The organism is Actinopolyspora mzabensis, assembly GCF_900101095.1.
GTDB classification, from domain to species: Bacteria; Actinomycetota; Actinomycetes; order Mycobacteriales; family Pseudonocardiaceae; genus Actinopolyspora; species Actinopolyspora mzabensis.
In genome coordinates this window covers 229328-285800 of the sequence record NZ_FNFM01000008.1, presented here as the reverse complement: position 1 = coordinate 285800, position 56473 = coordinate 229328, and the positions used below count along the sequence as shown (strand labels likewise).

The 56473-nt window shown below is 67.9% G+C and carries 55 protein-coding genes and 1 tRNA gene (2 of these 56 cut by a window edge); 24 read left to right on the top strand and 32 right to left on the bottom strand.

All coding sequences use genetic code 11. The features are described 5' to 3' along the window. The 7 genes from rlmB to BLR41_RS23710 all read left to right on the top strand — a co-directional run. A protein-coding gene (gene rlmB, locus BLR41_RS15330; RefSeq protein WP_092629143.1) for a 23S rRNA (guanosine(2251)-2'-O)-methyltransferase RlmB crosses the window boundary here: on the top strand, positions 1 to 282 show its final stretch. The gene continues 678 nt to the left of window position 1, outside the view; only the last 282 of its 960 coding nucleotides appear in the window; the start codon falls outside the window, past its left edge; its stop codon occupies positions 280 to 282. Between the two features lie 231 nt (positions 283 to 513). After that, positions 514 to 1947 (top strand): MBOAT family O-acyltransferase, encoded by a 1434-nt coding sequence (locus BLR41_RS15325; protein WP_092629142.1) that lies wholly within the window; start codon positions 514 to 516, stop codon positions 1945 to 1947. A 1275-nt stretch (positions 1948 to 3222) separates the two neighbouring features. Then, the gene (locus tag BLR41_RS22560) at positions 3223 to 3846 is read left to right on the top strand and encodes a sporulation delaying protein family toxin (protein WP_143013091.1); all 624 of its coding nucleotides are present in this window, start codon (positions 3223 to 3225) and stop codon (positions 3844 to 3846) included. Then, entirely contained in the window at positions 3843 to 4463 is a 621-nt protein-coding gene (locus tag BLR41_RS15315) for an SdpA family antimicrobial peptide system protein (RefSeq protein ID WP_092629138.1), read from the top strand. The genes BLR41_RS22560 and BLR41_RS15315 overlap by 4 nt, the downstream gene beginning before the upstream one ends. Further along, a complete protein-coding gene (locus BLR41_RS15310; RefSeq protein WP_176798003.1) occupies positions 4460 to 5455 on the top strand; it encodes a sporulation-delaying protein SdpB family protein in 996 nt (331 codons plus the stop codon). The genes BLR41_RS15315 and BLR41_RS15310 overlap by 4 nt, the downstream gene beginning before the upstream one ends. Then, positions 5452 to 5841: an SdpI family protein gene (locus BLR41_RS24015; protein WP_092629133.1), complete on the top strand. Its 390-nt coding sequence runs from the start codon at positions 5452 to 5454 to the stop codon at positions 5839 to 5841. The genes BLR41_RS15310 and BLR41_RS24015 overlap by 4 nt, the downstream gene beginning before the upstream one ends. Positions 5842 to 6112: 271 nt before the next feature. After that, positions 6113 to 6244, top strand: coding sequence for a hypothetical protein (locus BLR41_RS23710; protein WP_281240965.1), 132 nt, complete (start codon positions 6113 to 6115; stop codon positions 6242 to 6244). A gap of 8 nt (positions 6245 to 6252) precedes the next feature. Here BLR41_RS23710 and BLR41_RS15295 read toward each other — a convergent pair whose 3' ends face one another. The 4 genes from BLR41_RS15295 to BLR41_RS15280 all read right to left on the bottom strand — a co-directional run bounded on the left by BLR41_RS15295 (position 6253) and on the right by BLR41_RS15280 (position 8210). Beyond that, positions 6253 to 6576, bottom strand: coding sequence for a hypothetical protein (locus BLR41_RS15295; protein ID WP_245694271.1), 324 nt, complete (start codon positions 6574 to 6576; stop codon positions 6253 to 6255). A gap of 317 nt (positions 6577 to 6893) precedes the next feature. Then, complete coding sequence (locus BLR41_RS22555; protein ID WP_143013090.1) at positions 6894 to 7238, bottom strand: hypothetical protein; 345 nt, start codon at positions 7236 to 7238, stop codon at positions 6894 to 6896. A gap of 182 nt (positions 7239 to 7420) precedes the next feature. Continuing rightward, a complete protein-coding gene (locus tag BLR41_RS22915) occupies positions 7421 to 7945 on the bottom strand; it encodes a hypothetical protein (protein ID WP_176798002.1) in 525 nt (174 codons plus the stop codon). Continuing rightward, positions 7929 to 8210, bottom strand: a complete 282-nt coding sequence (locus tag BLR41_RS15280) for a hypothetical protein (RefSeq protein ID WP_092629123.1) — start codon at positions 8208 to 8210, stop codon at positions 7929 to 7931. The genes BLR41_RS22915 and BLR41_RS15280 overlap by 17 nt, the downstream gene beginning before the upstream one ends. A gap of 432 nt (positions 8211 to 8642) precedes the next feature. Between BLR41_RS15280 and BLR41_RS15275 the strand changes: the two genes are divergently transcribed. After that, a complete protein-coding gene (locus BLR41_RS15275) occupies positions 8643 to 9482 on the top strand; it encodes a helix-turn-helix domain-containing protein (protein WP_092629122.1) in 840 nt (279 codons plus the stop codon). Then, positions 9479 to 9676 carry a DUF397 domain-containing protein gene (locus BLR41_RS15270; protein WP_092629121.1) on the top strand — a complete coding sequence of 66 codons (198 nt, stop codon included), beginning with the start codon at positions 9479 to 9481 and terminating at the stop codon, positions 9674 to 9676. Before BLR41_RS15275 ends, BLR41_RS15270 begins: the two co-directional genes overlap by 4 nt. 302 nt (positions 9677 to 9978) lie before the next feature. Here the strand turns inward: BLR41_RS15270 and BLR41_RS15265 are convergent, their stop codons facing one another. From BLR41_RS15265 to BLR41_RS15220, 11 genes are all read right to left on the bottom strand, one after another. Beyond that, entirely contained in the window at positions 9979 to 10620 is a 642-nt protein-coding gene (locus BLR41_RS15265) for a GOLPH3/VPS74 family protein (protein WP_176798001.1), read from the bottom strand. 35 nt (positions 10621 to 10655) lie between these two features. Continuing rightward, complete coding sequence (locus tag BLR41_RS22910; RefSeq protein ID WP_175496980.1) at positions 10656 to 10823, bottom strand: hypothetical protein; 168 nt, start codon at positions 10821 to 10823, stop codon at positions 10656 to 10658. Positions 10824 to 10950: 127 nt separating this feature from the next. Next, entirely contained in the window at positions 10951 to 11220 is a 270-nt protein-coding gene (locus tag BLR41_RS15260) for a hypothetical protein (protein ID WP_092629118.1), read from the bottom strand. Between the two features lie 191 nt (positions 11221 to 11411). Further along, positions 11412 to 12689 (bottom strand): NAD(P)/FAD-dependent oxidoreductase, encoded by a 1278-nt coding sequence (locus tag BLR41_RS15255; protein ID WP_176798000.1) that lies wholly within the window; start codon positions 12687 to 12689, stop codon positions 11412 to 11414. A gap of 80 nt (positions 12690 to 12769) precedes the next feature. Next, positions 12770 to 13162, bottom strand: a complete 393-nt coding sequence (locus BLR41_RS15250; RefSeq protein WP_092629114.1) for a thiol-disulfide oxidoreductase DCC family protein — start codon at positions 13160 to 13162, stop codon at positions 12770 to 12772. A 2-nt stretch (positions 13163 to 13164) separates the two neighbouring features. Continuing rightward, positions 13165 to 13845: a response regulator transcription factor gene (locus BLR41_RS22550; RefSeq protein WP_143013089.1), complete on the bottom strand. Its 681-nt coding sequence runs from the start codon at positions 13843 to 13845 to the stop codon at positions 13165 to 13167. Beyond that, complete coding sequence (locus BLR41_RS15240; protein WP_176797999.1) at positions 13842 to 14432, bottom strand: hypothetical protein; 591 nt, start codon at positions 14430 to 14432, stop codon at positions 13842 to 13844. Before BLR41_RS15240 ends, BLR41_RS22550 begins: the two co-directional genes overlap by 4 nt. Then, complete coding sequence (locus tag BLR41_RS15235) at positions 14432 to 15457, bottom strand: alpha/beta fold hydrolase (protein ID WP_092629113.1); 1026 nt, start codon at positions 15455 to 15457, stop codon at positions 14432 to 14434. Before BLR41_RS15235 ends, BLR41_RS15240 begins: the two co-directional genes overlap by 1 nt. After that, on the bottom strand, positions 15458 to 17371 hold the full coding sequence (locus BLR41_RS15230) for an ABC transporter ATP-binding protein (RefSeq protein ID WP_143013088.1): 1914 nt from the start codon (positions 17369 to 17371) through the stop codon (positions 15458 to 15460). A gap of 5 nt (positions 17372 to 17376) precedes the next feature. Beyond that, the gene (locus BLR41_RS15225) at positions 17377 to 18273 is read right to left on the bottom strand and encodes a hypothetical protein (protein WP_092629111.1); all 897 of its coding nucleotides are present in this window, start codon (positions 18271 to 18273) and stop codon (positions 17377 to 17379) included. Positions 18274 to 18408: 135 nt separating this feature from the next. Then, positions 18409 to 18672 carry a hypothetical protein gene (locus BLR41_RS15220; protein ID WP_092629109.1) on the bottom strand — a complete coding sequence of 88 codons (264 nt, stop codon included), beginning with the start codon at positions 18670 to 18672 and terminating at the stop codon, positions 18409 to 18411. Between the two features lie 495 nt (positions 18673 to 19167). Here BLR41_RS15220 and BLR41_RS15215 point away from each other — a divergent pair, with 495 nt between their 5' ends. From BLR41_RS15215 to BLR41_RS15190, 6 genes are all read left to right on the top strand, one after another. Then, entirely contained in the window at positions 19168 to 20499 is a 1332-nt protein-coding gene (locus BLR41_RS15215) for a M16 family metallopeptidase (RefSeq protein WP_092629107.1), read from the top strand. 179 nt (positions 20500 to 20678) lie between these two features. Further along, positions 20679 to 21107: a hypothetical protein gene (locus BLR41_RS15210; RefSeq protein ID WP_143013087.1), complete on the top strand. Its 429-nt coding sequence runs from the start codon at positions 20679 to 20681 to the stop codon at positions 21105 to 21107. Next, positions 21104 to 21430 (top strand): winged helix-turn-helix domain-containing protein, encoded by a 327-nt coding sequence (locus BLR41_RS15205; RefSeq protein ID WP_092629104.1) that lies wholly within the window; start codon positions 21104 to 21106, stop codon positions 21428 to 21430. The genes BLR41_RS15210 and BLR41_RS15205 overlap by 4 nt, the downstream gene beginning before the upstream one ends. Next, positions 21427 to 22386, top strand: a complete 960-nt coding sequence (locus BLR41_RS15200; protein WP_218120157.1) for an ABC transporter ATP-binding protein — start codon at positions 21427 to 21429, stop codon at positions 22384 to 22386. The genes BLR41_RS15205 and BLR41_RS15200 overlap by 4 nt, the downstream gene beginning before the upstream one ends. A gap of 6 nt (positions 22387 to 22392) precedes the next feature. Then, positions 22393 to 23148, top strand: coding sequence for an ABC transporter permease (locus BLR41_RS15195; protein WP_092629103.1), 756 nt, complete (start codon positions 22393 to 22395; stop codon positions 23146 to 23148). Between the two features lie 67 nt (positions 23149 to 23215). Then, positions 23216 to 24544, top strand: coding sequence for an alginate O-acetyltransferase AlgX-related protein (locus tag BLR41_RS15190; protein WP_245694269.1), 1329 nt, complete (start codon positions 23216 to 23218; stop codon positions 24542 to 24544). 527 nt (positions 24545 to 25071) lie between these two features. Here the strand turns inward: BLR41_RS15190 and BLR41_RS15185 are convergent. The 5 genes from BLR41_RS15185 to BLR41_RS15165 form a co-directional block, all read right to left on the bottom strand. Next, positions 25072 to 25941: a universal stress protein gene (locus BLR41_RS15185; RefSeq protein ID WP_176797998.1), complete on the bottom strand. Its 870-nt coding sequence runs from the start codon at positions 25939 to 25941 to the stop codon at positions 25072 to 25074. Positions 25942 to 26278: 337 nt separating this feature from the next. Then, a complete protein-coding gene (locus BLR41_RS15180; protein ID WP_092629100.1) occupies positions 26279 to 27163 on the bottom strand; it encodes a metal ABC transporter permease in 885 nt (294 codons plus the stop codon). Continuing rightward, positions 27160 to 28047, bottom strand: coding sequence for a metal ABC transporter ATP-binding protein (locus tag BLR41_RS15175; protein WP_092629099.1), 888 nt, complete (start codon positions 28045 to 28047; stop codon positions 27160 to 27162). Before BLR41_RS15175 ends, BLR41_RS15180 begins: the two co-directional genes overlap by 4 nt. Then, positions 28048 to 29142 carry a metal ABC transporter solute-binding protein, Zn/Mn family gene (locus BLR41_RS15170; RefSeq protein ID WP_092629098.1) on the bottom strand — a complete coding sequence of 365 codons (1095 nt, stop codon included), beginning with the start codon at positions 29140 to 29142 and terminating at the stop codon, positions 28048 to 28050. A 184-nt stretch (positions 29143 to 29326) separates the two neighbouring features. Continuing rightward, on the bottom strand, positions 29327 to 30427 hold the full coding sequence (locus BLR41_RS15165; RefSeq protein ID WP_092629096.1) for an ABC transporter ATP-binding protein: 1101 nt from the start codon (positions 30425 to 30427) through the stop codon (positions 29327 to 29329). Between the two features lie 341 nt (positions 30428 to 30768). Between BLR41_RS15165 and BLR41_RS15160 the strand changes: the two genes are divergently transcribed. Then, positions 30769 to 31872 carry a LacI family DNA-binding transcriptional regulator gene (locus BLR41_RS15160; protein WP_092629093.1) on the top strand — a complete coding sequence of 368 codons (1104 nt, stop codon included), beginning with the start codon at positions 30769 to 30771 and terminating at the stop codon, positions 31870 to 31872. A gap of 98 nt (positions 31873 to 31970) precedes the next feature. Here BLR41_RS15160 and BLR41_RS15155 read toward each other — a convergent pair whose 3' ends face one another. Continuing rightward, entirely contained in the window at positions 31971 to 33611 is a 1641-nt protein-coding gene (locus tag BLR41_RS15155) for an FUSC family protein (RefSeq protein ID WP_245694267.1), read from the bottom strand. A gap of 46 nt (positions 33612 to 33657) precedes the next feature. On the opposite strand from BLR41_RS15155, the gene BLR41_RS15150 reads away from it, so the two are divergent. Further along, positions 33658 to 34188 (top strand): MarR family winged helix-turn-helix transcriptional regulator, encoded by a 531-nt coding sequence (locus BLR41_RS15150; RefSeq protein WP_092629091.1) that lies wholly within the window; start codon positions 33658 to 33660, stop codon positions 34186 to 34188. Between the two features lie 47 nt (positions 34189 to 34235). Here BLR41_RS15150 and BLR41_RS15145 read toward each other — a convergent pair whose 3' ends face one another. The 8 genes from BLR41_RS15145 to BLR41_RS15110 form a co-directional block, all read right to left on the bottom strand. Beyond that, the gene (locus BLR41_RS15145) at positions 34236 to 35765 is read right to left on the bottom strand and encodes a polyamine aminopropyltransferase (protein ID WP_092629255.1); all 1530 of its coding nucleotides are present in this window, start codon (positions 35763 to 35765) and stop codon (positions 34236 to 34238) included. 145 nt (positions 35766 to 35910) lie between these two features. Then, the gene (locus tag BLR41_RS15140) at positions 35911 to 36336 is read right to left on the bottom strand and encodes a DUF350 domain-containing protein (RefSeq protein WP_092629090.1); all 426 of its coding nucleotides are present in this window, start codon (positions 36334 to 36336) and stop codon (positions 35911 to 35913) included. 95 nt (positions 36337 to 36431) lie between these two features. Beyond that, a complete protein-coding gene (locus tag BLR41_RS15135; protein ID WP_092629088.1) occupies positions 36432 to 37379 on the bottom strand; it encodes a hypothetical protein in 948 nt (315 codons plus the stop codon). Then, positions 37376 to 37813 carry a DUF4247 domain-containing protein gene (locus BLR41_RS15130; protein WP_092629086.1) on the bottom strand — a complete coding sequence of 146 codons (438 nt, stop codon included), beginning with the start codon at positions 37811 to 37813 and terminating at the stop codon, positions 37376 to 37378. Before BLR41_RS15130 ends, BLR41_RS15135 begins: the two co-directional genes overlap by 4 nt. A 21-nt stretch (positions 37814 to 37834) precedes the next feature. Beyond that, positions 37835 to 38458 carry a DUF4178 domain-containing protein gene (locus BLR41_RS15125; protein WP_092629085.1) on the bottom strand — a complete coding sequence of 208 codons (624 nt, stop codon included), beginning with the start codon at positions 38456 to 38458 and terminating at the stop codon, positions 37835 to 37837. A 308-nt stretch (positions 38459 to 38766) separates the two neighbouring features. Then, the gene (otsB, locus tag BLR41_RS15120) at positions 38767 to 41334 is read right to left on the bottom strand and encodes a trehalose-phosphatase (RefSeq protein ID WP_092629253.1); all 2568 of its coding nucleotides are present in this window, start codon (positions 41332 to 41334) and stop codon (positions 38767 to 38769) included. 489 nt (positions 41335 to 41823) lie between these two features. Further along, positions 41824 to 43263 carry an alpha,alpha-trehalose-phosphate synthase (UDP-forming) gene (locus BLR41_RS15115; RefSeq protein WP_092629083.1) on the bottom strand — a complete coding sequence of 480 codons (1440 nt, stop codon included), beginning with the start codon at positions 43261 to 43263 and terminating at the stop codon, positions 41824 to 41826. Positions 43264 to 43715: 452 nt separating this feature from the next. Next, positions 43716 to 45161, bottom strand: a complete 1446-nt coding sequence (locus BLR41_RS15110) for a threonine/serine exporter family protein (RefSeq protein ID WP_092629251.1) — start codon at positions 45159 to 45161, stop codon at positions 43716 to 43718. A 756-nt stretch (positions 45162 to 45917) separates the two neighbouring features. Here BLR41_RS15110 and BLR41_RS15105 point away from each other — a divergent pair. Together BLR41_RS15105 and BLR41_RS15095 are read left to right on the top strand one after the other, a co-directional pair. Further along, positions 45918 to 45990, top strand: a tRNA-Thr gene (locus BLR41_RS15105). Positions 45991 to 46542: 552 nt separating this feature from the next. Further along, positions 46543 to 47073, top strand: a complete 531-nt coding sequence (locus BLR41_RS15095; RefSeq protein WP_092629081.1) for a flavoprotein — start codon at positions 46543 to 46545, stop codon at positions 47071 to 47073. A gap of 446 nt (positions 47074 to 47519) precedes the next feature. On the opposite strand, the gene BLR41_RS23705 is transcribed toward BLR41_RS15095, so the two are convergent. Continuing rightward, positions 47520 to 47645, bottom strand: coding sequence for a hypothetical protein (locus tag BLR41_RS23705; protein ID WP_281240964.1), 126 nt, complete (start codon positions 47643 to 47645; stop codon positions 47520 to 47522). A 562-nt stretch (positions 47646 to 48207) separates the two neighbouring features. On the opposite strand from BLR41_RS23705, the gene BLR41_RS15085 reads away from it, so the two are divergent. Both BLR41_RS15085 and BLR41_RS15080 read left to right on the top strand, forming a co-directional pair. Next, a complete protein-coding gene (locus BLR41_RS15085) occupies positions 48208 to 51030 on the top strand; it encodes a hypothetical protein (protein ID WP_092629080.1) in 2823 nt (940 codons plus the stop codon). Between the two features lie 24 nt (positions 51031 to 51054). Beyond that, on the top strand, positions 51055 to 52560 hold the full coding sequence (locus tag BLR41_RS15080) for an AAA family ATPase (protein ID WP_092629078.1): 1506 nt from the start codon (positions 51055 to 51057) through the stop codon (positions 52558 to 52560). Between the two features lie 191 nt (positions 52561 to 52751). Here the strand turns inward: BLR41_RS15080 and BLR41_RS15075 are convergent, their stop codons facing one another. Continuing rightward, positions 52752 to 53411: a class I SAM-dependent methyltransferase gene (locus BLR41_RS15075; protein WP_092629077.1), complete on the bottom strand. Its 660-nt coding sequence runs from the start codon at positions 53409 to 53411 to the stop codon at positions 52752 to 52754. 172 nt (positions 53412 to 53583) lie between these two features. On the opposite strand from BLR41_RS15075, the gene BLR41_RS15070 reads away from it, so the two are divergent. Further along, positions 53584 to 54018 (top strand): VOC family protein, encoded by a 435-nt coding sequence (locus tag BLR41_RS15070; RefSeq protein WP_092629076.1) that lies wholly within the window; start codon positions 53584 to 53586, stop codon positions 54016 to 54018. Between the two features lie 78 nt (positions 54019 to 54096). Here the strand turns inward: BLR41_RS15070 and BLR41_RS15065 are convergent, their stop codons facing one another. Then, entirely contained in the window at positions 54097 to 55116 is a 1020-nt protein-coding gene (locus tag BLR41_RS15065; RefSeq protein ID WP_092629249.1) for a pirin family protein, read from the bottom strand. A 66-nt stretch (positions 55117 to 55182) separates the two neighbouring features. Between BLR41_RS15065 and BLR41_RS15060 the strand changes: the two genes are divergently transcribed. Next, complete coding sequence (locus tag BLR41_RS15060; RefSeq protein WP_092629075.1) at positions 55183 to 55545, top strand: GNAT family N-acetyltransferase; 363 nt, start codon at positions 55183 to 55185, stop codon at positions 55543 to 55545. A gap of 264 nt (positions 55546 to 55809) precedes the next feature. Next, positions 55810 to 56473, top strand: partial view of a PhzF family phenazine biosynthesis protein gene (locus BLR41_RS15055; protein ID WP_092629073.1) — the 5' portion only. It continues 203 nt past the right edge of the window; 664 of the gene's 867 nt are visible here — the first part of the coding sequence; it begins with the start codon at positions 55810 to 55812; its stop codon lies beyond the right edge, outside the window.

Sequence of the window (56473 nt, the reverse complement as noted above, 5' to 3'; positions counted from 1 at the left end):
GCCACCAACCTCAACCGCACGCTCAAGCACCTCAAGTCCGAGGGGCTGATGGTGGTCGGCCTGGACGCCGACTCCGACGTCACCTCCGACGAGCTGGAGCTGGCTACCGATCCGCTAGTGGTCGTGGTGGGCTCCGAGGGGCGGGGTCTGGCCCGGTTGACCAGGGAGAACTGCGATCAGACCGTGTCGATTCCGATGAGCTCCGGGGTCGAGTCGCTGAACGCCTCGGTCGCGGCCGGAGTGGTGCTCGCCGAGGTCGCGCGTAGGCGCAGGCTGAGTTGACGCCCCGCCTCGGCCATCGCGTGTCGATGCCGAGGATGGAGGCCGAGCTCGCCGTTCGATCCGATGTGGACGACGAGCCGCCGGTTCGGTGCGGTGCGGCGCGGCCTGTTGTGTCGGTCGTCTCACCGCCGAAATCACCGGTTCCGTGCCGGTGCTGCAGGCGGCTCGGTTAGAGTCTGACGGACCGCAGGCCGGCAGCCGCGCTGCACGCCGAACCGAGCTCGGACCCACATGTCGTTCGCAACTCCGCTTTTCCTCTGGTACTTCCTGCCCACGGTGCTGCTCGCCGTGCTGCTGGCGCCGCGTTCCTGGCGCAACGCGGTCGTGGCGGTGGCCAGCCTGGTGTTCTACGCCAGCGGTGCGGGCGGCACCACGATGCTGCTGCTCGGCTGCATCGTCGGGAACTTCTTCGTGGGCCGGAACCTGGAGCCCGACGAGTGGCGGCTGGACGGCAGCCGCCGCAGACTGCTGCTCACCGCCGCCGTGTTGCTCAACCTGGCAGTGCTGGGGGTGTGGAAGTACGCGGGTTTCGCGAGTGAGCAGGCGGCGGTACTGGCGGGGTGGTTCGGCGGTCACCTGCCCACGTTCGAGGTCGTCCTGCCGATCGGGATCTCGTTCTACACGTTCCACCACATCTCCTACCTGGTGGACATCTACCGTGGTGAACGCCCGGCGCTGCGGGAGCCGGTGGCCTTCGTGGCCTACATCGCGATGTTCCCGCAGCTGGTGGCCGGGCCGATCGTGCGCTACCACGAGATCGCCGACCAGCTGCCGCAGCGGCGTACCCACCGGCTCGACGACATGGCGGCGGGCTTCCCCCGGTTCGCCTGGGGGCTGACGAAGAAGGTGGTCATCGCCGACAGCCTCGCCCCGGTGGCCGACGCCTGCTTCGCGACTTCGGAGTCGGAGATGACGTTCGCGATCGCCTGGCTCGGCGCGATCGTCTACACGATGCAGCTCTACTTCGACTTCTCCGGGTACTCCGACATGGCGATCGGGCTGGGGCGGATGCTGGGGTTCCGGCTGCCCGAGAACTTCGCCCGCCCGTACTCCTCGGTGACGGTCACGGAGTTCTGGCAGCGCTGGCACATGTCGCTGTCGCGCTGGTTCCGCGACTACGTCTACATCCCGCTCGGCGGCAACCGCGACGGCACGTTCCGCACCTACCGGAACCTGACGATCATCTTCGTGCTGACCGGGTTCTGGCACGGCGCGGCCTGGACGTATCTGGTCTGGGGACTGTTCCACGGCATGCTGCTGGTGCTCGAGCGGGCCACCGGGGCCTACCGGATGCCGGTACGGCCGGGAGCGCGCGCGGCCCGGCGAGCGGCGACGATGCTGCTGGTCACGTTCGGCTGGGTGGTGTTTCGGGCGCCGGATCTGGGCACCGCCGGGATGATGCTCGGCCACATGCTGCTTCCCGACCTCGGCGGGGTGACGGCGGTGGTCGACGCGGCACTGACCAACCAGCGCACGCTGCTCCTGCTGGTGGCCCTGCTGGTGGTGCTGCTGCCCGCCGACGACGCCACCGGCACCTACATCGAGTCGGCCCGCGGCCGCACGGCCACCGGCGTCCGGGTCGGCGTGATGACGGCGGGCACCGTCTACTCCGGCCTGCTGGTGGCGGCGGGCTCCTTCAGCCCGTTCCTGTACTACCAGTTCTGAACCGTGACCCCCGAGAGCCTCTGGTGACCCCGGTGCCAGGCCGCCGTCCGTTTTTTCTTCCGAGCCGGAGGCGATCCCCGGGGCTCGGGTACCGCGTGGACCCGTAAGGCTGCGAGTCCCCCCTCGATCTCGGGTGTGTCGTGTGTACGACACACCTCTCCCGGGATCGAGGGGGAGGTGAAGCTTCTCGGTATACCGGAATTGTGACTTCGGAGCTTCACCCCGCGCGGGGTGTTACACCCGCGCCGAGCCGGGGGTTACGGGCAGAGCGGCGATGATGGGCCGATAGTGCCCGAGCATGAGCGCCAGGGCTTACCAAGGACACGGCCGGGTTCGCCTAGATCGTGCGTTGCCTGACGCGCGGACTTCACGCCCTCTGACGGCGGTCCGCACGGCTGTGAACCGTGGCCAGGACTTGTAACCCTGCCCACACGCTGCCTGGACCGCATGCGGAGGGAGCCTATTCCGTGCTAGACTCAGCACTGCTTTATTTCTCTTGGCAGATGGAATATAGCACGAGCCCTCTGATTCCGATCAGGGGGCTCTTCTGCGTGTGTAGGCGGTCGTGGCGATTCTTCGTTCGTCATCTGGCCGGGAACTCTGGCGCGGCTGCCACTTTTCGGCTATTTCTAGGAACCGATTGCAGTACGGCTGGTGCGTCACGGTCACGCTCCCGGATGAACGGCCTAGTGGCTGCACGGTCAGTTCCCCGTGCCGGTTGCCCAACAGGGTGCGGTTCACCCTCGCTGTCCGTACCCCCAGTACTCCGGAATCAAGACATCCGTCAGTCGGCACTGCTGCTCGGCGTGGCCAAGCTGGTTTTGGGCTTGGTGATAATAATGTGCTGTTTCTGCAACAGCGAACATCGCACGATGGTTGGGTGGATCGGCGGTGCGCTTGATCGCACATTCGGTCCAGTCTTTTGCTCCGATATTCCTCAGAAGTAGGGACCGCTAGTCGGGCAACGACAGCAGCACAAGGTCGGAGCGCGATGAGGATCGGGATCGGATATGCCAACGTATTCCCACTTCAGGATGTCTTAGAAGAGCAGTCCGGCTCACAACCCCTGTGTGGAGTAAAAACAGAAGTGATATTTGCCATATGGCGCAGCACGAGTTTTTTTCTTCGTGTCTGGAATCAACATGGTCGCCGGTGTAGTATTTCGGACGAAACTGATCTTGGCCGTAAAGTCGCGAAGTGGTCTCCCTGGGGAATCCGCGAACGGCTGGTCGGTCAGTATAATCCTCGACGGCAACAACACGTGTGGGGGACACGATGAAGTACCTCTTACGGAAAAAGAGTGTCGTGACGCTCCTTGGGCTCACGCTCAGCGCTACCCTCTTGCTCCCCATGGCCAATGCGGCGCAAGCACCACATCCCAGTGTTGCGAACGCGAGTTCTCAGGAGATCATTCAGGGCGTCTTCTTTGGAGTCGGTTCTGTCGCTGAACCGGCGAAAGTAGAGGTTCAGCTTCCGGAGGATCTCAGCCGAGACAAGTACAACCAACAGATCAATGAGTTCCTCGCGGAACTGCGTGCTGAGGATCCGGACAGGTTCGACTCCGTAGCAGCCGGTTTAACCAGCGGTTCGGCTCCTAAGGTGGAAGAAGCGCTGAACAACGGAGGCAAATGGTTCAGCACCGCAGCCGGATCCCAAGCTCAGCAGAACACGGATGTTCGACCACGATGCGGTGCCGTTTGGGTATGTGTCGCGGCAGCCGCTGCGATCTCGTGGGTCGGTGTGCAGAACGCCGTCGCCGCCACGAGCGTGGCAGGGCTCACCCAAGCGGTGGTTGCATGGAATGGTATGTACTTGCCGAGCTCCACTTCGGCGGGTAACGCTAGTACCGTCGAACGCGACCGTGCGATCAGGATCATTACCGAGAATCTCGCCCGATGAATGAGTACGACGATAATAGGTTGGAGAGCGGCGTAGGCAGCAGGCGAGTCCTGTTCCAGAGGCGGATTCAATACGTCTTTAACGCGGGTGTACTACTAGTATTCCTGCTGCCTGCCGTGCTACTCACATTATTCGTTCCGAACGCCCTCATCGATCGACCGCAGATATCGGGCTTCGTCACAATGGTACACGACGTTCTCCCGCAGGGGTGGGGGTTTTTCACCAGAGACCCCAGGGAACCGGCGATCACGATATGGGAACCGATCGGACAGAATCGGTGGGAGCAAACTTCTGCTATCTCCAATGCCGCCCCGAAAAGCTTATTCGGCTTCGACCGCACCGTTCGTACGGAACAGTACGAAATCGATGCGTTGACGCAGAACACTTCGTCGGCCGGATGGGAGGAGTGCAAGAGCGGTGATGTTTCCCAATGCTTGAAAAACTTTCATGGCAGCAAGACTTCGACACGTTCCTCTGGTGAAGACCTCCGTTTCTGCGGAGAACTCGCACTCGTGCAGCAATCGCCTGTACCGTGGGCGTGGGCGGGAACTGAAACAATGATGCCGGCTGAATTCCGCGTCATTGAAGCGCAATGCCATCACTCGGAGCGACGGTGAGAACGGCACGATACCTGCTGATCGAGATGATCGATGAATGGCGTCATCGACAGCTGACCCACATGATGCACCACTCCGTGCACACTCCTCTGCTCGGAATAGCACGCAGTCTGCTGGCCTCCGGCATGCTGTTGGCTCTGGTAGCGACACCGACAACGCACTTGTTCTACGTCAGTGCGACTCGCCCCACCGGGCTGGTGTGCGACGGAATATCCGGATACTTCGGACTGTTTTGCCTCGTGCCCACGCAGTATCTCGAATTAGCGCGTTGGGTCGCGGTCGCGATTCTACTCGTAGTGACCGCTGGGTGGCGTCCACGTATCACGGGAGTTCTTCACTGGTGGGTTTCCTTCTCATTCTACTCCTCCACCAACGTGATGGACGGTGGAGACCAGGTCGCGGCTGTCATCACCTTCTTACTCATCCCGATCTGTCTAACCGACGATCGCCGTTGGCACTGGTATCGAGGCATAGAACACCGGCCGGACCATCCGGTTGCTCGTGTCGTCTCGCATATGACTCTGTTGCTGATCTGGATTCAGACCAGCCTGCTGTATCTGCAGTCGAGCGTGGAAAAGCTCAAGGTCCCGGAATGGCGGGACGGAACGGCAGTCTGGTACTGGTTGACGATGCCGCCGTTCGGCGCCAACCAGTTCCTACAGCCGAGCGTCACATGGCTGCTCTCACACGCCCCGATCGTCCTGGCGGCGACATGGGGAACGATAGCCATCGAGTTTTTCGTTGCCTGCACATTGTTCGCCGGTCACAGACTGCGCCGATGCGCCGCCGTACTAGCGCTCGGTCTGCACACATCTATCGCTCTCGTGATCGGGCTCCCCGTGTTCTCCACGATGATGTTCGCCGTGCTCCTGCTTTATTGCTTCCGTCCGGGAGACCCTCGGCTGTCACTATCGAGTCCACGCCTCTCGTCTCATGACCGTCGTACCGCCGAGTCAACAGCTGAGCCGATCAGCAAGGGGGTGTCTCCATGAGCAACAACACGCTCGCGCCCGAGGGCATCGACCCAGTGTCACTCATCGTCCTCACCCTTTCCCTGCTGGGAGTCGGGAGCTTGCTCATCACGATCGCTGTGCGAGGCCATCGCGGCCGACTTCGGTCCAATCACGCGTGCGGGGTACGTACGAAAGCTACTCTGACGGACTCCGCCGTGTGGTATCGCGTCCACCAGCTCGTGGCACCCTGGTTCGGATCCGCCGGAGCGCTACTGCTCGCGGCCGTACCGCCCTTTCTGTTGCTGCCCGGCGGACTCACCCGTGCGGTACCGGTCTCCATCGCTTTCGCAGTGTCCATGACACTGGTTATCGTCGGTGGCATACGCTGCGAACGTCGCGCCTTACGCGAACTGCGCACCGACTGACCCATGCCTTTCTCACCTGGTACCGCAACCGTACTCAGAGTGGGTAGCCGCGTCGGTGTCGCGCACCACGAGCTGGTTCGGTTCGCCTGGTGGTCGCGATCGTGTGGGTCTCTGTCAGCAGCATTCAGTTCGTTCTCCGGTTGCTGATGAGTCTGATCGGCGACTCGAAGAAGTCGCCGTGGTTCTGGATCCGTACGTTCGGTACTGGTGGCGTCGTATTGCTGCTGTGGTGGTGTTTTGACCCCACACGGCGTCAGCGGGAGAGATCTGAATGAGCGAGTCGCCTGCGATGACGTCGATCCGGTATCCGGTTGAGCTGGAATCGGTGAGTAAGGCGTATGGCTCCGGCGATAATGCTGTGACGGCGCTCGACGATGTATCGGTCAGTTTTCCGCCCGAGTGATGTTCTTGTCATGCGTAGTGGGCTATCACCCCCATGGCGATCGTCTTGATCGCGGAGAGGGTGATGAGTGTCAGGCCGATGCGGATGGGCCAGTTGGGTCGCCATCCGACGAGGCGTAGTCCGCCCACGCCTGTCCACCAGGTGAGGCAGTTCAGGGCGGAGAGGAAAGCGTGTAGTCCGGCCTGAAGTCGTTCCGGTTCGGCGAGATGCGTGAGCTGGTCGGCGATGGTAATGGTGGTGATCCATCCGCTGTAGGTGAAGGCGGCTACGGCCAGCCCGGTTCCGGCGCATTCGCGCAGCAGGATCGTGGTGATTGGGGAGAGTCGGGGCATGGCGATGGGTCCGCTTCGGTTCGACGGATTGGGTGTGGTGCGAGATCCCCGGCCGGGGTGGGGTGGGAGCGGCCCCTGCTCCCGGCCGGGGTGGTGCCGCGCCGGACGGGGGAGGGAGAACTCCGGCGCGGCACCGGCCTAGGGTGGGCACTGCTTCCCTCGCGGCGATTTCGTGGGAAATTGACGGTGCTGGGGCGGTGATTTCTCGAGAAATTGACGGTGTGGGTGGCCCCGCACGGCGGTGTGCGGGGCCGGGGCGGGCGCGTGCCGGAGGTGTCGGGGGTTTCACGGCACGCGCCCGGGTCTGCAATGGACGGTCAGGCTGCCAGCGGTGTATTCCGGTGCCTGCTGTTCAGCGGCCGAGAGGGTGCGGGGGTACTGCCGCTGGGTTCGTCGGGATCGGTGGTGGGCCAGCCCTGGTCCGGATCGTTGTTGGTGATCCACGCCGGAGGTATCCGGGGCAGCCGTGGTGGGCGGGGCGACAGGTATCCGATGGCGTGCAGGCAGGCGTCGCAGACCGACCGGCCGTCCTCGTCGGGCGGGCTGCTGCTGGCCCGAGCGCGGTAGGGGCCGCGTCGGGACAGGTGCCCGCACAACGCCCGCACCCCGTGGTTTCGGACTGCGGTGTTGGTGGGGCAGGCGTGCCACTTCGATTCGAACACGCTGGCGAACCACCCGTGCCGGGGAAACCGGGTCAGTGATTCGGTCCCCAGGCCAGCCGCGCCAACACCAGGGTCAGCAGCGCCAGAAGAAGAATCGTTGTTTCCACCTCGGACACGGCCCCTCCCGGAGACACGGCGTTTGGTGAGCAGGGGACGCAGCGCCAGCAGCAGCAGGGTCAGCGTCACGAGGACCACCCCGCTCTGGCACCGATGGCCTCGTCCAGCGCCTCGCGCAGTTGTGTCGCCTCGGCGAGGGTGAACAGTGACACCGCGCCCCGCGCGGGTGTCAGCAGGGCGATGCCGGAGGCGGTGGGTTTGAGCCGCAGCACGGTTCGGCCGTGCCGCTGCTGGTGACAGGGGATGTCGCGCCACCCCGACGGCGGCATCTCGGTAGGGCTGTCGGTGTCGAGATGGGCCAACTCGCACAGCCACGGCTCGTAACGATTCCGCGGGCTGGGTGGGTGGGACTCGCTGCCGCCGATCACGTACTGCAAACACACCCGGCAGTAGTGATGCCACCCGCCCAGAATCCGCTCCGGCGGGTCTGGGGCCAGCTCAATCGCCTGGCCGCAGAAACACGCCACCCTGCCTCGGCCCGCCGCAGCGCTAGCCTCGCGCTTGTAGGGCGCGGTGGCATGAATCTCGCCCGAACCGGTGCCGGTGACGAACCGGGGCGGCGGCGCGGACGACTCAACCAGCGACGGCATGGCGCACCACCCGTCCCCGCAGACCCGACCACGCGATCATGGAACAACACTGCGCGCACAGCTCCGGATCGGCCTCCGGCTCGCCGAGCGGCGTGATCTCACCCAGCCCCAGGTAGACGTGACACAGCGACAGCACCCACGAGGCCGTGTACTCACCCGGATGACGCTCGATCGCGTGCAACCGAGGCACCTGACCACACCGGTGATCGGCCTCCGTCGCCGCCAACACCACAAACACCAGGCTGCGCGGAAACAACGAACCCATCTCACACCACCCCCACCAGGCAGCCGAGGTGCGAAGGTTCCAGACGCGCAACGACACACGTCGCACAAGGCGATAGCATCAACAACGCTCCACTTCAGTAGTGACTGGATGAAGGAGCCACCCCCGCGTCCGAGGCCGCCAAGCACACGACGCGGGAAGGGCTACTCGTCCGGTGGTTACCGCCACCGGACGAGTGGTCGAAGGTTCAGTTTTGGTGCCGTCGCTCAGTGCTCGTAAACGAGTTCCATGCGTGGAAGCCGGGAAGCAGCGACTGCGCCACAAGGGGAGCGGAACCCGCACATCCCGTTGTGCCACAGATGTTCAGGGGTACTGTTCAACCACACGCTGAGAGATTCTCATTGATCAGTGGGCATTCTCAATGCCTCGTTCGGGGGATCACGTGTTGTGGGAAAGTCCAACTAGGCTGGCCGTATGGCCAACGCAGCGCGGGCACAAGCACTGGGTTCCGACCTTCGCGCCCACCGGAAGCGGGCAGGATTGTCCCTGGACAGGGCTGCGGAGATAGCCGGGTTGAGTCGTGCCAAGGTGGGCCGCATCGAGTTGGCTGAGCAAGGAATCACAGAAGCGGACGTCTCTGCGCTGTTGGTCGCTCTGGGGGTTTCCAAGGCTGAGAAGGACCGCCTGCAACGTATGGCTCGTCAGCTGGACGAGCCAGCGTGGTGGGAAGTTCACACCGGAGTCACATCGCAGCTAGCGTCACTGATTTATGCGGAGCAGCAGGCCACGTGCATCACGTACGTGACTCCCACAGTCGTTCCGGGACTGCTGCAAACACGGGCGTACACCCGAGCTGTCTACGAAGCCGCCGGGCTGAGTGACGAACAAATCGACGAAGCGGTAGCGGTTCGACAACATCGGCAGGGCATTCTCGAACGGTCCTCTCCCGTTGAACTGGTCGTCTATATGGACGAGTCGGTGCTGCTGCGTCCTGTTGGTGGAGCGGAGACTGCGGCCGAACAGCTTCGCTACATCATCAAGGTCAACGAGCGCGCGAACATCTCCGTCCGAGTTCTTCCGCTTGCTCTCGGGATGCATGTCGGTCTGGATGGGATGTTCTCAGTGCTGGACATGTCGAACGGCAACACCACGGTGCACGTCGAGACGCGCAATGCCGGAGCCATGCTGGACGAGGAACCCGATGTGAGACCATTCAAGACGACCATCCGCGCCCTGTCGGAGGTAGCGCTGGACTACTTCGATACGTCGGAAATGCTGGCTGGTTACTTGAAGCAACACGAAGGTTCACTATGACTGAGTTAACGCACTGGCGTAAGTCGAGTCGCAGCACCGACAGTGGCAACTGCGTCGAGGTCGCCCAGAACCTACCGGGGACCGCTCTCCTCCGGGACAGCAAACTCGGCACCGACAGCCCCGTCCTCGCGGTCTCCCCGCATCGCTTCACCGCCTTCGTCGAGGCGATCAAAAGCGACCGCCTCGACGGCTGAACCGCTGCCGTGAAGTCCCGCTCGGTACCGCCGGGCGGGACTTTCGCGTCGCCTTCCGCGACACGAGAGAAACCTGCTTCACAACCGGACAGTTCGGTGCCGGACTGACCTCGAAGTTCCCCGACAGCTGCCTAGCTGCGCGGCGTTCCGTGCACTGCCGGATTCTCGCCGAGCGACGAAACAGCGGCTACGGCTCGTCGTTCTCGGTCCCGAACGCGAGGTCCAACCAGAGTGGACCGATAGAACCGGGTCTCCGCCGCACGATGGCGCGGCGGGCATGTGCCGGTGGGAGCGAACGCGGCTCAGGTGTTGGTCACCGCGACGAAGGCACCCGCCGTCGTGGCGGTCTGGACCGCCAGCCGCACCTGCTCCACGGCCTTGTCGATGGCCTCGTGCACCGCCGTGTCGCCGTCGTGCTCGTCCAAGCGGCGTGCCACTTCGCGGGCCTCGGCCTCCGGCAGCACGTCGTGCAGCCGCTCGGCGGTGCGCAGCAGTTCAGCCAGCGCCACCACCTTCCGAGCCGAGTCCGAACCGGTCGCGAACTCCCGCAGCTCGTCGAGCGTGGACTGCTGCGCGCCGGGTTCGACGACGTACTGCCGGACGGGCCAGAAGCCCCAGCGCCGCTTGCGCTGTTCGTGGACGAGACCGCGATCCGTCAAATTCCGCAGGCAGGCGTCTCGTACTCGGCCCGCGTTGCCGCCGATCCAGTCCGCGGCCTCGATCGGTTCGTTCGTCTCGAACTCCTCGGCCAGCCCTTCGAGCACGGTGGTGGGGCGTTCGCCGCTTCCGGTGGTTCGTATCGAGCCGTTCCGGATGTTCACCCGACCCGCGAGCACGAGTTCGAGCAGTTCGGCACCGGCCAACGTGAGTTCGGTCGTCTCGCCGCCGGTACCGCCCTCGTCCGCCCAGGCGGTCAGCAGCAGCAGTCGTTCGGCCAACGGCATGGTAGGCATCCGTGCCCCCGATTTCCGGGACGTCGTCAGTTCTTTCGCTCCGCGCGCATCGCGGTGGCCAGCGCGATGCCGACGGCCAGCCCGATCGCGGCCGCGATGGCGGGGTTGCCGAGGAAGATCCCCACGAATCCTCCCACCACGGCGCCCAGTACCGCGCCGCCCCCGATCACCGCGTTGTTGTTGCTCTGGCTCACAGCCGATGCCCTTCTCGTGCGGATTTGGTGAGCGCGCTCACACCGGGAGTGTACGAAAGACGGGCGAGGTGAGGCGAACCCCGCAAGCGCTGCCTCACCCCGCGACTCAGGGAGCCGTCGACCTGCTTCAGTGGGACATGGCCTCGCGACGCGAGTTCACGAGGTCACCCACGGACATGCCGGAGAGCTCACTGCCGTCGTGCTTGGCGGTGTAGCCCGCGCCGACGTAGTCGGTGACCATGTTGCCCGCGGCGAAGGCCGCGGCCGTGGCGGCGACGGCACCGGCGGCGACGGCGGCCGTCAGCACGGGGGAGACGCCCTCGACGCTGTCCATCGGCTCGATGGCCCCGGCGGTAGCCGTCACCTGCTGAGTTGCGGCGTTCTCGATGCGGTTCATCCGTCTGCTCCTCAGGAAATAAGGCGAACAAATTGTGAACACCCTGCGATGTCCACCTGTTTCAGGTTAGATTCCCGCGGGGGCGGGACCAACCACCAAATTGCTGATTTTCGTAGCCGGCGATGCAGTGCGTATCGATGTCCGAGCGAGCACGAAACAGCCGTTTCGTGCTCGCTCGAACCCCGTGTTTTTCAGTTGTGCGAATGGGATACCAGGTCGGTGGGCGTCGTGTTTTCGAAGGCCGGTGCGAGTCCGGTCGTTCCGGCTATGACGGCCGCGAATCCGGATCGGTCGGAAACGAAGGTGTCCGGGTCGGCCATTTTCGCCGCCCGCTGCATGTAATCCTCCCGGTCCCGTTGTCCGTCGTAGAAGAAACGAACGTACTCGGTCATCCCCAGCAGGAACTCACGTATTCCTTTTTCGTACCACCGCAGTGCGCTCTCCGTTCTTTCGGAATCACGCAGCGCGGTGTCCAGTGCCTGTGACAGCGGGCTCGCGCTCAGAATTCCGAGGCACACTCCGGTGGACAGCAGCGGGTCTATGAATCCGGACGCGTCGCCCACGCTCACCCAGCCAGGACCGTGCAGCCGTTCGGCCACGTAGGACCAGTCCCGGGCGGTGCGGAACCGGCTGACCGGCTCCGCCTCGCTCAGCAGTCCCGCCAACCTCTCGGTGCGCCGCACGCGGTCCGTGAAAAGCTCGTCCGGTGTCAGCGAGGTGTCCCGCAGCTGTCCGGTGGGGGAGACGTAGCCGACGCTGAGCCGGTCCTCATCGAGCGGGATCGCCCAGAACCAGCCGTCGTGGTCGGAGACCCGTTCCACCAGGATGTTGCCGCGTTGGTCGTCTGGGAGGCGCCCGCAGTTGGTGAAGTAGTTCCAGATGGCGAGGTTCTTCAGGTCCTCGTGCCATCGCTGCTCGGCGTAGTGCCGGGCGATGGTCCTGGACTGCCCGGAGGCGTCGACCACGAAACGTGCCCCCACGACGTGCCTGGTGCCGTCCGGACCGGTGTACTCCACCCCGGTGACCTCGCCCCCCGATTCGACGGGGCCTTTGACCGTGGCCTCGAACTCCACGGTCGCCCCCAGCTCGGCGGCCCTGGTCAGCAGCAGTTCGTCGAACTCGTCCCGCCGGACGTGGTAGGAGTACTCGTAGGGACCCCCCTCGGCGAACTTGATGTCCCAGAGCCCGCGTTCCTTCCCCCACACCAGGCTGAGGCCGTACTTGCGCTCGAATCCCATCCGGTCGAGGCGCTCCGTCAACCCGAGCTGTTCGATCACGTCCAGCATTCCGGTGATCAACGATTCCCCCACGTGATAGCGCGGGAAGCGCTCACGTTCGAGTACCGCCACGCGGTGCCCCGACTGCGCGAGCAGCCCGGCGGTGCTCGCCCCCGCGGGCCCGCCCCCGATGACCACGACGTCGAATTCCGCCTCGGCTCCCCTGTCAATCACCGCTGCCCTGTCGACCACCGTTGTCGCCTCCGTACCGGCCGGTTCGTGTGCTGAGTTCGTTGCCCGTTCGTTCTCGTGGTGCGTCGGAGAGGCATCGCTCACCGGGGGAGGGAGCACGAGGCAGTGCCCCCCGGCATGCGGTGCCTGTTGCGCGCGACGAGTTCGTAGAGGCGCGCCGCGACCCATCGGGTCGGTTGGTGCAGCAGCAGCAGAGCCAGCGGCCGGAAACGACCCCCCACCGCCGCGAAGTAACGTCCGAACGCGACGGAACCGCCGGAGACCGTGCCGTCGGTGTCGACCCAGAGGATCTCGTGGTTCGCCCGCTCCGGCGTGACACCGAACCGATCCAGATCGAGCGACTGCCAGCTGGCCACCACGGCCGGGTGAGTGACCCACTTGCCCAGTAGTTCGATCGTTCGGCTGCAGAAGCCGCAGTCCCCGTCGAAGATCAGGTAAGGGGTGGGTGTATCCCCGGAACGGGATTCGGTCATGGTCACACCGCCTGCGCGTCGAGCGGACTGGTCGGCTCCTGGGGGATCGTGCTGTACAGCCCGTAGGCGAGGGCGACCGCCTGTGAACGGTTGCGGACCCGCATCTTACGCAGGATGTGCAGCACGTGGGATCGAACGGTCGCGGTGCTGATGCACAGCTGACCGGCGATTCCCTCGTTGGAGTGGCCGAACGCCAACAACTTGAGCACTTCCCACTCCCGTTCGGTCAGGCTGCATCCGGTGTTGGTGCGCTCCGGGGCGCACAGCAGCGTCCCGACCATCGAATGCATGTCGGTGACCAGCTTCGGAGGGGCGAACGGGTGGCCCACCCGGACGGAGAACAACGCGGCGATGATCTCCTCCTCCGTCGATTCGGAGGACAGCGCACCCCTGGCGCCGCAGCGCAGCGCGAATCCCGCCGCCTGCCGCTCCTCCGAGGAGGCGATCACGATCAATCCCCCCGACTCGTTCCAGCCCGGCACCCGTGCGGTGAAGCGTTCGATGTCGAGATCGGCCCGGTCGGCACTGACCACGCCGATCCTGGGACGCAGCCGCTCGGCCTTGGCCAGGAAGTCCTCGTGCGCGTCCGGATACTCGACACGCTCGATACCGACGGTGGCCCGGATCGTCTCGTTGAGTCTGATCGCCGGGATTTCGCCCTGTCTGTCGATGAGTACGATCACGTTCTCATCCTCTCTGCGTGAATTCGTTCGGGTTCTCCATCCGATTCACGGTGTCCCTGCTCGAGCCGGTGGCTCTCGGAGAGAAAGAGCATGGTCGGTTCCTCGCTGAGTTCGTACCCCCCGGATGCGGCGACGAGGAACTGCGTGCTCCGCGCGTTCGGCGCGTGCGGGTAGCGATGGGTGATGTAGTTGAGCAGGGTGAGGTACGGAACGGTCAGGGCCATGTCCCGCTTGGCCTCGCTCTCACCGCTGAATCGCAGGATTTCCGCGACGATGTCGAACAGCGTCTTCTCCAGGCGGCGATGCGGATGCCACACGATGTGGTGTGGTTTGCGCTCCTCGATGTGGCCGATCTCCGACCAGGAGGTGACCTCGCCCGAGGGCAGGGTGTCCCGGTAGAGCAGGTGGTAGTCGTGAATTCCGGGGTTCGGTGCGAAGAACCGCCAGTCGGGGAAGAGCAGGTTGAACTGGTCGAGCCGACGGATCCGGTCCTCACGCCGGAACGGATCCTGACACAGGATCGTACCGACGAACCAGGAACCGAAAGCCCCGTACAGTACGGTGCGCAGCAGTGTTCGCCCTGTCATCACGGCTCACTTCTCTCGGCGGTGGGTGCGGTTCGTTCCGGTGCTTCGTCGCCGGCCCCCACACGGCTGGCCCGCGCCACCAGCTCGATCGCCCGTACGACCCGTTCCGCGTGCTCGGGCGAGCTCACCAGCGTGTAGTGGTCGGCGTCGTCCACGACCGTGTGACTGGATTCCCCGGAGAGCTCGGCGAGTTCGCGCTGCAGCTGGCCGTGCACGGGATCGTTGCTGATCTGCTTGCCCGCGGTCACCACCGACAGCGCGCATCCGCCGGGCAGCGACAGCCCACTCGTCTCGTGCTGTATCGAGTCCCGCCAGGCGTGCAGCTCGCGCAGCGCCGCCCGCCACGCTCCCGGGGTGCTCATCCGCTCGCGGACCGCGGCGGCCGCCGCCGGGGGGAGCTCGTCCAGCGGACTGTCCATCCTGCCGTGCCGCAGCAGGCCGAGTCGTGCCTTGGCCCACCACGTGTACATGGTCTGTTCGAGCCACGGCAGCCCGCGCTGCTGTCGGGGGGAGCGTTCGAGTTCTTCCGGGTGTGTCGCGTCGACCAGCACCACACCGGCCGTTCGTTGCGGGTTGCGGTGGGCGAAGTGTCGCACGAGCAGGCCGCCGAAGGAATGCCCGACCAGGATGTACGGCCCCGGCGCCCCGGACAGTTCAATGGCGGTTTCGAGTTCGGCGACCATCCGGTCGGCCGTGCGCGGGTGGGGAGTGGGTTCGCTGAAGCCGTTGCCGGGGCGGTCGTATCGCAGTGTCCCGGTGTGCTCGGCGATGCGCGGCGCGATCCACTCCCACTCCTGGCTGGGGCAGGTCATACCGTTCTCGAACACCACGGTCGGACCGTGTTCCCGTTCGCCCTCGCGGTGCAGGTGGAGGAGATGCCCGTTCACCTCGACGAGTTCGCCGGGAGGGTGGGACCACTCGCGGTCCCTGCGCTGCATCAACTCCTGGTAGCAGCTCCCCCCGACGAGGCCGATTCCGGCGAGCAGCCCGATTCCGCCCGCCCACAATGCGGATGATTTGCCCATTCAAGCGCCTTTCGAACTCATGAGTCGCGGCGTTCCCGGTTCTTCGGTCGACGAATCGCTCGCCTGTTGCTCGTCGTCGGTGATCTCGGTCCTGACCAGCGTCCGGTAGAGTTCGTCGGTGGCCAGGAGCTCCTCGTGGGTGCCTCGCGCGCGGATGCTGCCCCGCTCGACCACCAGGATCCTGTCCGCCTCGATCACAGTGGACATTCGATGGGCGATCGCCACGACGGCACGGGTCTCGGCCACGCCGTGAATGGTGTCGCGCAGGGCGCTCTCGGAGTTGGAGTCCAGCTGCGCCGTGGCCTCGTCCAGCAGCAGCAGGTCCGGGTTCGTGAGCAGCATCCGCGCGATCGCCACGCGCTGTCGTTGGCCACCGGAGAGCTTGCTGCCGTGCTGGCCCACCTCGGTGCTCATGCCGTCCGGCAGCTCGGCGATCACGTCTCCCAGGTCGGCCAGCCGAACCGCCTCGTCCAGTTCCTCCCGAGTCGCGTCCGGATTGGCGTAGCGGATGTTCTCCTCGACGGTTCCGGAGAGGATCGCGGGATCCTGCTGCACGTATCCGACCCGGCCGCGCAGTCCGGTCAGCTCCAGCTCGCCGACGTCGGTTCCGTCCAGGGTGACGGTTCCCGAATCGGGGCGGTCGAATCTCGTCAGCAGCGTGAGGATCGTGGATTTCCCGGATCCGGAGGGGCCGACGAGGGCGGTGAGGCCGCTGCGCGGTATCTCGAAGGTCAGCCCGTGCAGCACTTCCGGCCCGCTCTCGTAACCGAAGCGCACGTCCTCGAACCTCGCCAGCGTGCCCGCTGTACCGGTGCGGGGAGCGCTCGGGTCGGTGTCGCCGGTGTCGGTGTCGCCGGTGTCGATGTCGCCGGTGTCGGGCCGGCTGTTCGAGGTGTTCGTCCCGGAGCTCTCGGCCTCCGAGCCATCTTCGGAATTCCCGGCCGAGGAGTCGCGCTCCTGCCGGATCCGCAGCACCTCGTCCAACCGCGTGATCGCGGCCAGCCCCTGCTGCAACTGCCCCAGTGCCGTCGAGACCGCCACCAGCGGCGTGATCAGGTAGAACAGGTAGAGCACGAAACTGGTGAACTCGGCCACGCTCATGCCGCCGGTCGCGACCCGGCTCATCCCCACCGCGAACACCACGGCGAAGGAGACTTGCAGCCCCACGCTGACCGTGGGGGCCAGCATGGCGTTCAGCTTGGTCACGCCGAGGCCGGTGCGGTACGCCTCGTCCATTCTGGTTCCCAGGCGTCGCTGCTCGCGTTCCTCGGCGCGGGATACCTTGATCGTCGTTATCGCGGACAGCGCACGGTTCAGATCGGCTCCCAGCGCTCCCACTCGGCTGCGGTTGAGCTGCGCCGCGCCGCGCAGCTTCCGGGCGAGCAGCAGGGTGACAACTGCCGCGACCGACAGGCAGAGCAACGTCAGGCCGAGCAGCAGCGGGTCCAGCACCACCATGATGAGGATGCCGCCGACCACCATCAGCGCGCTGACCACCATGGTCGCCAGGCTCTGCGTGAGGGCCGCCTTCAGCAGCGAGGTGTCGGTGACGACCCGCGCGTGCAGGTCCCCGCTCGGTCGTTCCTCGTGCTCTCGCCTGGTTGCTCGCAGCAGTTTCCCGGTCAGGGTGAAGCGGACGTCCCGCACCACCGATTCCCCGGCGCGCCCGACGAGATAGCTCTGCAGCCCCCCGATGAACGCGTCCAGGCAGAACAGTCCGACCAGCAGCGCGATCGGTGACCACAGCCCACCGCCGCGTTCGACGGTGTCGACCAGCCAACCGATCCCCATCGGTTGCGCCAGCGAGGCGAGGGCGGCGACGACACCGAGCGCGATCGCCACGGAGAGGATGCCCCGGTAGGGACGAGTCAGGTCCCGCACCCGCAGGGAGGTTCCGCTTTCCTCGGCCGACAACGAGATCACCTCTTGGAACCGGTCAGGCGGGCGACGAGTCGTGATTTCGACCGGCCACGGATCGGCCCCAGGTTCCTGGAGGTGTAGGCCACCGCCGGGTAGGTACCCAGGAACGCCCAGAGGAAACGGTTCAGCCCCATGAACACCGCGTTGCCGCCGTGAAAGCTCAGTCCCGATGCGAGGATCCCGCGCGCCACCGGCTTCGGTGCGATCAGCACCAGCGGGAAGCCGGTCTCACCCGTGATGGTCACCCAGGCCAGCAGGCGGGCCGCCCAGGGCTTGCTCTTGAGCAGTTCGTAGACCCGGCTGTGGCCGTACATGTGGGTGCGGAAGATGTCGCGCACGGCGGTTCCGTTGCGCCAGACCGGCGAGACCAGTTTGGAGATACCCGCGACACCGTAGGACAGGCAGGACTGCAGTGCGATGAAGTGCAGGCAGGCCTGCTGGGCGCGCTCGTCGGAACGGGCCAGTCTGCTCGCTAGCAGCGAGGTGTAGGTGATCATCGATATGTGCTCCGAACCGTCCGATCCGTACGGGGTCCGGAGGTGCAGTGCGTAGTTCGAAGCGGTCAGCACCGCCGTCGCGGTCGTCTTGGCCGCTGCCGGTGCGCGCGGTACGAGCAGCACGACCGAGCCGGCGGCGCGTGCGGCGAAGACCACGTTGATCCCCGGGGACTTCATCAGCGGGGTGAGCAGATCACCGACCCGTCCCGCGAGAGCCTTGTGCCGGGTTCGTGCCACGTCCCAGCTCAGCAGGTCGTCGTCGGCGAAGCTCTTGCCCGCGGCCAGGTATTCCAGGGACGAGATCAGGGTTCCGAACGCGGTCAGCTGCTCGACGTTGTCCAGTGTCGCCTCGAGCCCCTCCGTGTCGACGGCGTCCTCGTGTCCGCGTTCGCGTGCCAATGTCGGTCCTTCGGGTCGTTTCACTACCGGCGTTGTGTCGTTCTGGTGCTGTCCGGGGGGCGTGTTGCTCGGTGTGCCGTGCTGTTCCGGGGAGGGGAGAGACGGGGTACCCTCGCGGGTACCCCGAAAGGCGACTCAGCCCAGCAGAGCGGTACGCCGTTGCAGCAGCTCCCCGCTGGACATGCCGGTCGGGTCCTGACCGGTGGAGGCGGCGTAGGACCCCGAGCCGCTCTCCACCGCGTCGGACGCGACACCGGCCGCGAAGCTCACGACAGCAGCGGCGGTGATGGCGGCCGCCGTGAGCACGGGCGCGGTGGATCCGGTGGTGTCCAACGTTCTGACCGCGCCGGCGTGCGCCTCGGGCACCTGGACGTTCGCGACTGACTCGATACGGTTCATAGTCACTCCCATTTTGTTGGGAATCGGATAATTGCGCGAGTCAAGTTAGCGAAGCGGGAAGATACTGTCGTCCACCAAAATGCCGATATATGAGCTCTCGTGTCCACCGTGAAGCCCGATGGTGCCCGGTTTCGTTCACATTCTGATCGTCGGGTGTCGCTTTTCGGGGTAGTCGACGACTCATCTCTCGCAAGGAAGACAAAACCGCACTGTCAAGCGCTTACAAAGCATAGTGTCGTAAGTCACATTTAAAATTTTAACCCGGTTTCCGAGCGGCGATACCCTTCGTGTTTGAATGCTTTCGCAGAGTATTGGAAACGGATTTTGTTTCACGGTTTCGGATACGGCGTCCACGAAGTGTGATCGCTGTTTACCGTTAGTTGTTTCGTGGTTTCAAGCTCGGGCCGATTCGTGTTTTATGGAAAGGGTCGTTGGTCGCCGGTAGAGCTCGGCGATCCGGAAGTCGTGAACGTGTCGACGAATCGAGGAAGCGGGATGAGTGCACACCCGACCGAGGTACTGGTGGAAGGATCCGGGGGGACCGGCGTGGTGCGTCGGACGCTGTTCCCCTCCGGGCTGCGTGTGGTGACCGAGGAGGTGTCGGAGGTTCGTGCGGCCGGCGTGGGCGTTTGGGTCGGAGTCGGCTCCAGGGACGAGAGCGCCGGTGTCAACGGTGCGACCCACTTCCTCGAACACCTGCTGTTCAAGGGGACCGAGCGCCGCGGGGCGCTGGACATCGCCAGGGCGATGGACGCGGTCGGCGGGCAGTCCAACGCGGTCACCATGAAGGAGCAGACCTGCTACTTCGCCCAGGTGCACGACGCCGACGCGCCGACCGCGCTGGAGTTGCTCGGCGACATGGTCACTTCGTCCACGCTCGGAGAGCAGTCCTTCGAGAACGAACGTCAGGTGATCCACAGTGAACTGGCCCGGCGTGCCGACAACCCGGCGCAGTCGGTCAGTGACACCTTCGAGCGCGCCCTGTGGGGCGACTCGCCGCTCGGCAGGCCGGTGCTCGGCTCCGCCGAGTCCATCGCCGCGCTGTCCAGGGAGGACGTCTCGGAGTTCTACCGGGCACGTTACGTGCCGTCGAACACGGTGGTCTCGGTGGCGGGCAACGTCGATCACGAGCTGATCGCCTCACGGGTGGCCGAGACCTTCGGCGGTTGGTGCGAGAGGCCCGCCGAGCCCGTTGCCGGGCGCACCCGTGCTGCCGTGTACCCGGAACAACCCGGTGTGCTGGTGCGGCAGCGGGAATCACAGCAGGCGAGTGTCGTCCTCGGATGTTCGAGCCTGACCAACACCGATGAACGACGATTCGCGCTCGGTGTGCTCAGCTGCGCGCTCGGCGGCGGGCTCTCCTCCCGGCTGTTCCAGCGGGTTCGGGAACAGCGCGGTTTGTGCTACACCGTGTCGACCTCCGGCGCGCACTACGCGGACACCGGCCTGTTCGGCGCGTTCGCGGCGACCGCGCCGGAGCACGTCGACGAGCTGATAGCGGTGCTGGCCGAGAACTTCGACGAGGTGGCCGCCCACGGCATAACCGACGAGGAACTCGCCGTGGGCAAGGCGCAGCTCAAGGCGGTCCTCGTGCTCGGCAGCGACACGGCCAACGCCAGGATGACCAAGATCGGCCGCGGGCTGCTCGACGGTGACGTCATCGACATCGACCGGGCGCTGGCGCTGGTGGACGCCGTCGACCAGGACAGCGTCCGCGAGGTCGCCGCCGACGTGCTGAATCGGCCGCGTGCGCTGGCGGTGCACGGACCGTTCGAGTCCGATCGCACCTTCCGGCTGCCGGGCCGGGAGCCGGCCGGCTCGAACTGATCGAAGTTCTCCGGTCGGGCCTGTCGGCTCGCGCGCTCGGCGGAACCTCCCGCCGGCTCGCGCTCCGGGCGGCCCGACCTCGGGTAGCGACGATCCGGCACCGCGCTGCGGTGTCTCCGTCGCGAACGGTTGCTTGAACCGCATTCAAGTACTAGCCTTCCGTTCAAGTGAACGGAGACGTGACTGTGGACCAGAGCTCATCGCACGAGATGCCCCCGGCCGAAGCGCTCGGGCGGGCGGGACGTATGAGCGAGCTCGCCCGCGACGGCTCCCGCTGGTTCGGTTACATGCTGATCCTGCTCGGGCTCGTCACGACCGGTTTCTTCGTCGGCCAGGCGCTGACCGAGGGCTGGCTCGCCGCCGCGTTCGCGTGGTTGTACGCGGCCTGCGTGGCGGGGCTGTTCTGGTACGTGAACCGGCAGCGGGTGGTGAGCAGGCCGACCGCGCTCATCACCCGCCGGGTCACTTTCGCCTACGTGTCGCTGGTGATCCTCACCAGCGTCGTCAACAGCACCTTGTGGGACGACGGGTCGCTGTGGCCGTGCCTGGTGGCGCTGCTGCCCGCGCTGCCCTGCTGGTCGGCGGCATGGTGGGTGCTACGTCGATGAGCGAATCGGGGAGTCATCCGCGCCACGCACTGGACCAGCTGATCCACACCCCGGTGCGGCTGTCCATCGTGTCCGCGCTGGCCGAGGCCGAGCAGGTGGAGTTCCGCTTCCTGCGGGACAGCATCGAAGTCAGCGACTCGCTGCTGGCCAAACACCTCGCCACGCTCGAAGAGGCGGAGTACATCACGGCCGTCAAGGGACACGTGCTGCGCAGACCGCGTACGTGGTACTCGCTCACCGCGACCGGCAGGCGAGCCTTCGACGACTACCTGGCCGCCCTGCGCCGAATTGTCGACCACCATGCCGAGGAGGAGAGGTCTTGACGACCGAGCAGGTGTCCGAGGAAGACCCGCCGCACACGGCGACGACTTCGATATCCGTGCACGGCCTGACCAAGTACTACGGTTCCGTGCTCGCCGTCGACGGACTGGACCTGGAGGTCCGTTCCGGCGAACTGTTCGGGGTGCTCGGCCCCAACGGGGCGGGCAAGAGCACGATGCTGGAGATCCTCGTGGGGCTGCGCGAGCGCAGCTCGGGAACCGTCGAAGTGCTCGGTTCGGACCCGTCGAACGATCGTGAACGGCTCCGGCGGCTGGTGGCGGTGCAGCCGCAGCAGGCCGAACTGTTCCCGAACCTCACCGTCCGCGAGACGCTGCGACTCTGGGCCTCGTTCCACGAGAACCCGGAGGAACCGGAGGCGGTGATCGAGCGCGTCGGGCTCACCGCCTCGGCGGACCACCGGGTGCACAAGCTCTCCGGCGGTCAGGAAAGACGACTGCTGGTCGCCACGGCCCTGATAAGCAGGCCCGAACTGATCGTGCTCGACGAACCCTCGACCGGACTCGACCCGAACGCGCGGGCCGATCTCTGGGACGTGCTGCTCGCCTACCGCGATCGTGGCGGGACCGCGCTGCTGTCCACGCATTCCATGGAGGAAGCCGAATCCCTCTGCGACCGCGTGGCCGTCGTCGACAGTGGAAAGGTCGTCGCCTGCGGCGCCCCGGCCGAGCTCGTCACCCGGCACGCCCCGCACGACGTCGTCAGCTTCCGACGCGCGGGATCCCCCGACATCGAGGCGGTTCGCGCGATCCCCGGAGTCGAGGAGACCGAGCTGCACGGTAACCGGGTGCTCGTGCACACCTCCCGCGCCGAGGAGGTCACCAACGAGCTGATGTCGATGACTCCCGCACCGCAGAACCTGGTCCGGCGCACGGGCGGTCTGGACAGCGTGTTCCGTGTGCTGACGGGACGAACCCTGGACGACGAGAAGGACGGTTGATCCCCGATGACCGGCAACAGTTTCCGCACGCTGGCGTTGGCCAACGCCCGAGAACTGGTCAGAGACCGCAAGACCGCGTTCGCCGCGATCGTGATGCCGCTGTTCTTCCTGGTGCTGTTCCTCGCAGTGGGCCACTTCGTCAACCGCTCCAGCGAGTCCGACGCGATCAGGATGCTCCTGCCGACGGCACTGTTCTTCATGCTCGGCTCGATGGCCTTCTTCGGAACCGTTTCGCCCACAGTGGACCTGCGGCAGCGCAGAACCCTGCGGTTGCTCAGCACCACACCACTGCGCAAGATCACCTTCCTGCTCTCGCTGGTCCCGGTGCGCGCACTCGTGGCGCTGGGCTACGTCGTACTGGTCGTCGCGTTCGCCACCGCCTTCGACTACGTCACGCTCGCCGGGATACCCGTGCTGCTCGTGTCGGCGGTGTCCGGTGTGGCGTTCTTCCTCTCGCTCGGATTCGTGCTCGCGGCGGTGCTGCCCAGCGCCGAGGCCGCCAACAACACGCTGAGCCTGGTGCTGATCCTGATGGCCTTCCTCGGAGGCGCCATCCTTCCGCTGCGTTCCATGCCGCAGGGAGTGCGGGACGTGCTCGGTTGGTTGCCGCCGGCACGGCTGGTCGACACCTTCCGGCACACGATCGCCGGTTTCCCCGCGCAGTTCCCCGCCTGGTCGAGCTGGTTGCTCATGCTCGGTTTCGCCGCGGTGCTCACCGCGCTCGCCACCCGAGTGTTCAGCTGGGACACCGACAACCGCTGACCGCGTCCGAACCGGTTTCCTCCGGGAATGACAACCGAGCCGCCCGGCGGGTCGTTACGGTGTGAACGTGTCCGGCAAGCAGTCCAGCGCTCCCCGTACGGCCGATCGTGACGCCCCGTCGGCGGCTCCGGCGGAACTGCCCGCCGTGCACGAGGCATGGCTGCCCAGGGAACACCCGCTGCACCGCCCTCGGCACGGTGCCAAGCAGTACATCGCGCTGGCCTGCGCCCTGCTGTTCTTCGCCGCGCCGGTGCTGTCCTGGACCCTCGGTAATCGGGCGGAGCGGCTCGAGAACCGCGAACTCGCCTCCTTCCCCAGCGTCACCGGAGGGTGGGGGTTCTTCACCGGGCTGAACGACTGGGCGAGCGATCGCCTGGCGTTCCGCTCCCAGGCGGTCGCCGCTGTCGAAGGCATCAGCGAGGGAGTGTTCGGCGAACCCGCCCCACGCGGTTCCGACCCCGGGGGAGCCCCGGTCGGGGGTGGTGGCGGGGAGCAACGACGTTCCACCGAGCCGGACCCCGAGCTCTTCCCCGACGTGGTCCGAGGCAAGAACGGCTGGCTCTTCCTGGGCCACGACGTGTCGTACAAGTGTCTGCCCGACATGGAACTGGACCGCGTCGTCGCCGGGCTGCGTCGCTGGCGTTCGGTGGTGGAGGCCTCCGGCCGCGAGTTCCGACTGGTCATCGCCCCCGACAAGTCCACCGTGTACTCCGAGCACATGCCCGACGAGTACGTGGGGCGTGACTGCATGCGAAAGCTGCGCTCGGAGTTCTGGCGACGGGTGCCCGAGGCCACCGGGGCGATCGACATGCGCCCCACGCTGCGCGAGCTGGACCGGCGCCGCGACGAACCGGTCTTCACCAAACTCGACACCCACTGGCGACATACCGGAGGGCTGGCGATGGTTCGCCGGTTGGCGGAGTCGCTGCGGCCAGGTGTGACCGACACCTGGAAGGTGGAGCCGGGCAGGACCTACCAGCACCGCGCGGACATCCCCGCGCTGGTGGGCGAGAACCGGGAATGGACCGTGCGGTCCTACTCCCTGGCTCCGGACGGCGGGGCCGACAACACGCGGTTCGTCGGCAGCGACTTCCACGAGCCGCTGCACCTGGAGTCGAGCGCACGGCCGGGGATGATCCGCGAACCCACGAGGATGATCGCGGACTCGTTCACCCAGTTCGCCAGCCCCTACCTGGCAGCGTCCTTCGCCGACCTCACCATCGCGCACCCGAACAACGTGCTCACCGACCCCGAGCGAACGGGGCGCATGCTCGCCGAGGGCGAGGTGGTCACCTTCGAACTGTCGGAGCGGTTCCTGGCCGGCGGGAGGTACGCGATGCTCGCCCCGGACATGGCCGAGCAGGTCGGCCAGATCCTCAAACGCAACCCGGTTTAGAAGTCACAGCAGAACTCGGGTGGGTGGTCGGGTAGCCGGCACGTGAGTCGGCGCCTTGCGGCGTTGGGCCGGCTCTTGAGTAGCGACCTACGCGGCGAGCGGCCCGGCCTTGCAATGCATCCGACTCACGCACCGGGGACCCATGCGCTGCGATCCGCATGGTGACCATCCCGACGAGCGGTGCCGAGTATCGGGTTCCTCTCGGGGGATGGGCGCTCGTGAGGGTGAGGGTGGCGGAACCTCTCGCACGGCTCTCGCTCCGGGAGGCCCGACATCGGGTAGTTACTACACAACGTCGGGCCTTCCTCGCGAGAGCCGCACGGGAGAACCCGCAGCGGTGCTAGCTGCGAGGGTGGCTGGAGTTCGGCCCTCGTCGGCGCTGATGGCGCGGTGATTTCGCGCGAAATGTACGTCGGGCGGGGCGGTGACCGAGCACGCGAGATCGACCGCACGATGTCGAACAACCGTCCGAGTTCCGTCCCGAGTTCTCGCTCACACCGCGGCGGCGTTTCCCCTGGTCAACCGGTTCACGATTCCGGGGTCTGGTGCCGCGGGTGCACCACGGCGATGGGGCACACCGAGGTGTGCAGCAGAGTGTGACTGACCGAACCGAGAGCCAGGCCGTGGAAGCCACCCAGGCCGCGTGACCCGACCACGAGGAGATCCGCCCAGTCGGAAGCCCTGGCGAGGGCGCGGGTCGGCTCGTCCCGGACCACCTCCTCCTCGAGCTGAACGTCCGGGTATTTCCGGCTCAGCGGTGCCAGTTGCTCCTCGAGGATGTTTTGGTGTGCTTCAGCGGCCTCTTCCACCCCGGAGTCGCTGGGCATCGCGCGTTGACGGGAATGCGGCACGCTCCACGCGTGCAGTGCCCGCACTCGGGAACCACGCAGTGCCGCTTCCGCCAGTGCGTACTCCGCAGCCGCCGCGGCGCCCGGCGAACCATCGGCACCCACCACGATCCGACGTTGCTCGGGGACGATGTGGTTGACCACGATCACCGGGCAGGCCGCGTGCGCGACGACCTGCAGACTCACCGACCCCAGCAACAGGTTGCCCACCCCGCCCTCGCCTCTGGCACCGAGCACTAACTCGTGTGCCCGCTCGGACTCGTTCCGAAGGACCTCTGCCGGTAGCCCCCAGGGCAGGTCCCATGCCACCGCCATGTCCGGATATATCTCCTGGACCGTTGCCACGGCTTCCCCCACGAGTTCCGCCCCCCGCTCTTGAGCCGAGTCCCAGAACCCGGATGGATACAGCGGTATGTCCCGGGGAAAGCGGTACAACACGTGGACGATTCGGAGTGGACGGTGCCGCAGCGCCGCTTCGTGGGCAGCCCAGATCAGCGCCCGAAGACTGCGTCCGGAACCATCTACCCCTACAACGATCGGCTCAGTCATGGATCCCCCGACACACGAGCCTTCGGCCGAGTCGGGTCGGATTCTCGGCCGAGGGCCTCCCCTCCACTGACGTGTTCGAGCAGGGTGCGGCCCCGTTCGTGTGGGCGGACGGCGGGTGTGCGAAGCCGTTGTTCCCTCCCCGCGGCACCGTCCCACGAGACCGACCTGCCGCCTCCCCACTCTCCAGCCCGCGCGCCGCGGACGCATCTCCAAGTCGACCGCTCAGCGGAAACCGGAAACCTCTCTCCGGGCTCGATCTCCTGGGATTCCTCCCCGCCACCTCTTTGGTGTGCGCTTCCCCCGAGAAAGCCTCACCGGGTTCCACGGTGCCATGCCTTCACACCGCGGCGGCGGCGTTTCCCCTGGTCAGCCGGTTCACACGCAGGCCCCCGACCACCCGGCACACCAGGTAGATGCCGAACGAGACGGCCGTGACGAACACACTCACCGGTACGCCCGGAGCCAGTGACAGCAGGATCCCCCCGACGGCCGCGACCTCGGCGAAGACCACCGACAGCAGCGTCGCCTTCACCGGGCTGGCCGTCACCCGCATGGCCGCCGCACCGGGGGTGACCATCAGTGCCATCACCAGCAGCGCCCCCACCACGTGCACCCCGAGCGCGGTGGCGATCCCCACCAGCAGCGCGAACACCGGTGTCAGCACTCCGGTCGGCACGCCCCGCGCCGCTGCCACCTCCGAGTCGACGCTGGCGAACAGCAGCGGGCGGTACAGCAGGGCGGTCACCAGCAGCACTATCAGCGAGGCCATCCCGAGCAGCATGTTTTCTTCCGGCCTCACCCCGACGATCTGTCCCACCAGCAGGGTGAACTTGTTCGAGGCGCGTTCGGGATTCATCCACAGCAGCAGCACCCCCAGGCCCAGCCCGAACGAGAGCACCGCTCCGATCACCGAGTCGCGCTCGGTCTCGCGTTGCCCCAGCAGCCCGAGCAGCAGCGCCGCGACCACCGCCCCGGCCAGCGCACCCACCGTCACCCCGACACCGATCAGCAGCGCGGCGGCGGCTCCGGTGAACGCGAGCTCGGCGGTGCCGTGCACCGCGAAGGACATCTTCCGGGTGACCACCAGCGGAGCCAGCACGCCGGAGACCAGTCCCAGCACCGCCGCGGCCAGCAGGGCCTGCTGCACGAAGGGGTAGCCGAGCAGCTCGCCGGTGAGTCCGAAGTCGAATATCCTGCTCAGCGCGTCCAGCAGCCGGTTCATGCCTCGCCCCCCTCGTGCACGTGGTGGTCCTGCTCGTGCTCGGCTCCCGCCACGACGAGGCGCCCGCCGACCCGCGCGACCTCGACCTCGGTTCCGTACAGCTCGGACAGCGTCGTCGAGTTCATCACCTCGTCGGGGGTGCCGATCCGGAATCCGCCGTTGACCAGGTACAGCACCCGGTCCACCAGCGGCAGCACCGGGTTGATCTCGTGGGTCACGAACAGCGCCGCCGAGCCGGTGGTCCTGGTCTGGCGGCCGATCAGTTCACTCACCCGGCGCTGGTGCGAGGGGTCCAGCGAGAGCAGCGGTTCGTCGCACAGCAGCACGTCCGGTTCGGACACGATGGCCTGCGCGATCCGCAGCCGTTGCTGCTCCCCGCCGGAGAGCAGCCCCAGCGGGGTCTTGGCGTAGTCGGTGGCCTCCACGGCGCGCAGCGCCTCGCGCACCCGGCGCGCCCGCGTGGCGCGGTGCCGCAGCCCGATGCCCCAGCGGTGTCCGTCCAGCCCGAGCCCGACCAGGTCGTTGCCGCGCATGGTGAGGCTGTTCTGCAGCGAGCGCTGTTGCGGGATGTAGCCGATCCGGTCGTTGCCCCGGTGCGCGGGTTCGCCCGCGATGCTTACCGAGCCCCCGCTCAGCGGTGCCAGTCCCAGCAGCACGCGCAGCAGGCTGGTCTTGCCCGCACCGTTCGGGCCGAGCACGGCGAGGAACTCGCCGGGGGCCACGTCGAGGTCCAGCCCCCGCCACAGCTCGCGCGAGCCGTAGGACAGCGCCGCGTCGCGCAGTCGTACGGCGGGCGGCCGCTCCTCGCCGAGGGCGGTTTCGGCGGGTCCTGCCTCGTCGGCGGGGTGCTCGACAGGCTCCGTCGAGGGCTGCGGTCGCTGCACTTACTGCCCCCCGGTGTTGTCGTCGAGCGCGGTGTCCAGTGCGGTCACCCGGCCGGACAGCCACTCCGTGTACGTCCGGTCGTCGGGCAGCGTCTCCTGCATCGCCACCACGGGGACGCCGCTGTTGCGGGCGCGCTCGGTGATCCGTTCCGTCAGCGGGGAGGAGGTCTGCGGGTTGTGGATCAGCACGGCCGGCCTGCCCGAACCGACGAGTTCCTGCAGCTCCGCCACGGTGGCCGCCGCCGGATCGTTGCCCGATTCCACCGTGCGCACGAACGAGTCGGGTGTGATGTCGGTCAGTCCCGCGTTCGCCAGCAGGTGATCGGCCACCGGGGCGGTGGTCATCACCTCGGTGTCGTGGTGCTCGTTCCGCAGCTCGGTGATGCTTCGCTCGATCTCGTCGAGCCTGCCGCCGAACTCGGTGGCGTTGCGCTCGAATCTCTCGGCCCGCTCCGGGCGGAGCTCGCCGAGTCGAGTGGCGATGCGGTCGGCGACGTGCCGCGCGGTCTCCGGGTCGTACCAGACGTGTTCGTTGCCGGAGTGCTGGTGCCCGTGCCCGGAGTCGGCATGCCCGTGACCCCGGTCGGACTCGCCGTGCTGGTGCGCGGATTCGGCGCCGGGGGAGCTCGACTCGCTCCCGGAGTGGTCGGAGGATTCGGAGTGGCCGGAGGATTCGGAGTGGTCACTCGAGTCGGCCACGCTCACCGCCTCGATGCCGTCGGTGGTTCCGTCGCCGTCGCTGAGCAGTTGGCTTACGAAGGCGTCGTAGCCACCGCCGTTGTAGACGACGAGGTCGGCCCGGTCGAGCCGGGCGGCGTCGCGCGGGGTGCTCTCGTACGAGTGGGGGTCGGCCGCTGCACTGTCGATGATCGACTCGACCTCGGCCTCGTCACCGGCGACGGCCCTCGCCACGCCCGCCCACATGTCCGTGGAGGCCACCACGGTGGGTTTGCCGCTTTCCGAGGTGCCGCCGGTGCCGCTGCCGCAGGCGCCGAGCAGCAGCGTAGCGGCCGTCAGTCCGGCTAACGCCGTTACGCCGCCCGCGCGATGGCTTCGCCGGGCACTCCCGAGATGGCAACTACGCGGTGTGTTCACGAAGACTCCTGCTTGCCGGATCGTGTCAACCGACTCGACCGCTAATGGAAATCATTGTCAATTGGAGTCTACGCGCCGTCGTGGGAGATCTTCCACCCAGTACCCGTTCGAATGACATGAGCGCGGCCACGCGTGCCCGGTGCTTCCCGGTCCGGGCGGGCACGCGAGTTCGGCCGCGGGCTTCTCAGTCCGCCAACCTGGCTCCCGTGCTCGGGTCGAACAGGTGCAGCTCGTTCGGGTCCCGGGCCGTCACCGAGACCCGTTCGCCCAGCTCGGGCGGCTCGCGACCGTCGATGCGCACCACCAGCCGCGTGTCGGAACCGGCGCTCTCCGGCCGGGCGTGCACCAGCGCGTCGGCGCCCAGCTCCTCCACCAGTTCGACGGTCAGCTCCGTACCCTCCCCACCGGGTGCGCCGAGCTGTAACGACTCCGGGCGCAGGCCCACCGTGACCTCCCCGAGGCCGCGCGCGGCGGCCGCCGAGACCGTCTCGCGGGGCAGCGGCACGGTCTGCCCGTCGAAGCTCGCACCCCCTTCGGTGAGTCGCGCCGCACGCAGGTTCATCGCCGGGGAGCCGATGAACCCGGCGACGAAGGAGTTGGCGGGCCGCTCGTAGAGTTCGCGCGGGGTGTCGACCTGCTGGAGCTTTCCGTCGGCCAGCACGGCGACCCGGTGCCCCATGGTCATCGCCTCGACCTGGTCGTGGGTGACGTAGACCGTCGTGGTGCCGAGTCGGCGCTGCAGTGCGGCGATGTTGGCCCTCGTCTCCACGCGCAGCTTCGCGTCCAGGTTGGAAAGCGGTTCGTCCATCAGGAACACGCTCGGATCCCGCACGATCGCCCGGCCCATGGCGACTCGCTGGCGTTGTCCGCCGGACAGCTCCCGGGGCTTGCGGTCCAGGTACTCGCGCAGGTCGAGCATGTCGGCGGCTTGGGTGACCTTCTCCCGGATGACGTCCTTCTTCGTCTTGCGCAGCCGCAGCGCGAAGCCCATGTTCTCGGCCACCGTCATGTGCGGGTAGAGCGCGTAGGACTGGAAGACCATCGCGATGTCCCGTGACTTGGGGGGAACGTTCGTGACGTCGTTCCCGCCGATGTGGATGGCACCCTCGTCGATGTCCTCCAGTCCGGCGATCATCCGGAGTGCCGTGGATTTGCCCGAGCCGGAAGGGCCGACGAGCACCAGGAACTCGCCGTCACCGATCCGCAGTTCCAGTTCGTCCACCGCGCGAACCGGTTTCGCGCCCGGGAACACACGTGAAGCGCCGTCGTACGCGACCTCGGCCATGTGTGACACACCTTTCACCGAAGGATTGGTCTGGACAAATTATCCTTCGGCGGATCGTGCCGTCACCCCCGAATGTCGGAAAGAATTCGTTTTCCCCGCGCTCGACCGGTTGTTCCGGGGGTGGTTGTTCCAACCGGCAGGAGCGTGCTCGCCTCCCACGTTCTCCCGGGTCCGAAGGGCCGGGAGACGGCGCGGCACCCCCGTCACCAGGGGCGGGAGTGGGTGAGAGGTGCCGCCGAGCGACCCCCCACGACGGGTCTCCGCAGAACTTCGGCAAAATGGTTGTGGGATCTGGGTCATCTAAGCTTCACCCACACTTACTGAACCGTTACGGTTCCCGCATGGTGCGGTCTACGAATTCGAGGCGACCCGCGACACTGGCGTCGCTCGCCGCGGAACTCGGCGTTTCCCGGACTACGGTCTCCAACGCCTACAACCGTCCCGACCAACTTTCCCCGGAACTGCGCAAACGCGTACTCGACACCGCCCGCCGACTCGGTTATCCCGGGCCGGACCCGGTGGCACGCTCGCTGCGCACCCGCAAGGCGGGAGCGGTCGGACTGCTGCTCACCGAGAACCTCTCCTACGCGTTCCGGGACCCGGCCGCCGTCGGTTTCCTCGAAGGACTCGCGTTGGCCTGCGAGGACGCCGATCACGGGCTGCTGCTGATACCCGCGAACCCGGAACACGAGGACGTGGCCTCGGTGCACAGCGCGGGGGTGGACGGTTTCGTGGTGTACTCCGTGCCCGACGACGACCCGCATCTGGCCGCCGTCATGGAACGCCCCGTCCCCACCGTGATCTGCGATCAACCCAGCCTTCCCGAGATCGACCGGGTGGGAATCGACGACGGCGCCGCCATCAAGGACCTGGCCAGGCACCTCATCGAACTCGGCCACCGCAAGATCGGCGTCGTGTGCATGCGGTTGGCCCGGACCCGCAACGACGGGCCGGCCTCCCCCGAGCGGCAGTCCAGGGCCAACTTCCACGTGCAGCGCGCCAGGCTCACCGCGTTGTCCGAGGCGTTCGCCGAGGTCGGGGTGGACTGGGAGCAGGTGCCGGTCATCGAGCGCTTCGACCACACCACGGAGTCGGGTGGTTCGGCCGCAGCCCGACTCATGGAGCTCGACCCGGAGATCACCGCGATCATCTGCACCTCCGACATCCTCGCGCTGGGTGCGCTGACCGAGGTCAGAAGGCAGGGCAGGCGGGTGCCGCAGGACATCACCATCACCGGCTTCGACGGGATCGACGACGCCGAGCGGGTAGAGCTGACCACCGTGCGCCAGCCGGTGCTGGAGAAGGGCAGGGCAGCGGGCAGGTTGCTGCTGGACGCGAGCGAATCGACCGGGAAGCCGCGCGAGGTGCTGCTCGACACTCAACTCCTCACCGGTTCCACCGCGGGCTCGCCCCGTTCGGTGGAGGAGCGCTGGTTCGGGCCCTGACCGGTTCGCGGTGTCCACCGGTCCCGTTACCGGGCCTTCGGCGCGGGGTGGCGGAGTCGCACCGGCTCCCGCCCGCCGGTCGGGTCGGAGGGCTCCGGTCAGCTCCGCCCCGACCCGCTCCGTGCCGAGTCCCCACCCGCCGAACCGGTCACGGCTCCCCGGTCGAGCAGTTTGTAGGCGCGCCGGGAGACCACCAGCAGTTCCTCGGTGGGCAGCTGGGAGTCCGGGAGCTCACCGGCCGCGGTCTCGTAGGCGTCGTGCAGCTCGACCAGCGCGTTTCGCAGGCGTTCCGGATCGGGGCGCGGCAGTTCGGTGAGCTCCTTGACCAGTGCCAGCGAGTTTCGCAGCCTGGCCAGCCAGGCTCCGTGCGGAGCGAGCCAGGCCACCAGGACGGCCACCGCCGCACCGAGCAGGGTGGCCCACAGCCTGCTGCTGGCCAACTGGGTCGGGCTGGCCTGGGTCATCATCCCGCTGACCAGCAGCGCCACCGGGGTGGCGAACAACAGCCCGAGCGCGTAGTTGACGGGCATGGTCGCCTCGACGGCCCACTGAAATCCGGCCAGCAGCAGGATGATCACCCACACCGCCGGATGCAGCGACAGCAGCACCAGTCCGATCAGCACGCCTCCCACCGTTCCCGCGACACGTTGCAGCATCCGCGGTACCGAGCGCGAGGTGCTGGTGGCCTGCAGGACCGATACGGCCGAGACCCCGGCCCAGTAGATGTGTCCGGTGTCGAGCAGGTCGGCCAGTACGCCCGCCAGCAGCGCGGCGATGCCCACCCGCAGCGCGAACGGCACCAACCAGCTGCCGGATCCCCGGCCCGGCCGCACCGCGGCCAGCAGTACTCCCCGGATCGTGCACCACCGGGAGGGCGGTAGCGCCGGTACGGCCGCCGATTCCTCGCGGGCGTAGCCCGGGGCGGCGGGGGATTCCCCCCTGCGGATCCGGGCGGCCGTCTCGCGCAGCGAGCGGATCGTCTCGCTCGCCGCCCGCCCGGAGCTGCCCAGCACCTCGCAGATCTCGGTGGTCTGGATCAGCGCCCGGTGCGCCGCCGTGTCGCGTTGCCGTCCCCCCACCAGCGCCAGGCGTGTCCAGGCCGTCTCCACGGCCACCGCCGACCGGTGCCTGGCAAGCACGTCGGAGCGGTTCGCCAGGTAGGCGGCGGTGGCCTCCAGAGCGGCCGCCACCGCCCTGCGCTGCGGCCGCAACCCGGCGGCTGCGGCCCCGGCGGTGCAGACGAGCCAGGCGAACGCGCCGCTGACGGCGCAGACGGCCAGCTGGGGCGCGACCTCGGCGGGGGTGATGGGCAGGTTCGCGCAGGCGCCGGTGGCGAACGAGAAGATCAGCCCGCCCGGAGCGCCGAGTTTGACGGCCGTGGTGGCGGCGGTGGCCAGCGCTCCGACCACGGCGGTGCCGGTCACCACCAGCAGGCGGTGTTGCCACGGTGCCACGTCGGCCAGCGCGATCGCGTCGCCCAGCCCCACCGCGACCACCATTCCGGCGGCGACCGCCGCCAGCGAGCGGGTCTGGTTGCGGTACGGCTCGCTACGGCAGTAGACGCTGGTCAACGCGCCGAACACCGCTCCGGCGACCAGATCCAGCCGGTCGAGTCCCAGCAGCACCAGCAGCGGTGTCAGTACCGACAGGAACGCGCGCAGCGCAGGCCACGCAAGGGGGACATGCCGGTTGATGTGAATGGTCTCACGCAGATGACGTGTCAGTATTGACGAAGACACGTTCTATCGTAATACACAAGTGTTTTACTAGTGAAGTAATGGTGGTATGAAACGTACGCCGGACATCATCAGCGCCGCACGTGGGCAGTGGAAGGAGATCCAACCCGAGCTGGACACCTCCAGCATGGAGGTCGTCGGGCGGGTGCTCCGCGCGGGCGCGGTACTACGGCAACGACTGGACACCATCCTCGGTGACGAAGGACTCAACCGGGCCGAGTTCGATCTGCTCTCCGCGCTGCGCCGCAGTGGGGAGCCGGTCACCCCGGGGCGGCTGAACAGTCTGATGGTCGCCTCCGGAGCGGCGACCACCAAACGGGTGAAACAGCTGGCCGAGCGCGGTCTCCTCGAACGCATCCGGGACCGGCACGACCGCCGCAGCGCGCGGGTTCGGATCACCGACCACGGTGCGGAGCTCATCGACAGGGCCTTCGCCCGCAATCTCGAAGCCGAGCGCGAGCTGCTGGCCGGGATGAACACCAAACAGCGGGAGGCCGTGGCCGGTGGGCTGGCGGAGCTGTTGCGCTCCCTGGAAGGCTCCCCGGCGCCCGCGCCCCCGGCCCCGTCGCAGCTCGAATGAGGCTCTCCGCGCGGGTGCGCCCCGGGAGACCGCTCGGCGGAACCCGCTCAGTAGTTCCGCCAGGCCCCCCGCTCGTACTGCACGATCCTCGGATGCATCAGAGTGGACGGTTCCACATCGGCGATCCGGTCCCGGTCCGGCGGGAACACGGTCGCCGCGCGCAGTGTCCGCGCGTCCAACGTGCGCAACTCCGGCACGTCCTCGGGCAGTCGCGGGGTGGGCGTCGAGTCCCCCGAAACCCCCAGCTGGAACCCCCACTGGCCGAAGCTGGGAATGGGGCGGGAGTACGGCACGGTGGCCAGCCCCGCCTGCCGCATCGACGCCTCGACGCACCAGTAGGCCTCAGGCGCGAAGTACGGCGATCCGGCCTGCACGTTGACCCTGGCCCCCTCGGCCATCGAGCGGCGCACCAGTGAGTAGAACTCCGTGGAGTACAGCTTCGCGGTCTCGGTGGAGTCCGGGTCCGGCATGTCCACCAGCACCGCGTCGTAGCGCCGTTGGTTGCCGCGCAGCCAGCTGAACGCGTCAGCCGAGACGGTGTTCACCCGGGGATCGTCGAAGGCGTGCTCGTTCAGCGAGGTCAGCCGCGGATCCTCGCGCCCCAACCGCAGCACCGCGGGGTCCAGTTCGACCAGGGTCACCCGCTCCACGTCCGGATAGCGCAGCACCTCGCGCAGCGCGAGGCCGTCGCCGCCACCCAGGATCAGCACCTCGGAGGGATCGCCCACCATGGCCGGGTGTACCAGCGCCTCGTGGTAACGGCGCTCGTCCACCGAGCTGAACTGCAGATCGCCGTTGAGGAACAGCCGGGTGTCGGTCCTGCCGGACAGCGATCTGGAACTGGTGAGCACGATCTCCTGGTACTTCGACCGCTCCGCGTGCACCACCGGATCGTCGTAGAGCGCCTGGCGCGCCGTCGTCTCGAACCGGCCGGACAGCGCGAACGCGCCGCCCAGCACCCCGCCGATCAACATCACCGCTACCGTCAGCAGCACGACGAGCCGCTTTCCCAGCTCGACGCGGTACACCGTCAGGATCAGGCCCAGCCCGGCCGCCGCGTTGAGCATGCCCACCAGCAAAGCGCCCCGAACCTGGCCCAGCAGCGGCAGCAGCAGGAACGGGAAGGCCAACCCACCGATGAGGGCCCCCACGTAGTCCGCGGCGAACATGTCGGCCACCGCCGAGCCCGCCTCCTGCCGCCGGATCCGCTGCAGCAGCACCATCAGCAGCGGAATCTCCGCGCCGATCAGCGTGCCCAGCACCAGCGAGGTCACGATCAGCATCGGCATGTACATGCTCAGCCACGCGAAGGCGGCGTACAGCCCGAGCACGCTGACCCCGCCGAGCAGGGCCAGCACCAGCTCCACGGCGACGAACGAGACCGCCGCCCAGCGTTGCAGCGGTTTGGCGAGCAACGCGCCGAGGCCCATGGCGAACACCATCAGCGACAGCACGATGGAAGCCTGCCCCACGCTGTTGCCGATCAGGTAACTGCCGAGCGCGACCAGCGCGAGCTCGTAGACCAGCCCGCAGGCCGAGCAGACGAACACCGCGAGCAGCACCGCGAACCGCGCCATGCCGGGACGACGGTACCGGTGCCGTCCCGGCGTCGCGGTTTCCTCGACCGGTCCCTCCGGGACGGAATCGACCGTCCCGTCGAGGTGGTCGTCCTGTGCGGTGCTGCTCATGGTGTTTCGCTGCTTCTCGATGGGGAGCGGTGGGTCACCAGATCGCCGCGGCGATGATCGTCGCGATCACCACGTGCGACGAGGCCGAGACCCAAGTGCCCGGGTGGACGGTCTCGGTGGACAGCTCGTCACCGAGCCTTCCCGGCGTGATCGCGTCGATGAGCAGGAAGGACAGGCCCATCAGGATCAGACCGAGCAGCCCGTAGGCCAGCGTGCCGATCAGTCCGTACACCAGGTCGTTCGCGCTGGCCGCGATCGCGGTGGTGAGGACGATGCCCACACCGATGAGCCCGGAGACCAGCAGGATGGCCGCGTTCGCGTTGCGGTGCACCCAGATGAGGTCGCGGAGCTTGCCCGGAGTGGCCAGGTCCACCAGCACGTAGCCGAGGACCATCAGTACGGCCCCGACGACGCCGTAGGCGATCGCCGCGGACAAGCCGAAGAGCAGTTCCTGGAACAACTGTTGCGCCTTTCGGGTCGTGATGTGAACGGATCACCGGCCACCGCTGTCGTGGGGCTTGGCCGGGTTTCCGTGTTCGGGTTACCGGGGTCGGGTCACTGCTGTGGTGGCCACTGCGGACCGGAGGACTGGTTGGGTGGAGGCTGTTGCGGAGGTTGTTGCCCGGATGGTGGTCCCTGCCCGGGTGGTGGGCCCTGTCCGGGAGGACCGCTCGGCGGTCCGTCCGAATCGTTCCTGCCTCGCTGCCGTACGAGACCCACGGTGCCGAGCACGAGTCCGAGCACCGTGACGAGCCCGAGCATCACCAGCCACACCCAGCGCCACAGTCCGGGCATCCCCGTGTCGGCACTCGGCAGCGGTTCCGCGGCGCGGGTCTCGGTCCTGCTCTCGGCCGAACGGGCGGGCAGCGAGCCCTCCTGGGTCAGCAGCAGCGGCAACGCGATCGCGGCCTGGCCGGTGGTGTCCACCGGTGCCTCGATGAATCGTTCGGCCGTGATGCCCAACTCGGCGAAGTCCGAGTCGTACGGCAGGTCCATATCCGAGTCGGGGTCCTGGGCCACCTCCAACTCGACGGCGCTCCACTGCTCGCTGGTCGCCGAGGTGTAGGCGACGGTGGCCCGCAGTTCGACCCACTCCTCGCAGGTGCTGGCCGGGGTGTTCGGACCGCGGCTGGACCCCTGGTCGTAGTCGCTCTCCGACAACTCCTCGTACGGAGAACTGTCCGAGGAGGACGACAGGTAGTCGTCGCTGCCGTCGATCAGTTTCCAGCCGAAGCAGACCCCGTAGCGCTGCTCCTCCTCGGCGAGTTCCTCGGACAGCTGCCGGGACTCGGCCTCGGTGAACCCGCCCAGGGGCGCTCCGGAGTAGGTCCGCCCCTGGATGTAACTGCTGCTCTCCTCACCGTAGAACGAGGCCGAACCGCCCTTTCCCCCTGTTCCCAGGACGATCAGGGTGAGCACCAGACCCGCGATCCCGAAGAACGCCAGTAGCCCGAGCGTCTTTCCGGTCTTGTTGTCGTTCGTTCCGTTGTTCCCCGTACTCATTTGCCCGATCCCGGTCCGCCGCCCCGGAAGGTCTGCCCGTGAGGTCCGCCCCAGCCCCAGACGCCGCCGACGACGTGGTGGTAGTGGTTGTAAGCCTCGTCGAGTTCCATCACGTGGATGACCGAGCCTCGGTTACGCGGCCGGACGATCACGGCGTCGTCGCTGTAGCGCAGGTAGATGCCGCTGCCCTCCGCGTACTGCGAGACCGGCTCCCAGGTGTCGGTGATGTCGTCCGCCACGGCGGACGGTTCGAGTTTCGAGGTGTAGGCCTTGTTGTCGTCGTCCCCCGGTTTGTCCAGCTGGACGGCCCGGGTGTAGTTCTTCGCCACGTAGGCTCGTGGCCCCGTGCCGGTCGAAAAGATCATGACCATCGCGATGATCAGCGCCAGAAACGCAGTCATCCCCGCGATGACGAACCAGAATTTCGGTTTCATCGCCTCGCCCGGTTCCTCCCGTCAGGCCGAAGCCGGATAGATACGCACGTCGTAGCGGGTGAGTTCCTCGCCCAGGGTGGCTTCCCAATCGGCGCCGTCGAAGGACTCGAAACCAAGCATCGTGCCGTCGGATGCTTCGTAGTCGTAGTAGCGCACGCTGCCGCTCTCGTCGAGTCCGGTGGTGGCCTCGCTGCTGAACCGCGCCGTGCCGGACTCCTCGGAGCGGAACTCGCGCTCACCGAAGCCCAGTTTGACGGGTCCCGGCGTCGGCACCTCGTCCGTTTCCACGGGTGTCCACTGCGTCAGGACCAGGTCGGGGTCCTCCTCGACTCCCAGCCACACCTGGGTCCCCTTGGCGTCGTCCAGCAGGTGTTCCGCCCAGCGCCAGCTGCCCTCCGACAGGCGCAGCGTTCCCCGCACCGTGTAGGACATTCCCCGGATCTCCACGATGTCGCCCGCGGTCAACGAGCGCGGATCCCCGCGCAGCGCGTCCTGGTCGGTGGTGTCGAACGGGTCCTTCGGGCTCCGTTCGCCGTGTCCGGAACCGCCCTGCCGCGAACGCCGCCCCCGGAGCACGAGTGCGATCACGACCGCCACCAGTGCTACCAGCAGTATCAGGATCGGAAGGATCACGAATATGTTCAACGACGCCCCCTGAGCGATTCCCGAGTACCACCGGCCGATCGGTAGCGTATCGGTAACGGGGCTCGGTTGTCCGCCGTTCGGGCGAAAAATCGCGTCCGCGCGTGTGATTCGTGCCCCGTTCGGAATTTCGCTGCGTGATTTCCGCTATCGGCGGTGCGGTGCGGGAGCGGTGACGTTCTCGAAAATCCCGACTGTGCGTCGGCCGAACGGTGGCGCGTCGGCCGAACGGTGGCGGAACGCGGTGAGACCCGTCCCGCCACCGGCGGTGTGCACCGGCGTGAACCTCGGTCAGCCGGTCGCCGCTCGGCTCACTCGTCCAGCAGCTGGGCGCAGCGGATCAGCCCGAGGTGGGAGTACGCCTGCGGATGGTTGCCCAGCGAGCGCTCCGCGATCGGGTCGTACTCCTCGGAGAGCAGCCCGGTGGGGCCCGCGTTGTCCACGATCTGCTGGAACAGCTCCTCCGCCTCGGTGCGCCTGCCGGTAAGCAGATAGGCCTCGATCAGCCAGGTGGCGCACAGGTGGAACCCGCCCTCGTGGCCGGGCAGCCCGTCGTCCCGGCGGTAGCGGTACACCGTCGAGCCGCTGCGCAGCTCCGACTCGATCGCCGTCACGGTGGCCCTGAACCGCTCGTCGCTCGGGTCGATCAGCCCGGAAAGCCCCACGTACAGCGAGGCCGCGTCCAGATCCGACCCCTCGTAGGCGGTGGTGAACGCCTGCACGTCCGGATGCCAGCCGTTCTTGAGCACATCCTCGGCGATCTGCTCGCGCAGCTGCGCCCAGCCCGGCTCGGGCGGCCGGTCGTAGTGCGCCGCCAGCTTGAGCGCCCGGTCGATCGTGACCCAGCACATCACCTTGGAGTAGACGTGGTGCCTGGGAACGTCGCGTTCCTCCCAGATACCGTGGTCCGGCTCGAACCAGCGCCAGGTCACGGCCTCCGCCATGCCTTTGACCAGTTCCCAGTCGGCGTCGCGCAGCTTGCCGTGCGCCAGCGCCAGGTCCGTGGCCAGCTCCACCACCGGCCCGAACACGTCCAGCTGCACCTGCTGATCGGCCAGGTTGCCCACCCGCACCGGCCGGGAACCGGCGTAACCCGGCAGGCTGTCGATGACGGCCTCCGGACCGAGCGTGCCACCGGCCAGCGAGTACAGCGGGTGCAGTCGTTCCGGGCCGGGCAGGGTGTCCATCACCCGGTGCAGCCAGTCCAGGAAGGCCTCGGCCTCCTCGGTGGAGCCCAGCGAGACCAGCGCACGGGCGCTCATCGCCCCGTCCCGCAGCCAGCAGTAGCGGTAGTCCCAGTTGCGCACCCCACCGATCTCCTCCGGCAGGGAGGTGGTGGCAGCGGCCATGATCCCGCCGGTGTCGGTGTTGCAGAGTCCTCGCAGCGTCAGCGCCGAACGCACCACCAGGTCGGTTTCCACCTTCGGCAGTCGCAGCTGCTTCACCCACTCCGACCAGTACCGGTTCGCGATCGACCGCCGATCCGGTTCGGCGAGATCGGAACCCGCCAGCGTTTCGGTGCCGCAGCGCAGTTCCAGCACCACCGGGGAATCCTCGGACAGGGTCAGCTCCGTGTGCGCGCTCTCGTGCATGCCGTCCGAAGTGATCTGCCACTTCACCGAGGGCGAGTACAGCACCATCGGTTCGGAGGTGCCGTGCACCCGGATCCCCTCCGCCTCGGCGGTCATCCGCACCGGAACCTGACCGAACTCGGGGCGGGGAGCGAACTCCACCACGGCCCTGGTGCTGCCGCTGATCACCCGGATCAGGTCCGTGCGGTGGGAGTCGCCGCCGTGCTCCAGGTAGTCGGTCACCAACAACCGCGACCAGCGGGTTTCCACGGTCATGGTGCCTGGGACGTAGCGCTGCCCCAGCGGCAGCGTGCTGCGCGGCGCACCGTTGCCGTTCTCCGGGTGCGACTGCGGCTGCGCGGGCAGTACCGAGAAGTGCCCGGCGCCGTGCCCACCCAGCAGATCGGCGAACACGGCGGCGGAGTCCGGACCCGGGTGGCACATCCACGTGACCCGGGCGTCCGGCGTCAGCAGCGCCACCGTGCGCTCGTTGGCCAGCATCGACAGCCGCTCGATGGCGGGTGCCTGCTCCCCGTACAGCCAGGTACGGCGTTCCTCCATGAGCAGGGCGAGCACCGTCGCCACGCCGGGTGTGTCCGGCACCCGGTAGTGGGCCAACGTGTCACCCTCGCCGACCTTGATGCCCAGGTCCGGGCCGTGCAGTTTGCTGAAGACCTTCTCGTCGGTGACGTCGTCACCGAGGAAGATCGCCCCGGTGCAACCGACCTGGTGCCGCAGCGCCTCGAAGGCGTTGCCCTTGTCGGTCTCCACCACGGCGAGTTCCATCACCGACTTGCCCTCGGTGACCTGTACGCCTTCCCAGGTGGCCGGCCCGGAACGGATAGCGCCGAAAACACGCTCGCTGACTTCGGGGTCCGCCCTGCGGACGTGCACGGCCACGCTGGCCGGTTTCGCCTCCAGCGTCACCCCCGGCTGGCCGGCGGTGATCTCCTGCAGGCCGCGCTGCAACTGAGTGCGCAGGTGCGTGGTGTCCGGATCGAGTTCGTGCACGAAACCGACGTCGAACTCGGAACCGTGACTGCCCACCAGGTGAACCTCGGCGGGCAGCCGGGACAGCGTGGCGAGATCCCGCAGCGCCCTGCCCGAGATGACCGCGGCGGTCGTGGTGGGCAGCGCGGCCAGCGAACGCATCGCGTGTACCGATTCGGGTAGTGGTTTGGCCTGACTCGGATCCCCCACGATCGGGGCCAATGTGCCGTCGTAGTCGCAGGCGACCAGCAGGCGAGGTGTGCGCGCGAGCTGCACGATCGTGCGACGAAGCTCGGCGGGGAGGGCTTCGGCGGTCAACGCCACACTCCTGTTGAGGTCTCGGGATGGTCGGAACGCGGGTCGAACACGCGGGCAGCGGGTGTCGGCCCCACGATTCGTGGTGGCCGCTTACGCGTGCCGCCGGTCGACCGGTGTATCGCTATTGAAGTGGTCGGGCCGCCGGCCCCGGAGCTGTGCCACAGCCCGGCCCGGTGGTCGGTGAACCGGTGCCCGAGTCGGCGTTCAGTGACGTCGCGGTCCACATCGAGCGGACGATCACGCCACGTGCCCCGCCGACTCGTCGGTCGTTCGGCTCGACAGCCGGAATACCCCGAGGCGGCCGTGCCGGACACACCGTACCTGGCTTCGGAATCGACACAGATCCTAACGGCACCTCGTGGCGAGTCCGTCCCCCACGCCCCGGGCGCCGCCAGCGCTCGGCCGTGGCGGGGGAGCTCCCGCGAGCCGTGCCGTAGCCCATGCGTCCACCCGGTTTCCGTAGTGTCGAGGTCCGCCGTAGACCGGTTCCTACTCCGTCGGCGAAGCTCCCAGCGCCTCGAGGAACGACCGTGCCCAACGGTCGACGTCGTGCGTGAGCACTTGCCTACGCAATGCGCGCATCCTACGGCGTCCCTCGGCCTGGTCGATATTCAGGGCCGCGAGCATCGAGTCCTTGACCCCGTCCAGATCGTGCGGATTCACCAGTAGCGCGCTGGTGAGTTCGGCCGCCGATCCGGCGAACTCACTGAGTACGAGGCTACCCCCGAGGTCGCCGCGGCTGGCCACGTACTCCTTGCAGACGAGGTTCATCCCGTCACGAACCGGCGTGACGATCATGACATCGGCCGCACAGTAGAACGCGACCAGGTCCTTCCGGTCCACCGAAGTGTGCAAATAGTGCACGGCCGGGTGACCCACTCGGCCGAACTCGCCGTTGATGCTGCCGACCTTGCGCTCGATGTCCTCGCGCATCTGCTTGTAGTGCTCCACCCGTTCCCGGCTGGGGGTGGCCACCTGGATCATCGCGACGTCCTCGACGGTGGCGTGCCCTTCGGACAGCAGCTCGTACATCGCGTTGAGCCGCACGTCGATCCCCTTGGTGTAATCCAGCCGGTCGACACCGAGCATGATGCGGCGTGGATTGCCCAGTTCGGAGCGGATGGCCTTGGCCCGCTGCTGCACCTCCCTGGTGCGGGCGAGCTGGTCGAGTTCCCCCGAGGCGATCGAGATGGGGAACGCGCCGACCCGCACCACCCGATCACCCACCTGCACCACGCCGGGACGGGAACGCACTCCCACCTGGGCGCGGCTGGGTTCGAAACCGCCCAGTCGGCGGGCCAGCCACATGAAGTTCTGCGCACCGCCGGGGCGGTGGAAACCCACCAGATCCGCGCCGAGCAGCCCCCGCACTATCTCGGTCCGCCACGGCAGCTGCATGAACAGCTCCACGGGCGGGAACGGGATGTGCAGGAAGAACCCGATGCGCAGGTCGGGGCGCAGCTCGCGCAGCATCGCCGGGACCAGCTGCAACTGGTAGTCCTGGATCCACACGGTCGCGCCCTCGGCACTGACCTCGGCGGCCGCCTCGGCGAACCGTTGGTTGACCCGCTGGTAGGCGTCCCACCAGGACCGGTCGAACACCGGTGGGACCACCACGTCGTGGTACAGCGGCCACAGCGTGGCGTTGGAGAATCCCTCGTAGTACTCCCGGAACTCGGAGGTCGACAGCCGCACCGGGTGCAACCACATGTCCCCGTCCGCGAAGGCCTCCACCTCCACGTCGGCCACGCCGGGCCAGCCGACCCACGCCCCCTGCCGGGCACGCAGGAAGGGCTCCAGCGCGGTCACCAGCCCGCCCGGGCTGTGCTTCCAACGCTGGGTTCCGTCCTCCAAGCGTTCCAGGTCGACCGGTAGCCGGTTGGCGACGACGACGAAGTCAGCTTTCCTGGGCTCACTGCCCTTACTCACCGGTCTTCCTCCTATGGTCCGTTTGCGATTCGGTTGTGGGGCCCGCGCGCCCAGGCCGAGTAACCGCGAGCGGAACCGGCTGTCGAGTCGGACGCCTCCGCGGGGATACAGGGCACGTGGCCGTTCGCTCGACGCGCCTCGCGCCGCCGCGGACGTTCGTGCCCCGGACCGTCCGGTTCCGCCACCGCCCGGTCGAGCCGAAGAGTTCCGGAAGTGGCTCCCGAAGTCGGTTACCCGTGGTCGAGGCTAGTCAATCGTGATCCACTTCGCGTGGTTCGAGCGTCGCAACGCGGTTGGTCGGGTTCGATCATCCTCGCAGGGTGCGCGCGGGGCAGGAAGCCCGTGCGGCGGGACTTTCCGAAACCTGCTCGCCGCGAACCGGTCGTCGTGGCGACAGGGGACGCGAAAGGGGCCCGATTCGGTGACACGACTCGGGGTTCGCGGTCGGGTGATCAGTCCAGTCTGCGGCTGGTGGGACGCAGTGGCCCCGACATGCGGGGGCCGGACATCCGCCGCTCCAGCCTGCCCAAGCCGGTACGTACCGGCTGCGAGAGGAATTCACCGAGCACCACGCCCGCACCGAGCGCGAGGCCCGTGGCCGCCGCGATCATCAGGGTGGACAGCCCCGTCGGGTTGCCCTGCACCGACAGTTCGTACAGCGCGCGGTAGGTGGCCAGCCCGGGCAGCAGCGGCGCCACACCCGAGACGGCCACCACCAGGACCGGGATGCGGAGTCGGCGTGCGATGACCCCGCCGATGAAGCCGACGAGGGTGGTGGCGATGGCCGAGGCGAAGATCGGATTGAACTCGATCTTGGCCATGACCTGGAAGACCAGGGCGGCGATGGCTCCGCCGCCCGCCGCCATGATCAACGGTCGGGGCGGGGAGTAGCTGGCCACCGCGAAGCACGCGGAGGTGGCGGCTCCCGCGAGACCCTGCAACGGCAGTTCCAACAACCCCGGGAACGGCAGCACCCCGCCGCCGAGTTCCTGCACGTTCAGCCCGCCGCCCAGGGCGTCGGCGCCCAGGATGCGCAGTGCCATGTAGAGGGCGAGCACCACGCCCGCTATCAGCCCCGCCGAGGTCAGCGCGAGTTCGGCTATCCGGCCCGCGGCGGTGACGTTGTAGCCGGTGATGGCGTCCTGCATCGAGCCGACCACGGTCATGCCGGACAGCAGCACGATGATGTTCGCGGCCACGGCGAGCGCGGCGGTGGGCAGGATGTTGGTGGCGAAGCAGGCCAGCGCGACGCTGGTGGCCAGCGCCCCGCCCACGGTCTGCTGGAAGAAGACCGGAAGGCCGCGTTGGTTGAGGAACCGTCCGACCCGGTCGACCAGGGCGGTGGAGGCCGCGGCCACCAGCGGCAGCATCGGCGGGGTGGTGCCGCCGCCGAGCAGCACCGACAGCGCGGCCGCCATGCCCGCCCAGGCGAGGGTCGCCACGGCGCGGGGGAAGGGGTGCGGGGCGCGGGCGATGGTCTCCAGCTCGGCGTAGGCGTCCGAAGTGGTGATCTCGCCCGCGACGATGCGGCGGATCAGGTGTTCCACCTCGGCGAGTCGGGTGTAGTCCAGCGAGCGGTTGCGCACCACGCGCAGTGAGGTGATCGGGAGGTTCTCCGTCCCCCGGTAGCAGGAGACGGTGATGGACGTGTAGATCACGTCCACTTCGCAGTGCGGCAGACCGTAGGCGTCGGTGACGCTGGTGATGGTGGCGCTGACGTCGGAGGCGCCGACGCCGCTGGCCATCTGGATCTCGCCGATGCGCAGCGCCAGTTCGAGTACGAGGTGGACCGTCGAGTCGTCGGGCAGGGCGGGGCCGTAGACGACGTTGCGAGTCCCGACGGTTTCGGAAGGGTCGCGTCGCCGCAGCACACCACGTGCGCGCTGCGTGATTCCCACTGCCGCTTTTCCTCCTTGCATGACCTTCCGCGTGAAGCGCGGCTCGTGCTGTTCACCCCTGGAATCGCCAGCCACGTACGCACCGTTGCACTCCCCCGAGGTGGCGTCCATCACTGGTCTCCGGTGTGACTCGGCGTGTCGTCGGCCGAACCCGCTGCTGTTCGGGCTTGTCGTGGCCCCGTGCCCTGCTCGGGTCGGGGCGTGTGGTTCGCCCGCGTGCTCGGACTTCGTATCCCGTTGCCGGGTCCCGGTCGTCTCCCCGGGAGGGGTGCGCGGTGTGGTGGTGTCCTCCGCTCGTCCGGCGAGCTCGTCCGCCCCGACACGCTCCGAGGTGCGGTTCGGCGCGAGGTCCGGTACGACTCGGGGCGTTCGGTTCACGCCGCCGCCCCACGCTCGCGGGTTCGTTCTCGTGCCCGATCTTCTCGGGCCGATCGGTCCCCGGGGAGAAGATCGGGGTGGTGCCCGTTCCGGTGGTGCGGTGGGGTTTCGTGAACCGTGCCCCGCCGTCCGAGCCTACGCCCGGATTTTTCCGGGAAGTCGCCCGTCACCGCATCGTGGGACGCAGCGGAGCGCGCGCCGTCACGTGGTCGGGTGGGTGAATCGCGGGCGGGACCGTCGGCCCCTCGGAGTCGGGACCGCGCCCGAGCCGTGCGCACTTCGGCGCGCCACGGGCTCCCGGAAGCGGTGCCCGGCCCGGTGCCCCGGCGGCGGAAGGGTGGGGATTACGATGGAGAGGTGTGGAGCTGATCCACACGCGCCGCTGTAGCTCAGTTGGCAGAGCGCCCGCCTTGTAAGCGGAAGGTCAGGGGTTCGAGTCCCCTCAGCGGCTCCGGTTCTCACCTGGGATTTCATCTTCAGGGCCCCCGCTTCGGCGGTTCTTATGACCCGGTCTGTCCCCCGATCGTGGTGCGAGATCGCGTGTGCTTGCTCCCATGGCTGAGGCCGCGAACCGGCTTGAGCGATCTCGTGGCGGCGTCGAGAAGCTTTCGAGCGGGGCCCTTCGGGTGAAGGTCTCCGCGGGCTTCGATCCGATTACCGAGTGCCGTCACAGTCTGGCCGAGGTCGTCCCGGCCGGGTCGGGAGCGCATCCGGAGCCCGGGAAAGTGTCGCCTCCGCCGCTGCACGATGTGGACGAGCGGCGTGAGTCGCTGAGGCGGGCGACGGTCGAGCGGCTGCCGAAGCGGTATTTCGACGAAGCGTACTCGACGAAGGCGACTTACCGTCGTTGTGCGAGGTCGCACGTGTTGCCGTTCATCGGGCGGGTCGAGGTCGGCCGGCTCGACGTGGACACGTCGGTTTCGTCGTATGCCGAGTCGCGGCGGTCTCGGGGGCACTCGTCTCGGAACTCCGTCCGCCGGGCCAACTGTGCGGGGGTGCTGCCATGACCGAGCGGGACAAGCCGGTGGTGTATCTGATCGGCACGGCCACGCCGCCGGTACGCGAGCTGGCCGAACCGGTCGGGCTGCTGCACGAGGCGGGCTGGGAGGTGTGCGTGGTGCTGAGTCCGACCGCCGCGAGCTGGGTCGACGTCGACGCGTTGGCCGAGCGGACCGGTCACCCCGTCCGAGTGCGGCCCCCGTTGCCCAGTGAGCGGGAGCCGTTGCCCATGGCCGATGCCGTGCTGGCCGCGCCGGTGACGTTCAACAGCCTCAACAAGATCGCGGCCGGTATCAGCGACACCCTGGCGGTGAGTCGGATCAACGAGCTACTGGTCAGCGGCGTACCGACTACTGCCGCGCCCTGCGTGAAAGCCGTGCTGCGCCAGCACCCCGCCTACCCGGCCAGTACGCGCCTGCTGGCCGATGCCGGTGTCCGGCTGCTCGATCCGGACGCCCTCACCAGCCGCGGCACCGACGGCCTGGCCACCTTCGACTGGAACACGGCAGTCACCGAGTTCCTCGAGCCGGAGTAAGTGGTGCTGGGGAGCGGGTGGTTGTCGGTTTCGTGCGGCGGCGTGAAGTTGGGTTCGCCCGGTGGCTGGTTGAAACGAACTGAAGCCATTTCGCTGCTTCAGGGTGGCCCGGTTCCTAATCATCGGGTGTGTTCCCCGCAGGCGCGGGGATGATCCGCATCACGCTCGTTGCCATGACCCACCCAGTGACCCGAATGAACGTTGATCAGTGTGGTCACGACCGAGCTGGCCGGTTTTGTGGTCCTCCTCGTTGGTCGTTGGCATTGTTGATGCTGCTCAAGCGCCTCGTAAGCGGAAGGTCAGGGGTGATTCCTCGCAGCGGCTCCGGTTCTCGCCTGGGGTTCGGTGCCGGGGCACCCGTTTCGGCGGTTCTTGTGCCCGGTTCGTGGCCCAGAGTGCCTTGTCCGGGTCCATGGGTCGGTGCCCTGGGCTCGTCTCGAGTCCATTCAACCCTGCGGATACGAAAGGCTGACCCACCAGAAGCGAGTGATCGCGGCCACCAACAGTACGGCAGGAGGAAGAAACCACCACCAGCGCAACGAGCGCATGGCGACCGGGAGTATCCCCAGCATCGTTGCGAACGTCGCGACCATACCGCCGAGGGCAGCGCTGACCTGGATAGCCGTCAGGACGTCGTCGTCCCACGGACCGTAAGGGTCATCAGAAACGCCGAACCGACCAGGAACACGGCGACCAAGTCGACCAAGATCAGTATGAGCGCACTGAGGACGACCGGGATCCGACGGGTATTCGTACGGCGTGTGGGTAGTGATGTCACGTTGAATCCTTACTCGTGACCCGGTTACCGCATCGCTTTCCTTGCTTCGGCAGGTTTCCGAGCAGTGTTTCATCACGAGCCTTCGCAGCGGCGTTCTCATCCCAGCGGGGACACTGCTGTAACTGGCCCGAGCTCGGCGTGCTATTCCAAATTCGTCTTTCCGGGTGGTGCATCCGCGAATTCGCTGGGGTTTGAGGCGGAATTGTTGAGCCTGATCGGTGTGAAGATGGTTGCGCTGAAACGAAGCTGGGGCGGCGCGCCACCGAACGTTCGATCAGGCTCACTTATACTCACGGGCCGTGACCTGTCACCTCGTGCCCGGCTGAGCGTTCCGGCACGCCACTGGGGGTTCCGTTATGGCGGAGAATTCGCTCGCGGCGGCGGCGAGCGACGTCGCCGCGTCCGCGCACGTCGCCTGCGCCAGGTTCCGCGGCACCGACCCGCTGCTGGTGGGGCGCACGCGGCGGCAACTCGCGGCCGAGATCGGTTACCCCGACGAGTCGGGCCGCATCCCGGCCGCCCGCTGGATGCGCGCCGTCACCTTCGAGCACCTGGTGCGCACGGACCGCTTCGCGAGCGAGCTGGCGACCACCACGGTCGGCAGGCTCGGCCTGAACCGCCCCACCGACATCGTCACGGCCGACGCGCACGACGACGCCGACAAAACCGCGGGCCTGCTGGCGGACGCGCACGCCAGGGCCGTTTCCGACGGCTCGGTGACGCTGCTGCACTCCCTCGCGCTGCCGTTCGCCGCACCCGTGGAGCACCCCGAGGACGGCGCGGCACCCCCGGAGAACCGGGCCACTCTAGCCGAATCCGAGGTGGAGTCGGACCTCGCCGTGATCGCCCCGGAACCGGACGCCCACGGCGGTTCCTGGCTGATCCTCGGCGCCGCCAAGGACTACGAACGGGTGAGATCCCGGATCGAGGACGCCAGACTGCTGAAGGGCTTCCTGCGGGTGGCCCTCGCGGCGGAGTCCGCCCGCACCTCTCCATCCCTGCCCACCGGCATGTCGGTCCACTCGCACGGCGTGCTCGCCGTCCCGCGCAACGCCTTCCTGCAGCCCGAGGCCCTGGTCGAAGCGCTCGACGACCACCGCGCCGAGGTGCGGATGCGGCTGGCGGAGCGGCAGCGCGAGTTCGCGCGGTCGGCGCCCGAGGAAACGGCGGACCTCGCGGAGTACGTCGCGCACCTGCGGGCCACGTTCGACCCCGCCTCCTGCACCAGCTGCACCCTGTTCTCCTACTGCCGCGAGGAGCTCCGCGCCTCGGACGATCCGACCGACCTGCTGGTGGAGCTGGGAATACCGCCCGACACGCGGCCCCAACTCGTCGGCCTGGTGGACGGCACGGGCGAGACCGGCAACGCGCCCGCCTCGGCGGTCGCCAACGTGTCCGCGACGCTGGACGGGCTCGCGCGTCCCACCGGCCAGCGGCGCGTCGACCAGGCGGGCCGTCCGGGCACCATCGACCTCGTACTGGCCAAATCGGACTCCGCGGTGCTGGGCATACACGGGATCGCGCTGCGGCGCGTCACCGCGCACGGTCCCGAGCCGTGGCGGACCGCCGTGTTCGACGAGCCGCAGTCCGCGTGGACCCGTCACGAGGTGATGCACCTGCTGGGCCGGGAACTGTCCGAGGCGATGGCCGAGCAGCGCAGTCTCGACGAGGAGAGCCCCGGCCCGGTTCACCTCGTCCTCCCGGACCAGTCGACGGCCGACGTGCTCGTCTCGATCGCCGACAACCTGGCGGGCATCGAGCTCAGCGGGCTGCGCTGGCGACGCGACGAGCTGATGGGCCGCACTCCGCTGACCTTCGACGGCGAGCCCGCCGAGATTCCGCACGCCCTGCCGGAGACGGCGCGCACCGCGGTGTCGTTCCTGCTGGAGGAGGACCGCGCCAGGGCGCTCACCCTCCGGTCGCCGATCATCGTGCTGCGGGAGTCACTGGCGCGGCACGTGGTGGCGGGCGGACCACCGGTCGCCTCCTACCGGCTGGACTACCTGGTGCGCTGGGCCGAAACCGTGACCGAGGGGCCGGTGAAGCCGCGCGAGCTGGAGGACGAGATCGAAGCCGCGCCGCACACCCCCGGCGCCCGGCTGACGAGCGGGAGTTCGGACGCCATCCACGAGGCACTGACCGGAGCGGATGCCGAGCATGCCGATCCGGAGCAGCCCGACTCAGGGCGCTCCGGCCCGGAACAGACCCGCACCGGGCGGCCCGACTCGGCGGCGAGCGAGTACGCCACGCTGGTCACCGAGGAGCTCGACTACAAGCGCGGCATCCTCGACCGCGCCCTGACCGTGCTGCACACCGTTCCGGACTCGCTGCTGCGCCGGGTGCACCGCGAGATCGAGGCCGACGCCCAGGCCGTCTGGCGGCGACGGCTCGCCATGCGCGCCTCCGACCTGGTCCGGTTCGGCCGGACGCACCGTTTCTGGCGCAACGCGCTCGTGGAAGTCATCGAGAGCGACGACAAGTGTCGTAGTCAGCTGCGGGCGCTGTCGAACCCGCAGTTCGCCGAGGAGCTGGCCACCGACGTGGGCACGCGCGAGGTCGCCGTCGCCACGGTGGTCTCGGTCCGGCCGCTGGTGCTCGACGTGGCTTCCCGCCGGATCCGCGCCGGGAGCAGGATCGTGCTGCTGCACGTCAACGGCGAATCCAGCGTGGAACACCCGGACGTCGAACTCGTGGTCCAGAAGAGCAACTTCAAGTTCGCGGGATTGTCGATCGGCCCGTTGTCCGACGTGGATGATCCCGAAACGCCCCGCCGGTTCGCCTGGAAACCGGAGAACGTGCCCGAACTGGCCGTCGGTGACCGGCTGCTCGTCGCCGATTTCGCGTGGTTCTCGACGAACAAGGGCAACGCGTCCCTCAGCGTCGCCAGACCCAGGGTGGACAACCTCGCGGCGCCGGAACCGGCGTGCGAGGCGGGCTCCTACGCCGAGGACCCCGAGACGCACGAGCGCTGCTGCCGTCCGCACGAGGACGTCGAGGCCGAGTGGTCCGACCGGCTAGCCGAGCGCCGCGCTCGCGGCGAGCTCAACCCGGAGGTCTGGCCGCCGATAGCGGACTCCGACGCGTTCGAGGTGGCCCCGTCCGGCGCCCCGGTCGGCGACCCCACCACCCGGCCGGTGACCTTTCCGCCGGACGGTATGACCCTCGACGAGCTGGAGTGACCGCGTGCGAGCTGGAGTGACGACGTGACGGTCGAGTTCCGCCAACCGGAGGACAGCGTCGCCGATCGCGTGCACCACGAGCGGGCGGCGGCGGGCAACGCCGCCGTGGCGGACGAGGCGATCCGGGTGCTGCGCGACACGCTGTCCGGCACCGCCCAGCTGGATCGGCTGCTGCTCAAGGCCGCGGCGGGTGCGGGCAAGTCCTTCATCCTGCGGAAGCTGGTGGCCGATGCCGTCGAGCGGCCCGAGTGCGCTCGCGTGGTCATCACCGCCTTCACGAACAAGCAGATCCATCCGCTCGCGGCCGCGCTGGGGCGGTTCCTCGGCGCGGATCGGGTCTGCCTGTTCGTCGGTAAGGACCGGTACCGGGAGGTGCCCGAGGACGCGGGTTCCCACTCCACCGTGGTCACCAAGGCTTCGGACATACCGGCCGAGTGCGAGGTGGTGATCTCGACCGCGCACCGGCTCGGCACGCCCCGCGAGCTGGACCGGCTGGCCGAGCACCTCGGCCCCGGTCACAACGGCGAGGCCGTGTTCGACGTGCTGTTCGTCGACGAGGCGTGGCAGCTGCCGCACCACCTGTTCGACAGGGTTGCGAAGGCGGCCCCGATCACGGTCGGGGTCGGTGACGTGGGGCAGCTCCCGCCGCTGGAGGTGGGCGCGAACCCGTGGCGGGGCGATCCGGGTTTCAATCCGTACCGCGCCTGGCCCACCGACTACGAGGGTGACGAGCGCACCTGGGCCGTCGAACTACCGGCGGTATGGCGGCCCGCCGCCGGGCACCTCGAGCTGTGGCGGGCGTTCTACCCCGAGTGGGATGAACTCGACTGCGTGGCGGCGCCGGGGGAGAGGGCGCTGGTCGCCGAGGAGCTCACCGGCGATTCGGCCGCGATCTGGCGGCAGGTCGGTACCGGCGTGCCGACGCTGCTCGAGGTCGACGGGCTGCCCGAGCCCGAGGCGGCCGATGTGGACCCGCCGCTGCTGGCAGCGGTCGAATCGCTGCTCGACGAGCTGTTCGCCGCCGGGTTCGCGCTCGAACACGCCGAGTACGACGCCGCGGGTGCTCCGACGGGGAACACGCTCACGGCACGTCCCGGTGCGGATTCCGGCGATCCGCTGGTCGCGATCCTGGCTACGCGCAACCAGGCGGTGGACGACGCCACCGATGTCGCCGAGCGGCTGCGGAAGAAGTACTCGCTGCGCGAGAGCGAGGTCGTGGCCTCGACGGTGGACTCGTGGCAGGGGCAGACGAACCGCCTCACGGTCGCGATTCACCCGTTGAGCGGGGCCGCGCGGCTGGACGAGTTCAACTCGGCCTTCGGCAGGCTGGCCGTGACCTGCACTCGCGCCACCCACGGGCTGCTGATGGTCACCCGGACCGGCATCGACGAACTGCTCGGCGAGGCCCCGGTCCGGCCGGGCACCCCGTTCGGCGAGCCGGGCAACCGGCACCTGCCCCGCCAGACCCACCAGCGCATCCTCGGCACCTTCGCGCGCGGCACGCTCACCACCGGCTCCGACCAGGAATAGGGGAGGCGCTGCTCCCGGTCGTGCCCGGTTCACCATCCTGGAGTCGCACGACCAGGTGAGTAAGCGGCGCTCCGCCAATCGGCCCGGTGAACCCCGTACGGGTGATGCCGAGCCGCAGTGGGCACGGACTCGTGCTCCTTCACCCGCTCAGCGCGCCGAACGGCCGAACCATCCCCACTGGCCTTACCGTGTCACGCCGCTGACTGAACCGGTTGCCCGTGACCCCAGTAGAACGGCCCGGAGGTGGGGCGCACCTCGATGTCCCAGCCGAGGCCGGTGAGGCGGTCCTGCAGCTCGGCGGGTTCGTGCGGCACCTTCACCGCCCGGTGCTGGGTGCCGTCGCTCAGCCTGCGGCGGATGGTCGACGATCCCTCACCCTCGATCAGCTCGTCGGGAGTGCGGTGCGCGTCGTCGATGAACAGCACCCGTCCACCCGGCGCGAGGCAGCCGGCCACCAGCGCCCAGAAATCCGCGAAGCGGTCGAGCGGCACGTGCGAGATCCAGAAACCGAAGAACACCACGTCGTAACGCCGTTCCGCTCGCCAGTCGAACAGGTCGCCCAGCTCGAACCGGACGTGCTGGTCGGGGGTTCTTTCCCGCGCCACGCGCAGCATCTCGGGGGAGGAGTCGACGGCGGTCAGCGTGCTCGCGTGCCGCGCCAGCTCCGGGGTCCACGTGCCCGGGCCGCACGCCAGTTCCAGCACGTCGCCGCTCGGCGCGAACTCCGCCAGCGCCCGCTCGAACTCGTCCAGGCCGGGAAAGTCGAGTGCTCCTTGGAAGTACTCCGGGGCCGCCGCGCGGTAGTAGTCGATCTGCTCCGCGAGGAGAGTTCCGGTTCCGTGATCGCGCATCCCGGATAATAGGCACTGTTCCACGCTGTGTGAGCCGATTTCGTGTCGGGCACGCGAAATCTCGGCAACCACCGCTACTCGCGCGACTGTCGTGGCTCTTTCCCCGGCCCGGCCGACTCGCGGCAGGCCCGACCATCGGGCGATGGTCGGTTCCGCGCGCTAGATTCGCCGCATGGAACAGCGGATCAGCCTGGTCACCCTCGGCGTCACAGACGTGCGGCGTGCCAAGGAGTTCTACGAGCGGTTGGGGTGGCGGGGCCAGGAGCTCGAACGGACCGTCTTCTTCCGCACCCCCGGCGGCGCGTTCGTGCTCTGGGGCAGGGACGAGCTCGCGGCGGACACCGGCCTCACCGGTGAGCGGGACGGCGGGTTCGGCGGTGTCTGCCTCGCGCACAACGTTCGTTCCGAATCGGAGGTCGACGAGGTCCTGGAAACCGCACGTCGGGCGGGCGCCACGGTGACCCGGCCCGCCGCCGAGACGTTCTACGGTGGTTACGCCGGGGTGTTCACCGACCTCGACGGGCACGCCTGGGAGATCGCGTACAACCCGGGCTTCCCGATCGCCGAGGACGGCACGATCACCATTCCGGACCTCGGCTCCCAGTAGTACGTCGGGCTCCCAGTAGTCCCTACTGGTGAGCGGCTCGCCGGAAGTGATCACCACGCACAACCGGAGCCGAACCACTCACTCGCGGGGCTTCAGCCGCGCGTTGGGAAGCTCCGGAGCGGGCAGGGTCGCCTCCCACTGCGTCGGGAACTGGCCGTACTGCCGCGACGCCCCGTACTGCCCCGACGCCTGGGCATCCCGGTCCTCCCCGGAATCCGGCTGCTCGCGTTCGTGCTGCCACCGCTCGCGGAACGCCGCGATCTCCTCGTGGCTGCGCCCGATGAAGTTCCACCACATCACGATCCGCTCCCCGAGCGGTTGCCCGCCGAGCAGCAGCACCCGTGCCCGCTCAGCCGCTCCCGCACGCAACGTGAGTCGTTCCGGCCCGGCGTCCTGGCAGACCAGCTCGCCCGCGCTCGCGGCCACCCCGGCCACGGTCACCTCGCCGGTGTCGACGAGCACGCCGTGTTCGAAAGCGGGGTCGATGTCCAGATCCAGGCTCCCGCCGGGCGGTAGCGTGATCTCGGCACCGAGCAGCGGGGTGTAGGTCGGCACCGGCGAGGTCTGCCCGAGCAGGCTGCCCAGGAAGACCGACACGCGCGCGCCGTCCCGCTCCAGAACCGGCGGTGCGTAGTTGTCGAACGCCGCGTCGGTGAACCGGTGGCGTTCGGGCAGCGCCACCCAGAGCTGCGCCCCGTGCAGCACTTCGGTGTCCGATGTGGAGTACTCGGAGTGGGCGATGCCCGAGCCCGCCGTCATCAGGTTTAGCTCACCCGGCCGCACGAGGGCGTGCGTTCCGAGCGTGTCGCGGTGCTCGACCTCGCCGCTGAACAACCACGAGACGGTCTGCAGTCCGGTGTGCGGGTGTCCGGGCACCCGCATGCCACCGCCCCCGGACACCTCGTCGGGGCCGTAGTGGTCGACGAAGCACCACGCCCCGATCAGCGACCGCGCCCGTTGCGGCAGCGTGCGGCGCACCGTCATCGCCCGCGGCCCGCCCAGCGGGACCTCGCGGGGCCGCAGCAGCCACGCCCGCCCTGCCTGGTCGTCGGCGTTGGTGCAGGTCAACTCGGTTGGTGCGGTATCGAGGTTGCTCATCGCGTCCTGGCCGTCGAAGTAGTGGTGCCGGTCGTGCTCGCCACCAGTGTGCGGCATAGTGGCGGAATGTCCGAGGAACAGCGTGACAGCACACCGGCCGAGAATCCGCCGTCCGAGGTTTCGGTGGTCGACGTGCCGTCCCGGAATCGCTACGAGATCAGTGTCGACGGCGTGCGGGCGGGGCTCACGCGGTATCTCGATCGCGGGGAGCAGCGGGTCTTCGTGCACACCGAGATCGGCGACGACTTCGCCGGTCGTGGTTTGGGCAGCGAGCTGATCTCGGGCGCGCTGCGGCGGACGCGGGCGGCCGGGATGCGGATCGCCGCCGTCTGCCCGTTCGTGACCCGGTATCTCGACAACCACCACGACTTCGAGGACATCCGGGATCCGGTCACCCCGGACGTGCTGGCCGCCGTGCGCTCGGAGTAACCCGGAGCTGTCCCGGTGCTGACTTCCTCGGGGCGGGGTGCGTGTCCCACCGGGCTCGTATCGGGGCTCGAGGAGTCGGTCCGAGATCGGCTGATCGCGAAATCGCCTTCCGAGAGGACTTGGCCGTTGTGCGGCCGGGCGCACGCGGCGGTGGCAACGTGCTGCTCATCGAGGCTTCGGCCGGAACGGGCCGGGTTCGGCGATAGCTGGTGAAATCCCTGACATCGAGAACACCGAGGCGCTGATCCGGGGCATGCTGTCCTCGTGACGGACGTGCTGCGCTTCAGCGCCTTCCCCGCCCCTTCCGCGCGGAACGGTGGAAATCCCGCCGGAGTCGTGCTCGACGCGGCCGGGCTCGACGAGACCGCGATGCTCGCGCTCGCCGCAGAGACCGGCTACTCGGAAACGGCGTTCGTGCTCGACATCCGGGAGCCCGCGGAGGCCGACGGCCCCAGGAGGGTCAGCATCCGCTATTTCTCGCCCGACGCGGAAGTGCCGTTCTGCGGCCACGCGACGGTCGCCACCGCCGTGGCGCTCGCCGATCGCCACGGCACCGGCCGGTTGCTGTTCGACACGGCGGTCGGCGAGGTCGCCATCGAAACCGCCGAGACGGCCAGCGGCGAGATCACCGCCTCCTTCACCAGCGTCGAACCTTCGGTGACGCCGATGGGCGACGACATCGTCGACCGATTGCTGTCGCTGCTCGGTCTCGGTCGGGCCGATCTCGATTCGACCTGTCCGCCTCGGCTTTCGTTCGCCGGAAACGTCCATCCGGTCATCGTCCTGGGAAGCCGCGACATCTTCGACTCGTTCGACTTCGATCCGTCGCGGATGCGAGAGCTGATGGACGAACGTGGCTGGGCGGCCACGGTGACCGTGCTGTACCCACTGGATGGGAGCGAGTTCGCCGCACGCAACCTTTTCCCGG

Bases quoted from the DNA above. Each gene is read 5' to 3' on its own strand.
- BLR41_RS15325 (WP_092629142.1), top strand. From the start codon at position 514: ATGTCGTTCGCAACTCCGCTTTTCCTCTGGTACTTCCTGCCCACGGTG.
- BLR41_RS22560 (WP_143013091.1), top strand. From the start codon at position 3,223: ATGAAGTACCTCTTACGGAAAAAGAGTGTCGTGACGCTCCTTGGGCTC.
- BLR41_RS15315 (WP_092629138.1), top strand. From the start codon at position 3,843: ATGAATGAGTACGACGATAATAGGTTGGAGAGCGGCGTAGGCAGCAGG.
- BLR41_RS24015 (WP_092629133.1), top strand. From the start codon at position 5,452: ATGAGCAACAACACGCTCGCGCCCGAGGGCATCGACCCAGTGTCACTC.
- BLR41_RS23710 (WP_281240965.1), top strand. From the start codon at position 6,113: ATGAGCGAGTCGCCTGCGATGACGTCGATCCGGTATCCGGTTGAGCTG.
- BLR41_RS15295 (WP_245694271.1), bottom strand. From the start codon at position 6,576: ATGCCCCGACTCTCCCCAATCACCACGATCCTGCTGCGCGAATGCGCC.
- BLR41_RS22915 (WP_176798002.1), bottom strand. From the start codon at position 7,945: ATGCCGTCGCTGGTTGAGTCGTCCGCGCCGCCGCCCCGGTTCGTCACC.
- BLR41_RS15280 (WP_092629123.1), bottom strand. From the start codon at position 8,210: ATGGGTTCGTTGTTTCCGCGCAGCCTGGTGTTTGTGGTGTTGGCGGCG.
- BLR41_RS15275 (WP_092629122.1), top strand. From the start codon at position 8,643: ATGGCCAACGCAGCGCGGGCACAAGCACTGGGTTCCGACCTTCGCGCC.
- BLR41_RS15270 (WP_092629121.1), top strand. From the start codon at position 9,479: ATGACTGAGTTAACGCACTGGCGTAAGTCGAGTCGCAGCACCGACAGT.
- BLR41_RS15265 (WP_176798001.1), bottom strand. From the start codon at position 10,620: ATGCCGTTGGCCGAACGACTGCTGCTGCTGACCGCCTGGGCGGACGAG.
- BLR41_RS15260 (WP_092629118.1), bottom strand. From the start codon at position 11,220: ATGAACCGCATCGAGAACGCCGCAACTCAGCAGGTGACGGCTACCGCC.
- BLR41_RS15250 (WP_092629114.1), bottom strand. From the start codon at position 13,162: ATGACCGAATCCCGTTCCGGGGATACACCCACCCCTTACCTGATCTTC.
- BLR41_RS15240 (WP_176797999.1), bottom strand. From the start codon at position 14,432: ATGACAGGGCGAACACTGCTGCGCACCGTACTGTACGGGGCTTTCGGT.
- BLR41_RS15235 (WP_092629113.1), bottom strand. From the start codon at position 15,457: ATGGGCAAATCATCCGCATTGTGGGCGGGCGGAATCGGGCTGCTCGCC.
- BLR41_RS15220 (WP_092629109.1), bottom strand. From the start codon at position 18,672: ATGAACCGTATCGAGTCAGTCGCGAACGTCCAGGTGCCCGAGGCGCAC.
- BLR41_RS15215 (WP_092629107.1), top strand. From the start codon at position 19,168: ATGAGTGCACACCCGACCGAGGTACTGGTGGAAGGATCCGGGGGGACC.
- BLR41_RS15205 (WP_092629104.1), top strand. From the start codon at position 21,104: ATGAGCGAATCGGGGAGTCATCCGCGCCACGCACTGGACCAGCTGATC.
- BLR41_RS15195 (WP_092629103.1), top strand. From the start codon at position 22,393: ATGACCGGCAACAGTTTCCGCACGCTGGCGTTGGCCAACGCCCGAGAA.
- BLR41_RS15185 (WP_176797998.1), bottom strand. From the start codon at position 25,941: ATGACTGAGCCGATCGTTGTAGGGGTAGATGGTTCCGGACGCAGTCTT.
- BLR41_RS15180 (WP_092629100.1), bottom strand. From the start codon at position 27,163: ATGAACCGGCTGCTGGACGCGCTGAGCAGGATATTCGACTTCGGACTC.
- BLR41_RS15165 (WP_092629096.1), bottom strand. From the start codon at position 30,427: ATGGCCGAGGTCGCGTACGACGGCGCTTCACGTGTGTTCCCGGGCGCG.
- BLR41_RS15160 (WP_092629093.1), top strand. From the start codon at position 30,769: ATGGTGCGGTCTACGAATTCGAGGCGACCCGCGACACTGGCGTCGCTC.
- BLR41_RS15150 (WP_092629091.1), top strand. From the start codon at position 33,658: ATGAAACGTACGCCGGACATCATCAGCGCCGCACGTGGGCAGTGGAAG.
- BLR41_RS15145 (WP_092629255.1), bottom strand. From the start codon at position 35,765: ATGGCGCGGTTCGCGGTGCTGCTCGCGGTGTTCGTCTGCTCGGCCTGC.
- BLR41_RS15135 (WP_092629088.1), bottom strand. From the start codon at position 37,379: ATGAGTACGGGGAACAACGGAACGAACGACAACAAGACCGGAAAGACG.
- BLR41_RS15130 (WP_092629086.1), bottom strand. From the start codon at position 37,813: ATGAAACCGAAATTCTGGTTCGTCATCGCGGGGATGACTGCGTTTCTG.
- BLR41_RS15095 (WP_092629081.1), top strand. From the start codon at position 46,543: ATGACCGAGCGGGACAAGCCGGTGGTGTATCTGATCGGCACGGCCACG.
- BLR41_RS23705 (WP_281240964.1), bottom strand. From the start codon at position 47,645: ATGCTGGGGATACTCCCGGTCGCCATGCGCTCGTTGCGCTGGTGGTGG.
- BLR41_RS15085 (WP_092629080.1), top strand. From the start codon at position 48,208: ATGGCGGAGAATTCGCTCGCGGCGGCGGCGAGCGACGTCGCCGCGTCC.
- BLR41_RS15075 (WP_092629077.1), bottom strand. From the start codon at position 53,411: ATGCGCGATCACGGAACCGGAACTCTCCTCGCGGAGCAGATCGACTAC.
- BLR41_RS15070 (WP_092629076.1), top strand. From the start codon at position 53,584: ATGGAACAGCGGATCAGCCTGGTCACCCTCGGCGTCACAGACGTGCGG.
- BLR41_RS15065 (WP_092629249.1), bottom strand. From the start codon at position 55,116: ATGAGCAACCTCGATACCGCACCAACCGAGTTGACCTGCACCAACGCC.
- BLR41_RS15060 (WP_092629075.1), top strand. From the start codon at position 55,183: ATGTCCGAGGAACAGCGTGACAGCACACCGGCCGAGAATCCGCCGTCC.